61 protein-coding genes, 13 tRNA genes, 1 rRNA gene and 1 riboswitch (1 of these 76 running past the window's edge) are annotated in these 56960 nt (G+C 48.8%); of the genes, 59 read left to right on the top strand and 16 right to left on the bottom strand.

All coding sequences use genetic code 11. The features are described 5' to 3' along the window. From rrf to HII30_RS07375, 24 genes are all read left to right on the top strand, one after another. Window positions 1–86, top strand: a 5S ribosomal RNA gene (gene rrf, locus HII30_RS07260); the annotation flags it as partial. A 36-nt stretch (window positions 87–122) separates the two neighbouring features. Then, window positions 123–197: transfer RNA gene (locus HII30_RS07265), tRNA-Glu, on the top strand. A gap of 177 nt (window positions 198–374) precedes the next feature. After that, window positions 375–451, top strand: a tRNA-Met gene (locus tag HII30_RS07270). Between the two features lie 4 nt (window positions 452–455). Next, window positions 456–532 (top strand) — tRNA-Asp (locus HII30_RS07275). Between the two features lie 24 nt (window positions 533–556). Further along, window positions 557–632: transfer RNA gene (locus HII30_RS07280), tRNA-Phe, on the top strand. A gap of 20 nt (window positions 633–652) precedes the next feature. Continuing rightward, window positions 653–728: transfer RNA gene (locus tag HII30_RS07285), tRNA-Thr, on the top strand. 3 nt (window positions 729–731) lie between these two features. Further along, window positions 732–817: transfer RNA gene (locus tag HII30_RS07290), tRNA-Tyr, on the top strand. Window positions 818–824: 7 nt separating this feature from the next. Continuing rightward, a tRNA-Trp gene (locus tag HII30_RS07295) sits at window positions 825–898 on the top strand. A gap of 15 nt (window positions 899–913) precedes the next feature. Continuing rightward, window positions 914–989, top strand: a tRNA-His gene (locus tag HII30_RS07300). 23 nt (window positions 990–1012) lie between these two features. After that, a tRNA-Gln gene (locus tag HII30_RS07305) sits at window positions 1013–1087 on the top strand. A 7-nt stretch (window positions 1088–1094) separates the two neighbouring features. Further along, a tRNA-Gly gene (locus HII30_RS07310) sits at window positions 1095–1169 on the top strand. A gap of 11 nt (window positions 1170–1180) precedes the next feature. Beyond that, window positions 1181–1254, top strand: a tRNA-Cys gene (locus tag HII30_RS07315). 9 nt (window positions 1255–1263) lie between these two features. Continuing rightward, window positions 1264–1340, top strand: a tRNA-Arg gene (locus tag HII30_RS07320). A gap of 8 nt (window positions 1341–1348) precedes the next feature. Next, window positions 1349–1428: transfer RNA gene (locus HII30_RS07325), tRNA-Leu, on the top strand. A 278-nt stretch (window positions 1429–1706) separates the two neighbouring features. After that, complete coding sequence (locus tag HII30_RS07330; RefSeq protein ID WP_169504573.1) at window positions 1707–2009, top strand: hypothetical protein; 303 nt, start codon at window positions 1707–1709, stop codon at window positions 2007–2009. Between the two features lie 44 nt (window positions 2010–2053). After that, window positions 2054–2728 (top strand): PspA/IM30 family protein, encoded by a 675-nt coding sequence (locus tag HII30_RS07335; RefSeq protein WP_169504371.1) that lies wholly within the window; start codon window positions 2054–2056, stop codon window positions 2726–2728. Window positions 2729–2730: 2 nt separating this feature from the next. After that, window positions 2731–3213 carry a PspC domain-containing protein gene (locus tag HII30_RS07340; protein ID WP_169504372.1) on the top strand — a complete coding sequence of 161 codons (483 nt, stop codon included), beginning with the start codon at window positions 2731–2733 and terminating at the stop codon, window positions 3211–3213. A gap of 1 nt (window position 3214) precedes the next feature. After that, on the top strand, window positions 3215–3898 hold the full coding sequence (locus HII30_RS07345) for a PspA/IM30 family protein (RefSeq protein ID WP_169504373.1): 684 nt from the start codon (window positions 3215–3217) through the stop codon (window positions 3896–3898). Window positions 3899–4062: 164 nt separating this feature from the next. Next, window positions 4063–4707 (top strand): cell wall-active antibiotics response protein LiaF, encoded by a 645-nt coding sequence (gene liaF / locus HII30_RS07350; RefSeq protein WP_169504374.1) that lies wholly within the window; start codon window positions 4063–4065, stop codon window positions 4705–4707. 47 nt (window positions 4708–4754) lie between these two features. Further along, entirely contained in the window at window positions 4755–5879 is a 1125-nt protein-coding gene (locus tag HII30_RS07355; protein WP_169504375.1) for a sensor histidine kinase, read from the top strand. Then, the gene (locus HII30_RS07360; protein WP_169504376.1) at window positions 5845–6489 is read left to right on the top strand and encodes a response regulator; all 645 of its coding nucleotides are present in this window, start codon (window positions 5845–5847) and stop codon (window positions 6487–6489) included. The genes HII30_RS07355 and HII30_RS07360 overlap by 35 nt, the downstream gene beginning before the upstream one ends. Window positions 6490–6638: 149 nt before the next feature. Continuing rightward, window positions 6639–7400 carry a YwmB family TATA-box binding protein gene (locus tag HII30_RS07365; protein ID WP_169504377.1) on the top strand — a complete coding sequence of 254 codons (762 nt, stop codon included), beginning with the start codon at window positions 6639–6641 and terminating at the stop codon, window positions 7398–7400. Window positions 7401–7537: 137 nt separating this feature from the next. Then, window positions 7538–9091, top strand: coding sequence for a glucose-6-phosphate dehydrogenase (zwf, locus tag HII30_RS07370; protein ID WP_169504378.1), 1554 nt, complete (start codon window positions 7538–7540; stop codon window positions 9089–9091). A 113-nt stretch (window positions 9092–9204) separates the two neighbouring features. After that, window positions 9205–10785, top strand: a complete 1581-nt coding sequence (locus HII30_RS07375) for a peptide chain release factor 3 (protein ID WP_169504379.1) — start codon at window positions 9205–9207, stop codon at window positions 10783–10785. A gap of 95 nt (window positions 10786–10880) precedes the next feature. On the opposite strand, the gene HII30_RS07380 is transcribed toward HII30_RS07375, so the two are convergent. After that, window positions 10881–11120 (bottom strand): small acid-soluble spore protein SspI, encoded by a 240-nt coding sequence (locus HII30_RS07380; RefSeq protein WP_169504380.1) that lies wholly within the window; start codon window positions 11118–11120, stop codon window positions 10881–10883. Window positions 11121–11248: 128 nt separating this feature from the next. Here HII30_RS07380 and HII30_RS07385 point away from each other — a divergent pair, with 128 nt between their 5' ends. From HII30_RS07385 to yunB, 4 genes are all read left to right on the top strand, one after another. Continuing rightward, window positions 11249–11911 (top strand): potassium channel family protein, encoded by a 663-nt coding sequence (locus HII30_RS07385; RefSeq protein WP_169504381.1) that lies wholly within the window; start codon window positions 11249–11251, stop codon window positions 11909–11911. Between the two features lie 51 nt (window positions 11912–11962). Then, on the top strand, window positions 11963–12775 hold the full coding sequence (locus HII30_RS07390) for a TrmH family RNA methyltransferase (protein WP_169504382.1): 813 nt from the start codon (window positions 11963–11965) through the stop codon (window positions 12773–12775). Between the two features lies 1 nt (window position 12776). Then, the gene (locus HII30_RS07395; RefSeq protein ID WP_343045075.1) at window positions 12777–14018 is read left to right on the top strand and encodes an NADH:flavin oxidoreductase/NADH oxidase family protein; all 1242 of its coding nucleotides are present in this window, start codon (window positions 12777–12779) and stop codon (window positions 14016–14018) included. 310 nt (window positions 14019–14328) lie between these two features. Then, the gene (gene yunB / locus HII30_RS07400; RefSeq protein WP_169504575.1) at window positions 14329–15210 is read left to right on the top strand and encodes a sporulation protein YunB; all 882 of its coding nucleotides are present in this window, start codon (window positions 14329–14331) and stop codon (window positions 15208–15210) included. 43 nt (window positions 15211–15253) lie between these two features. Here the strand turns inward: yunB and HII30_RS07405 are convergent, their stop codons facing one another. Continuing rightward, on the bottom strand, window positions 15254–16348 hold the full coding sequence (locus HII30_RS07405) for a M23 family metallopeptidase (protein ID WP_246246183.1): 1095 nt from the start codon (window positions 16346–16348) through the stop codon (window positions 15254–15256). 203 nt (window positions 16349–16551) lie between these two features. Here HII30_RS07405 and lipA point away from each other — a divergent pair, with 203 nt between their 5' ends. Further along, a complete protein-coding gene (lipA, locus tag HII30_RS07410) occupies window positions 16552–17457 on the top strand; it encodes a lipoyl synthase (protein ID WP_169504383.1) in 906 nt (301 codons plus the stop codon). Window positions 17458–17481: 24 nt separating this feature from the next. Continuing rightward, window positions 17482–18102 carry a YutD family protein gene (locus HII30_RS07415; protein WP_169504384.1) on the top strand — a complete coding sequence of 207 codons (621 nt, stop codon included), beginning with the start codon at window positions 17482–17484 and terminating at the stop codon, window positions 18100–18102. Window positions 18103–18168: 66 nt separating this feature from the next. Here HII30_RS07415 and HII30_RS07420 read toward each other — a convergent pair whose 3' ends face one another. Both HII30_RS07420 and ylbJ read right to left on the bottom strand, forming a co-directional pair. Next, window positions 18169–18972 carry an NAD kinase gene (locus tag HII30_RS07420; protein ID WP_169504385.1) on the bottom strand — a complete coding sequence of 268 codons (804 nt, stop codon included), beginning with the start codon at window positions 18970–18972 and terminating at the stop codon, window positions 18169–18171. 66 nt (window positions 18973–19038) lie between these two features. Further along, the gene (gene ylbJ, locus HII30_RS07425; protein ID WP_211184477.1) at window positions 19039–20256 is read right to left on the bottom strand and encodes a sporulation integral membrane protein YlbJ; all 1218 of its coding nucleotides are present in this window, start codon (window positions 20254–20256) and stop codon (window positions 19039–19041) included. A 470-nt stretch (window positions 20257–20726) separates the two neighbouring features. Between ylbJ and HII30_RS07430 the strand changes: the two genes are divergently transcribed. Next, the gene (locus HII30_RS07430; RefSeq protein WP_169504386.1) at window positions 20727–21104 is read left to right on the top strand and encodes a globin domain-containing protein; all 378 of its coding nucleotides are present in this window, start codon (window positions 20727–20729) and stop codon (window positions 21102–21104) included. A gap of 35 nt (window positions 21105–21139) precedes the next feature. After that, on the top strand, window positions 21140–21844 hold the full coding sequence (locus HII30_RS07435) for a DUF2225 domain-containing protein (protein ID WP_169504578.1): 705 nt from the start codon (window positions 21140–21142) through the stop codon (window positions 21842–21844). A gap of 17 nt (window positions 21845–21861) precedes the next feature. On the opposite strand, the gene HII30_RS07440 is transcribed toward HII30_RS07435, so the two are convergent. Continuing rightward, window positions 21862–22092, bottom strand: coding sequence for a hypothetical protein (locus HII30_RS07440; protein WP_169504387.1), 231 nt, complete (start codon window positions 22090–22092; stop codon window positions 21862–21864). After that, window positions 22089–22274 (bottom strand): YycC family protein, encoded by a 186-nt coding sequence (locus tag HII30_RS07445; RefSeq protein ID WP_169504388.1) that lies wholly within the window; start codon window positions 22272–22274, stop codon window positions 22089–22091. The genes HII30_RS07440 and HII30_RS07445 overlap by 4 nt, the downstream gene beginning before the upstream one ends. A 128-nt stretch (window positions 22275–22402) precedes the next feature. On the opposite strand from HII30_RS07445, the gene HII30_RS07450 reads away from it, so the two are divergent. Together HII30_RS07450 and HII30_RS07455 are read left to right on the top strand one after the other, a co-directional pair. Further along, window positions 22403–24202 carry a M3 family oligoendopeptidase gene (locus HII30_RS07450; protein WP_169504389.1) on the top strand — a complete coding sequence of 600 codons (1800 nt, stop codon included), beginning with the start codon at window positions 22403–22405 and terminating at the stop codon, window positions 24200–24202. Window positions 24203–24439: 237 nt separating this feature from the next. Beyond that, window positions 24440–24844, top strand: a complete 405-nt coding sequence (locus HII30_RS07455; RefSeq protein WP_169504390.1) for an O-methyltransferase — start codon at window positions 24440–24442, stop codon at window positions 24842–24844. 86 nt (window positions 24845–24930) lie between these two features. On the opposite strand, the gene HII30_RS07460 is transcribed toward HII30_RS07455, so the two are convergent. The 3 genes from HII30_RS07460 to HII30_RS07470 form a co-directional block, all read right to left on the bottom strand. Then, window positions 24931–25170, bottom strand: coding sequence for an alpha/beta-type small acid-soluble spore protein (locus tag HII30_RS07460; protein ID WP_281363447.1), 240 nt, complete (start codon window positions 25168–25170; stop codon window positions 24931–24933). Between the two features lie 185 nt (window positions 25171–25355). Beyond that, entirely contained in the window at window positions 25356–26327 is a 972-nt protein-coding gene (locus HII30_RS07465; protein WP_169504391.1) for an aldose 1-epimerase, read from the bottom strand. 96 nt (window positions 26328–26423) lie between these two features. After that, a complete protein-coding gene (locus tag HII30_RS07470; protein ID WP_169504392.1) occupies window positions 26424–26597 on the bottom strand; it encodes a hypothetical protein in 174 nt (57 codons plus the stop codon). Window positions 26598–26717: 120 nt separating this feature from the next. Between HII30_RS07470 and HII30_RS07475 the strand changes: the two genes are divergently transcribed. Both HII30_RS07475 and HII30_RS07480 read left to right on the top strand, forming a co-directional pair. Further along, window positions 26718–26948: an alpha/beta-type small acid-soluble spore protein gene (locus HII30_RS07475; RefSeq protein WP_169504393.1), complete on the top strand. Its 231-nt coding sequence runs from the start codon at window positions 26718–26720 to the stop codon at window positions 26946–26948. A gap of 259 nt (window positions 26949–27207) precedes the next feature. Continuing rightward, the gene (locus HII30_RS07480) at window positions 27208–27828 is read left to right on the top strand and encodes an SCO family protein (RefSeq protein WP_169504394.1); all 621 of its coding nucleotides are present in this window, start codon (window positions 27208–27210) and stop codon (window positions 27826–27828) included. Window positions 27829–27878: 50 nt separating this feature from the next. Here the strand turns inward: HII30_RS07480 and HII30_RS07485 are convergent, their stop codons facing one another. Then, a complete protein-coding gene (locus tag HII30_RS07485) occupies window positions 27879–28223 on the bottom strand; it encodes a toprim domain-containing protein (RefSeq protein ID WP_246246184.1) in 345 nt (114 codons plus the stop codon). 407 nt (window positions 28224–28630) lie between these two features. Then, window positions 28631–29776 (bottom strand): MFS transporter, encoded by a 1146-nt coding sequence (locus tag HII30_RS07490; RefSeq protein ID WP_169504395.1) that lies wholly within the window; start codon window positions 29774–29776, stop codon window positions 28631–28633. 184 nt (window positions 29777–29960) lie between these two features. On the opposite strand from HII30_RS07490, the gene HII30_RS07495 reads away from it, so the two are divergent. The 7 genes from HII30_RS07495 (at window position 29961) to HII30_RS07525 (ending at window position 39170) form a co-directional block, all read left to right on the top strand. Then, the gene (locus HII30_RS07495) at window positions 29961–30410 is read left to right on the top strand and encodes a hypothetical protein (RefSeq protein WP_169504396.1); all 450 of its coding nucleotides are present in this window, start codon (window positions 29961–29963) and stop codon (window positions 30408–30410) included. A gap of 26 nt (window positions 30411–30436) precedes the next feature. Continuing rightward, window positions 30437–31588 (top strand): transglutaminase domain-containing protein, encoded by a 1152-nt coding sequence (locus HII30_RS07500; RefSeq protein ID WP_169504397.1) that lies wholly within the window; start codon window positions 30437–30439, stop codon window positions 31586–31588. A 136-nt stretch (window positions 31589–31724) separates the two neighbouring features. Next, window positions 31725–33821, top strand: a complete 2097-nt coding sequence (locus HII30_RS07505) for a penicillin-binding transpeptidase domain-containing protein (protein ID WP_169504581.1) — start codon at window positions 31725–31727, stop codon at window positions 33819–33821. 121 nt (window positions 33822–33942) lie between these two features. Next, on the top strand, window positions 33943–35991 hold the full coding sequence (locus HII30_RS07510; RefSeq protein WP_425495979.1) for a peptidoglycan D,D-transpeptidase FtsI family protein: 2049 nt from the start codon (window positions 33943–33945) through the stop codon (window positions 35989–35991). A gap of 280 nt (window positions 35992–36271) precedes the next feature. After that, window positions 36272–37021 (top strand): Cof-type HAD-IIB family hydrolase, encoded by a 750-nt coding sequence (locus HII30_RS07515; protein ID WP_169504398.1) that lies wholly within the window; start codon window positions 36272–36274, stop codon window positions 37019–37021. A 16-nt stretch (window positions 37022–37037) separates the two neighbouring features. Then, window positions 37038–37517 (top strand): DUF456 family protein, encoded by a 480-nt coding sequence (locus HII30_RS07520; protein ID WP_169504399.1) that lies wholly within the window; start codon window positions 37038–37040, stop codon window positions 37515–37517. 18 nt (window positions 37518–37535) lie between these two features. After that, a complete protein-coding gene (locus HII30_RS07525) occupies window positions 37536–39170 on the top strand; it encodes a putative polysaccharide biosynthesis protein (RefSeq protein WP_169504400.1) in 1635 nt (544 codons plus the stop codon). A gap of 47 nt (window positions 39171–39217) precedes the next feature. Here HII30_RS07525 and HII30_RS07530 read toward each other — a convergent pair whose 3' ends face one another. Next, the gene (locus HII30_RS07530) at window positions 39218–40543 is read right to left on the bottom strand and encodes a DUF2515 family protein (RefSeq protein ID WP_169504401.1); all 1326 of its coding nucleotides are present in this window, start codon (window positions 40541–40543) and stop codon (window positions 39218–39220) included. 127 nt (window positions 40544–40670) lie between these two features. On the opposite strand from HII30_RS07530, the gene HII30_RS07535 reads away from it, so the two are divergent. The 11 genes from HII30_RS07535 (at window position 40671) to HII30_RS07585 (ending at window position 51797) form a co-directional block, all read left to right on the top strand. Further along, a complete protein-coding gene (locus HII30_RS07535) occupies window positions 40671–41015 on the top strand; it encodes a thioredoxin family protein (protein WP_169504402.1) in 345 nt (114 codons plus the stop codon). A 159-nt stretch (window positions 41016–41174) separates the two neighbouring features. Then, entirely contained in the window at window positions 41175–42119 is a 945-nt protein-coding gene (locus HII30_RS07540; RefSeq protein ID WP_169504403.1) for a COX15/CtaA family protein, read from the top strand. A 72-nt stretch (window positions 42120–42191) separates the two neighbouring features. Then, window positions 42192–43973 (top strand): UbiD family decarboxylase, encoded by a 1782-nt coding sequence (locus HII30_RS07545; RefSeq protein WP_169504404.1) that lies wholly within the window; start codon window positions 42192–42194, stop codon window positions 43971–43973. Between the two features lie 23 nt (window positions 43974–43996). Beyond that, window positions 43997–44716: a Cthe_2314 family HEPN domain-containing protein gene (locus HII30_RS07550; RefSeq protein WP_169504405.1), complete on the top strand. Its 720-nt coding sequence runs from the start codon at window positions 43997–43999 to the stop codon at window positions 44714–44716. Window positions 44717–44828: 112 nt separating this feature from the next. Next, window positions 44829–44973, top strand: a riboswitch (SAM riboswitch). Between the two features lie 102 nt (window positions 44974–45075). Continuing rightward, entirely contained in the window at window positions 45076–46086 is a 1011-nt protein-coding gene (locus HII30_RS07555; RefSeq protein ID WP_169504406.1) for a methionine ABC transporter ATP-binding protein, read from the top strand. Next, window positions 46086–46754, top strand: coding sequence for a methionine ABC transporter permease (locus HII30_RS07560; RefSeq protein ID WP_169504407.1), 669 nt, complete (start codon window positions 46086–46088; stop codon window positions 46752–46754). The genes HII30_RS07555 and HII30_RS07560 overlap by 1 nt, the downstream gene beginning before the upstream one ends. A gap of 45 nt (window positions 46755–46799) precedes the next feature. Beyond that, window positions 46800–47639, top strand: a complete 840-nt coding sequence (locus tag HII30_RS07565; protein WP_169504408.1) for a MetQ/NlpA family ABC transporter substrate-binding protein — start codon at window positions 46800–46802, stop codon at window positions 47637–47639. Window positions 47640–47820: 181 nt separating this feature from the next. Beyond that, a complete protein-coding gene (locus tag HII30_RS07570; protein WP_169504409.1) occupies window positions 47821–48981 on the top strand; it encodes a type III polyketide synthase in 1161 nt (386 codons plus the stop codon). Continuing rightward, window positions 48968–49729 carry a methyltransferase domain-containing protein gene (locus tag HII30_RS07575; RefSeq protein WP_169504410.1) on the top strand — a complete coding sequence of 254 codons (762 nt, stop codon included), beginning with the start codon at window positions 48968–48970 and terminating at the stop codon, window positions 49727–49729. The genes HII30_RS07570 and HII30_RS07575 overlap by 14 nt, the downstream gene beginning before the upstream one ends. Further along, window positions 49719–50882, top strand: a complete 1164-nt coding sequence (locus HII30_RS07580; protein WP_169504411.1) for an FAD-dependent oxidoreductase — start codon at window positions 49719–49721, stop codon at window positions 50880–50882. Before HII30_RS07575 ends, HII30_RS07580 begins: the two co-directional genes overlap by 11 nt. 141 nt (window positions 50883–51023) lie before the next feature. Further along, a complete protein-coding gene (locus tag HII30_RS07585; RefSeq protein ID WP_169504412.1) occupies window positions 51024–51797 on the top strand; it encodes an SDR family oxidoreductase in 774 nt (257 codons plus the stop codon). 58 nt (window positions 51798–51855) lie between these two features. On the opposite strand, the gene HII30_RS07590 is transcribed toward HII30_RS07585, so the two are convergent. Beyond that, the gene (locus HII30_RS07590; protein ID WP_169504413.1) at window positions 51856–52101 is read right to left on the bottom strand and encodes a NifU family protein; all 246 of its coding nucleotides are present in this window, start codon (window positions 52099–52101) and stop codon (window positions 51856–51858) included. Between the two features lie 76 nt (window positions 52102–52177). On the opposite strand from HII30_RS07590, the gene HII30_RS07595 reads away from it, so the two are divergent. Continuing rightward, entirely contained in the window at window positions 52178–52417 is a 240-nt protein-coding gene (locus HII30_RS07595; RefSeq protein ID WP_169504414.1) for a YuzB family protein, read from the top strand. A gap of 12 nt (window positions 52418–52429) precedes the next feature. On the opposite strand, the gene HII30_RS07600 is transcribed toward HII30_RS07595, so the two are convergent. Both HII30_RS07600 and mqnE read right to left on the bottom strand, forming a co-directional pair. Next, a complete protein-coding gene (locus HII30_RS07600) occupies window positions 52430–53488 on the bottom strand; it encodes an NAD(P)/FAD-dependent oxidoreductase (RefSeq protein ID WP_169504415.1) in 1059 nt (352 codons plus the stop codon). Window positions 53489–53569: 81 nt separating this feature from the next. Further along, window positions 53570–54676, bottom strand: coding sequence for an aminofutalosine synthase MqnE (mqnE, locus tag HII30_RS07605; RefSeq protein WP_169504416.1), 1107 nt, complete (start codon window positions 54674–54676; stop codon window positions 53570–53572). 363 nt (window positions 54677–55039) lie between these two features. Between mqnE and HII30_RS07610 the strand changes: the two genes are divergently transcribed. The 3 genes from HII30_RS07610 to HII30_RS07620 all read left to right on the top strand — a co-directional run bounded on the left by HII30_RS07610 (window position 55040) and on the right by HII30_RS07620 (window position 56256). After that, window positions 55040–55399 carry a HesB/IscA family protein gene (locus tag HII30_RS07610; RefSeq protein WP_169504417.1) on the top strand — a complete coding sequence of 120 codons (360 nt, stop codon included), beginning with the start codon at window positions 55040–55042 and terminating at the stop codon, window positions 55397–55399. A 202-nt stretch (window positions 55400–55601) separates the two neighbouring features. Next, window positions 55602–55793 carry a type II toxin-antitoxin system HicA family toxin gene (locus HII30_RS07615; RefSeq protein WP_169504418.1) on the top strand — a complete coding sequence of 64 codons (192 nt, stop codon included), beginning with the start codon at window positions 55602–55604 and terminating at the stop codon, window positions 55791–55793. A gap of 25 nt (window positions 55794–55818) precedes the next feature. Then, window positions 55819–56256 (top strand): type II toxin-antitoxin system HicB family antitoxin, encoded by a 438-nt coding sequence (locus HII30_RS07620; RefSeq protein WP_169504419.1) that lies wholly within the window; start codon window positions 55819–55821, stop codon window positions 56254–56256. Between the two features lie 85 nt (window positions 56257–56341). Here HII30_RS07620 and HII30_RS07625 read toward each other — a convergent pair whose 3' ends face one another. Continuing rightward, on the bottom strand, window positions 56342–56548 hold the full coding sequence (locus HII30_RS07625) for a hypothetical protein (protein ID WP_169504420.1): 207 nt from the start codon (window positions 56546–56548) through the stop codon (window positions 56342–56344). Between the two features lie 197 nt (window positions 56549–56745). Here HII30_RS07625 and HII30_RS07630 point away from each other — a divergent pair, with 197 nt between their 5' ends. Further along, window positions 56746–56960, top strand: partial view of a YheC/YheD family protein gene (locus HII30_RS07630; RefSeq protein ID WP_169504421.1) — the beginning only. Its footprint extends 448 nt past the window's final position; only the first 215 of its 663 coding nucleotides appear in the window; the start codon lies at window positions 56746–56748; its stop codon lies off the right edge, out of view.

Here is a 56960-nt window from a genome sequence, read left to right on the forward strand (position 1 = left end):
TACCCATCCCGAACACGACCGTTAAGCCTTCCAGCGCCGATGGTACTTGGACCGAAGGGTCCCGGGAGAGTAGGACGCCGCCAAGCGATATACATAAGTTTTGGACATTGTTTCTTTCATTCGGCCCGTTGGTCAAGGGGTTAAGACACCTCCCTTTCACGGAGGTAACAGGGGTTCGAATCCCCTACGGGTCACCACTTTTAACACTCGCTTCAGGGGATGAGAACCCCAATGGTTCGTCGGAGCAATGACATCGATAGGAATACTTCGCAGTCTCGAACGAAGTGAGAGTATCCCCTACGGGTCACCACTTTTAACACTCGCTTCAGGGGATGAGAACCCCAATGGTTATATTGTAGTAAGATTAATATTGACGCGGGGTGGAGCAGCTCGGTAGCTCGTCGGGCTCATAACCCGAAGGCCGCAGGTTCAAATCCTGCCCCCGCAACCAATGTGGAACTGTGGTGTAGAGGCCTAACATGCCTGCCTGTCACGCAGGAGATCGCGGGTTCGAATCCCGTCAGTTCCGCCATTTTCATAACCGAAAGAGCTTTTTGGCTCGGTAGCTCAGTCGGTAGAGCAGAGGACTGAAAATCCTCGTGTCGGCGGTTCGATTCCGTCCCGAGCCACCATTTTTTGAATAACTGTATACGCCGGTGTAGCTCAACTGGTAGAGCAACTGACTTGTAATCAGTAGGTTGGGGGTTCAAGTCCTCTCGCCGGCACCATTTGGAGGATTAGCGAAGTGGCCAAACGCAGCAGACTGTAAATCTGTTCTCGTACGAGTTCGGTGGTTCGAATCCATCATCCTCCACCAGTTTTATAGGGGCATAGTTTAAAGGTAGAACAGCGGTCTCCAAAACCGTTAGTGTGGGTTCAATTCCTGCTGCCCCTGCCAATTGAAAATATTGTGGCGGTCGTGGCGAAGGGGTTAACGCACCGGTCTGTGGCTCCGGCATTCGTGGGTTCAAGTCCCATCGATCGCCCCATATTTTTTTCAATAATATCATATTGGGGATTAGCCAAGCGGTAAGGCAACGGACTTTGACTCCGTCATGCATAGGTTCGAATCCTATATCCCCAGCCATCGTATTGCGGACGTGGCTCAGCGGTAGAGCATCGCCTTGCCAAGGCGAGGGTCGCGGGTTCGATTCCCGTCGTCCGCTCCATTTTTGTTTTTGGCGCCATAGCCAAGTGGTAAGGCACAGCTCTGCAAAAGCTTTATCCCCAGTTCGAATCTGGGTGGCGCCTCCATTGTATTTTGTGCCCTTAGCTCAGCTGGATAGAGCGTTTGACTACGAATCAAAAGGCCAGGAGTTCGAATCTCTTAGGGCACGCCATTTAGCAAGCCGGTGTGGCGGAATTGGCAGACGCGCGCGACTCAAAATCGTGAGGGAAACCGTGGGGGTTCGAGTCCCTTCACCGGCATTACAAAAAGGAACATGGGAAACCATGTTCCTTTTTCTTTTAACCAAGCAAATATACAAACAAGTGGACGAGTGAGACTCCTCCGCTTGTTTGTGTTTTGTAATGAATTGACAAAGGTCTGTGAATAGCCCCGACTAAAGTCGAGGTCGAAAAACCGCCTGTGGTCCGTTTTAGAACATATGAAATTTCCCTAAAATAGAGTCATAAGGTTGATTTCCCCTAAACATGAGAAAAAAGAAAACTAAAGAATGATTTTAAAAAAGAGAGGCGGTGTTACATTGAGAAGCTCGAAAACAAATGGAATGAGTATTTTATTGATTGGATTAGGTGCTTTAATTCTGTTGGGTGTGTTCGGTCCATTGTTAGGCTGGTTGTTCAGCTTGTTGATTCCTATTCTGATGATTGGGTTGGGATATTACGGGATCAAGCAGGGAAACACACTGATTGGTTGGATCGTGCTCGCCATCGGGATTATGTCCCTGATTGGGAAGCTGTCCTGGTTAATCGGTCCGCTCTTGGGTATTGCCTTGATCGTGTTCGGCATTTCCCGATTAAAAAGAAATCGGCACCGGTATTATTAATCTAGACACAGACACGATTTGATTGAAAAGGAGGATTACCCATAATGAGTGTGTTTCGTCGTATCCGAGACATTACAATGGCAACTTTAAATGAAAAACTGGAGCAAAGTCAGGATCCGGTCAAATTGATTGATCAGTTTCTGCATTCGACCCGACAGGACATCCTGGAGGCAGAGAAACTTCAGCAGCAATGTGAATCCCACACCCGTCATTTGAAGCAGCAGGTGGATCAAGCGGATTCTATGAAAAACAAACGCGAGGAACAGGCTCTTCTGGCTTTAAAGGCTGGAGAAGATCATTTGGCTAAATTAGCTCTTCAGGAAAAGCTGTTATATGAAGAAAAAATAGAACAGTATCAAGGCTTGCTGAGTACGAGCCGTGAAGCTTTAAGGGAAGTAGAAGAGCAGCTTGGCGTGCTTCGCATGGAGTATCAGAGCGCCTACAGCAAGCGTCAGTACTACGCAGCACGCATGGAGACACTAAGACTCCAGCAGCGCATGAACGGCCGTACAGGAGCTCACAATGGCCAGGATGTACCGAAGATGTTTAACCGCTTGGAAGATCGCATCAGCGACTGGGAACTGGAAGCCCAGAGTTTACGGGATCTTCGTAAAATGGATAACCAGTATTCCGGCCAGTCAAGTGAAGGTGTCTCTGGTATTCTCGACCGGGAGCTGGCACGTCTGAAGCAAAAGCTGAACAACAGCGGAAAGGAGTAATCATGACGAAATTGTTCCGTTCTACCCGAGACAAGGCGTTTACCGGGTTGATCGGCGGACTGTCGGACACGCTGGGCGTCGATTCAACCCTGATCCGTATCATTTTCGTAGTCAGTATATTCTTTACGGGCGGCGCGACACTGTTGATCTATTTAATCGCCGCACTGGTCGTACCCAAAGAGCCCAATTATCGGGATCCATATCGACGCGGGGGACGCCGGCCAGAGGATTATCGTTATGATTATGATCCCCGCGGCCCGCATCAGGGTTATCCGGAAGGCCGCAGAGATTTTCAAGGAGAATATGACGGCTATGATCGTTCTTACCGGGCTCCAGGGTTTGATGAAAGAGGTCCTTCTCCGAGACAAAGTGCGCCTGAGGCTGATCTGGATGCCATGATGAAGGACATCGAGAAGAAGGCTTTGAAGAAAGAAATTGATGAACTCAAACAAAAATTATCCAAGTACGAGAAGGGAGATTTATAATATGGGAGTATTTAAAAGAATTAAGGATATGACAAAAGCATCGGTGAATGAGCTGCTCGACAAGGTGGAAGATCCAATTGTAATGCTGAATCAATATTTGCGTGATATGGAAGCTGAAATTCATGAGGCTGAGGTAACGGTTGCCAAGCAGATGGCCAATGAACGCCGGATGAAGCAGCGTGTAGAGGAAGCTGTAAAAATGGCAGCACAGCGTGAATCTCAAGCAGAGCTCGCTCTGAAGAACGGTCAGGAAGAAGTTGCACGTAAACTGCTGGAAGAAAAGATTTACTTTGATCAAAAGCAGACAGAATACCAGGATCTTCATGATCAGTCCGAAGCTCAAGCGAAAGAGCTTGTTGCTCAGCTTCATGAAATGAAGGATGAGTTTTACAAAATGCGCAATAAGCGCAATGAGCTGGTAGCTCGCGCACAAATGGCGAAAGCGAAAAAGCAAATGTCCCAGGTCAGCAGCCTGCATTCGATCGAGAGCGGAAGTGCGTCCATGGGCTTCCACCGTATGGAAGAGAAAATCATGCAGCTGGAAGCAGAAGCTGATGTGATGCGCGCTCCTTACCGTTCCAACCAGGCCTACACTAGCCCGGTAGATGCTGAAAAGCAGCTGAAAGTGGAAGAACAGCTGAATGCGCTGAAGAATAAGATGAGCGGTGACTCGAAGGCTGAGTAATTCGTGAATGATTGATAGTAAATGTGATATGCTACTGGAGTGCAGTACATCCGGCCGCCGATCACCATAGAATCAGAAAGCCTTACGGTGCGGATCTTCCGCACTGTTTTGGCATTTTTAGAGAGCTTACTTATATATAAAGTCATGAACAAGGGAGGTGCGTTATGGAGAGGAATGCCTGGATTGCATTTGTGTTGATTGGAGCAGGCGTCTTTATGCTGTTTGGCAGATGGTTCGGATTCTTCACCATAATCGCCCTTTTGCTGATGGCTGCAGGAGTTCAACAGATCCGGTTCGGCTGGGCGAGAAGAGGCTATATTCTTCTTGGGATCGGTGCTGTTCTGCTATTGCTGGATCAGATGATGCTTGTGATTGGGATCGGTTTGATCTCGCTTGGATTTTTTTATCATAAGGCACGCAGAGCACATAAGAACGATTCATTTATTCAGCAGCAGAATTTCATGTCCAATTTTGATTGGAACCGTGCCCCATGGGTGATGCGAAGCCTGAGTGTCTGGCATGTGCTGGGTGAGGCTGATTTAGATTTATCCCTGGCGATGCCGGAGGAAAAAGAGACCGTGCTGATGTTTCATGGTCTGCTCGGCGATATGGATATTGCGATTCCGGAATATTACGGGGTAAAGATCGAAGCTTTTGTGCTGTTTGGCTCGATTGACACAGGACGCCAGCGGGAAACGGGAGTCATGAATCGTTTGAATTGGAGATCGCCCAATTATGAAACTTGCGACTATAAGGTGAAATGTATCGTATTTTATCTGGGCGGGGACTTGAGCATACGTCTGGTATGATTTAATCATTACGTTAAGGCACGTTATTGCACAGGAGGGAAGGCTCGATGGATTCGGATAAAAAGTCAAACATGATCACCCGGAGCATGCGCGAGGGCACCCTCCTGGGCTTTGCGGTGATGCTGATTGTGCTGTATGTTTTGTATACATATGATTATCTGCAGCTTATGGACGATTGGGGAGATGCCATTCAAGCGGGGATTACGATCACGCTGATGCCCATCACGCTGGGGGCCGTGTATGGATTTTTTCAGGGCTACCGAACGAAACGGAAGCTGGACCGGGTGAGAGAAACATTAACAGAATGGGAAAAGAGCGGGATTCATCCTGGCTCGATGCCGGATGTTGGCGACGACGAGGTCGGCAGACTCGGTGATCAGCTGGATCGGATCAGCAAGCGCTGGGAAGAACAAGTGACCACACTGCAGCGGCTGTCCACCAATAATGCACAGCTTGCGGAACAGGCCCGGGTCTCTGCAATTGTAGAGGAACGACAGCGATTAGCGCGAGAGCTTCATGACGCGGTTTCACAGCAGCTGTTTGCGATTTCGATGACGGCAACTGCCGTGCGAAGAACGCTTGAAAAAGATTTTGGTAAAGCTCAGCGTCAGGTGGAGCTGATTGAGGAAATGGCCTCTGTTGCCCAATCGGAAATGCGCGCACTTCTGCTGCATCTTCGTCCGGTCTATCTGGAGGGCAAGGCCCTGGAACAGGGGCTGCGTGAGCTGATTCGGGAGCTGCAGATCAAGGTGCCAATGGACATCCATTTGGAGATGGAAGAAGGCATGACCCTGGTCAAAGGGATCGAGAATCATTTGTTCCGGATCGTACAGGAGGCCATGTCCAATACACTGCGTCATGCCAAAGCCGAGAAGATGGATATCCGTATTCACCGGAAGCAGAACACGGTTCGGGTCATGCTTCGGGATGATGGTATCGGTTTTGAGCTGGATGAAAGAAAGCAGGCTTCCTACGGTTTGTCGACGATGGAAGAACGTGTTACAGAGCTTGGGGGATCGATTCAGATCATTACTGCACCTGGAAAAGGAACGCGTATTGAAATATCCGTTCCATTGATGGACGATGAACGAAAGAAAAATGAGGGGGATGGAGATGGCAGCCGAAGTGGAATCAGAGATGGAAACATCCATCAAAGTGCTTCTGGTCGATGATCATGAGATGGTTCGGATCGGATTAGCTGCGGTGTTGGGAACGGAAGATGGAATTGAAGTGGTTGGCGAGGCCGGCAGCGGGGAAGAAGGTATCCGACTGGCGAATGAATATCATCCCGATGTGGTGCTCATGGATCTGGTCATGGACGGCATGGACGGGATTGAGACTACACGTCAGCTTATGAAGCTGTTTCCGGACTGCAAGGTCATAGTGCTTACCAGTTATCTGGACGATGAAAAGATGTATCCTGTCATTGAGGCAGGCGCATTCAGTTATTTGTTAAAAACATCTCGTGCTTCTGAAGTGGCGGATGCCATTCGGGCTGCTGCAAGAGGACAGTCAGTTCTGGAATCCCAGGTAGCATCCAAGATGATGAACCGGTTCCGGCATCCCCAGGCGGAAGCACCCGCCCATAGTGAATTGACGGATCGTGAGATGGAAGTGCTTACGCTGCTCGCCAAGGGTAAATCAAATCAGGATATTGCAGATGACCTGTTTATCGGGATCAAGACTGTAAAATTTCATGTTACGAACATCTTGGCCAAGTTGGGCGTGGAAGACCGCACACAGGCGGCTATCTATGCGTATAAGAACGGATTAGCGGAATAGCATTCCCTGTTGTAAACTTGCAGTATTTTAAGGCTCAAGCTATTTATAGCTCAGGGCTTTTTTTGCTAGAATCGGGAATAGAATTTAATCTTTCGGGCATCCTTTTACTAGGTTGATAGATTCCAATCTGTAATGAGGGGCTGACCGGAATGAAATTTTATAAAGTTCAATGGGTGATGCTGACTGCAATTATAGTAATCCTCGGAGCTGTCTTTGCTGGTTTTGCAGCTGCAGAGCAAGCAGAGCAGCATACGCCACCATCCGATGAGTTGATGGAATTATATGATCTAACCCGCAAGAACATCGCAGCACCTCTATATGCCACGATTAAAGTTCAAGGGGAGCATGAAGCTCTGACGAGCGCACAACTTGAACAAATGGCGGACAACATTGTAAAGCAGCTGGGCTGGTCCGGTCTTCGTTCAGAAGAAGAAAACGGTCAGAGAACGTACCGGGTTCGGGAACGTATGGGGGATGTCAAAGTTTCTTTTGACGTGGTGCAGAGTGAGAATAAAAGCTATTTCAAAATTCAGATAGAGGGTCAGGCTGATGGGACAATCCAGCGATGGCTGGAAGTGCGTGACCGTTCTCTTCGGGTACTTCAGGGACAAGGGATATCTGCGGAATGGAATGCGGCTTTTCAGGGAAATGTAGGCAGTAGCAAACCGGCAGAGGAGCTTGCAGCTAGGGTAGAGACAGCATATTCTCAGATGATGCAGGTTCAGATGCTGGATTCTTATGAAGACAAGAATTCCTCCACGATCAGCCGTTCTTATCAAGTTCCGTCTTTAGCTCGTAAAGTGCTCAGCGGTGAGGAGGCCATTCATATGCAGATCGCTGTGCATGAAGATTACATGAAGAATAAGAGTACCATTACGATCGGATTTCCCGTCATTACCGTAGAATATTAAATCGATTATCTGAATTAAAGATGAAAAAGTATGAAATGAGATAGCATCCTTGACAGGGATATGCTAAAATGTCATCACATCGTGGTAAGTTTCGATGCATAAAAATACACTATATTACATAGAAAGAATGAGGAGCCATGACTGAATATCAAAATCTGGATACATTGAACACACCGGGATCGGTATTTTTCATCTTTGGAGCGACCGGTGATTTGGCACGACGCAAGCTGTTTCCGGCGATCTACAGCCTTTACCGTGAAGGGAAGCTTTCCGAGGATTTTGCGGTCATTGGCGTGGCGCGCCGCCCACGCACACAGGATGAATTCCGTGAGGATGTATATCAATCGATCCAGGAATTCGGACGGTACCGTTCCGATTTGAATGAGGAATGGAACACGTTTGCGCAGCATTTTGAATATAAATCGCTCGACATTAATAATATTGACGGCTTCCGCGAGCTTCGCGAGCAAACTGAGAGTCTGGAAACGAAGTTCGGCATTCCCGGCAATCGTCTGTTTTATCTGGCACTTGCTCCAGAACTTTTCGGCAGTGTTTCCTTCAACCTGATGAAGGGCGGCATGCTGGATGGTGCGGGCTGGAATCGTCTCGTGATCGAGAAGCCGTTCGGGTATGATCTGGAGTCAGCGGCGAAGCTGAACGAAGAAATTAATCAGGTGTTTAAGGAAGAAGAAATTTACCGGATTGACCACTACCTGGGCAAAGAAATGGTACAGAATATTGAAGTGATCCGGTTTGCGAACGCCTTTTTTGAACCGCTGTGGAACAACAAACACATCGCTAATGTACAAATTACGCTTGGCGAAACCGTGGGTGTAGAAGAGCGCGGCGGGTATTACGACAATGCGGGAGCTTTGCGTGATATGGGTCAAAACCATATGCTGCAGATGCTGACCATGATTGCCATGGAACCCCCGAGCCGTCTGCTGCCAGAGGATATCCGTGATGAGAAGGTGAAGGTACTTCGTTCATTGCGTCCTTACGCATCCAGTGATGATGTGGCTGAGAATGTGGTCCGCGGCCAGTACACCAAGGGTAGTGCCGGCGGCAAAGAGCTTACAGCATATCGTGAAGAGGATAAGGTTCATCCGGAATCCAACACGGAAACGTATTTTGCTGCACGTTTGTTTGTGGATAATTTCCGTTGGGCAGGCATTCCGTTCTATATCCGTACAGGCAAACGCCTCCCGGTGAAAACAACGGAAGTGGTCGTTGAATTCAAACGCATGCCGGGCAATGTCTACCTCGGTCAGAAACATTCACTGGAGCCGAATCTGCTCGTAATCCGCGTGAATCCGATGGAAGGCTTGTATGTGAAGATCAATGCGAAAAAGCCGGGATCAGAATCGGAGATCGAGCCGGTAGCGATGGACTTCTGCCAGAGCTGTCTGGTGGGCATTAACTCGCCGGAAGCTTATGAGCGTCTGCTTCATGATGCTGCACGCGGTGATCATACGTATTTCACCCGTTGGGATGAAGTGGCGTCGGCCTGGTCCTTCGTGGATAAGATTGCACAGTCCTGGAGAGAGAACCAAGGCCAGCTGGAGCATTATCCTGCAGGATCCTGGGGACCTCAAAAAGCAGATGAGCTTCTGCAGAAGGATGGATTCCACTGGTGGCCGGTGAACGGTCAAGATGAAGATAAAGTGATATGGAACAAAGGTGCAAATTAATGTGAACATGTAATATACAAAAATCATCCCCGTACGCTACTCGTATGGGGATGATTTGCGTATGGATTGTGGTACAATGATATACATGACTTTAGTACGAAGGGAACAGTGAAATGAGCAAAATCCAAAATGAGCTGCAAGCCGAAGTCGATAAGCGCAGAACGTTTGCAATTATCTCCCACCCGGATGCCGGTAAAACAACACTTACCGAGAAGCTGCTGCTGTTTGGCGGCGCCATTCGTCTGGCAGGGTCGGTTAAGGCCCGTAAAGCAAGCAAGCACGCAACCAGTGACTGGATGGAAATTGAGAAACAGCGGGGAATTTCAGTAACATCCTCTGTGATGCAGTTTGATTATAAAGGTCACCGGATTAACATACTGGATACACCGGGTCACCAGGATTTCAGTGAGGACACCTACCGGACACTTACAGCAGCGGACAGTGCCGTCATGCTGATTGACGTAGCCAAAGGGGTCGAGGCGCAAACGATCAAGCTGTTCCAGGTTTGTGCCAAGCGGGGAATTCCGATCTTTACGTTTATCAATAAGCTTGACCGTGAAGGGCGCAGCCCGTTTGATCTCATGGAAGAGATCGAACAAGTGCTGGGTATTCGTTCTGTGCCTATGAATTGGCCGATCGGATCCGGACGGGATTTATGCGGTGTCTATGACCGCATGAAGAATCAGGTGGAGCTGTTCAATGGCGAAGACCATTCTACTATTGAAGTGAAAAAGGTCGATGATTATAACGATCCGGTTATACGTGAAATGGCAGGAGAATACCTGCATGATCAGCTGTGTCAGGACCTGGAGCTGCTGGATGTGGCAGGAGACCCGTTCGACCTGGATAAAGTGCTGAAGGGTGAACTAACCCCAGTCTTCTTCGGAAGTGCTGTTAACAATTTCGGGGTACAGACCTTTCTGGAGAACTTCCTGCAGCTGGCACCGAAACCGGAGCCGCGCAGCAGCACAGAAGGCATGATTGAACCGACGAACGAGCGGTTTACGGGATACGTCTTCAAAATCCAAGCGAACATGAACCCGGCTCACCGTGATCGTCTAGCATTTCTTCGGATTGTGTCAGGGAAATTCGAACGGGGCATGAGTGTTAGACATATCCGTGCAGGGAAAGATATTAAACTGTCGCAGCCGCAGCAATTTTTAGCCCAAGATCGTGATATCATTCAAGAAGCTTACCCGGGTGATATTGTCGGGTTGTTTGATCCCGGTATTTTCCGCATCGGCGATTCCTTGAGCCAGGGAGGAGAAGTTATTTTTAATGAGCTTCCAACGTTCTCCCCGGAGCTGTTCGCTAAGGTAACTGTTAAAAATGCACTCAAGCATAAGCAGTATCAAAAGGGTGTGGATCAGCTTACAGAAGAAGGCACGATCCAGGTATTCCGGACCATCAATTTTGACGATATGATCTTAGGTGTTGTCGGTCAGCTTCAGTTTGAGGTATTTGAATACCGTATGAAGGCGGAATATGGAGTGGAAGTCCAGCTTCAGCGTATGCCATATCAGTTCGCACGGTGGCTGGTCGATGACAAGGTCGACGCGTCCAAGTTCCGGATTAATTCTACGCTGGTGAAGGACAAAAAAGACAATTATGTCGTTCTGTTCGAGAATGAGTATGCGATGAGAACCGCAGTAGATAAAAACCCGACGGCTCAATTTCTTGAAACGGCGCCTTAAATCGGCAATTGAGATTTAGCAATTCGAAATAGAAGAACGACGTATAACAAAATCCCCCTGCCAGGCGGCGGGGGGATTTTGCACAGCCAAGACTGTTATTTCTGTACCAGCTGACCTGGCGTTACAGTCTTGAGGTGGTCATGAAGGGAAGAGATTAGATCAGTCTGGGCGGACGCATTCATATCCTTCCACATCATCTCAAACATGACGCCAAGGCCCGGAAGAGCGGCTTCCGGACCGTCAACGGAACCCTCGATCATGGAGCGCAGCTGTTGTTCATCCTGTTCATGGACCTTATGAATGACGGCCTGCCTTAGATCTAACAATATGGACATCGAAATGTTCCTCCTTGTTATTTGGGGTCTCCATTAATGTGCCCGCACCAAGAGTGATAAATTCAAGAATATCCTGTGCTATGCTATACTGGCTTAACAGCATATACTTGCGTCCGGGGGGAAAGAATATGGCAAAAAAACAATATGCCGTGATCGGCATGGGACGTTTCGGTACGAGTGTGGCTAAAGAGCTCAGCGGCATGGGCTTTGATGTATTGGCCGTGGATGCAAGCGAACAGCGCATCCAGGAGATCGCGGGTTTGGTGACACATGCCGTATCGTCGGATTCCACAGATGAAGAAGCACTTCGTGCGCTGGGCATCCGAAACTTCGATGTCGTAGTTGTAGCTATTGGAGAGGATATCCAGTCGAGCATTCTGACGACACTGATTCTCAAAGATTTAGGCGTGCCAGTCATTATTGTGAAGGCAAAAAATGAACTTCACGGCAAGGTTCTTGGCAAGATTGGTGCGGATAAAGTGATCTTCCCTGAGCGGGATATGGGGCTTCGAGTCGCACATCACCTCGTATCACCCAATATTCTTGAATATATTGAGGTTTCGGATGATTACAGCATCATGGAAATGAAAGCTTCTTCCGAGATGATCGGAATGAACCTGAAGGAGCTGGATATCCGGGCACGATTTGGATGTAACGTTATGGGAATTCGAACGAACGGATCGATGAACATTTCACCCCATCCGGAAGATCGACTGAGAGCAGGCGATGTTCTGGTCATTGTGGGGCAGAAAAACGATTTAACGAAGCTGGAGCTTGCTTATCCGAAATAATATTGTTGTTACAGCACTTATTATGTATGAATGAAAAAAGCAGGTGATGTTGTGGAGATTTTATCGCTGCAAAATGCCCGGGTCAAGTCCTGGGTTCAACTGCAGGAGAAGAAGCATAGGGAGAAGCAGAGTAAATATCTGGTTGAGGGTATTCATCTCGTTCAGGAGGCGCTTCTTGCCGGCGCGGATGTAGAGGTTGTTGCATATGACCGGGATCAAGGCATTCCTGCTGAACTCCGGAATCTGCCGGACCTCGGCCGAAAAGTGGAGTGGATTGGCGTAACAGAGGCAATTATCGCGAAAATCAGCGATGCCTCCACACCTCAGCCGGTTCTTGGCATTGTACGCAAAGAACAAGGTCCATGGGACAAATTGCTGCAAAATGCCGGGCGTCCTGTCATCGTGCTGGATGGAGTGCAGGATCCCGGCAATGTAGGCACCATCATCCGGAGCGCGGATGCATCCGGCGCAGCCGGTGTGGTCCTGGGGAAAGGCTGTGCAGATTTATATAATCCCAAGACGGTCCGCTCGACCATGGGATCTTTGTTTCATCTGCCCGTGATTGAAGGGGATCTGGAAGAACTGCTTCCGCAAGCCAAAGAAAGAGGGGCGAGGCTGGTCACCACTTCGCTGGAAGGAAAGGCAGCAGCCTTTCATTACGATTACACCGGCTCTTGCTGGATTGTGATTGGCAGTGAAGGCCGCGGAGTATCTCCGGAGGTCACAGCCATGGTGAATGATGCGGTGATCATTCCGATGCCCGGACGGGCAGAATCGCTTAATGCGGCGATGGCAGCAACGATTCTTTTGTTTGAAGCGTTGAGACAGCGGGAATATTCGCAGCGCTCCCAAGGAGGATTGTAGTGTGAATGACGAACGGTATGAGGCTCTGTTTCAGCCTCTGAAGCTGCCTTGCGGTGTAGTGATCAAAAACCGCTTTTTCAAATCTGCCATGAGCGAAGGGATGGGGGATGATTCCTATGGTCCGACACAGGAATTGATCCACCTGTATAAGGTGTGGGGTGAAGGAGGGACCGGGCTGCTTGTGACGGGAAATGTCATGATAGACCACCTTGCCTTAGGCGAGCCGAGTAATGTGGTGGTGGAAGATAACCGGCATATGGACAAGCTGAAGGCGTGGGCTCAAAGTGTCACAGGCACGGGTGCACATCTTTGGGTACAGCTGAACCATCCAGGCAAGCAATCACCCAAGTTCCTCTCCAAAGAGCCTGTTGCTCCGAGTGCCATCCCGCTCGGCGGCAGTTTAAGCCGCTATTTTGCAGCGCCCAGAGCACTTACGAAAGATGAGATCCGCGAGCTGATTCAAGGTTTTGCACGTTCGGCATTGATCTGCAAACAGGCCGGATTCAGCGGGGTACAGATCCACGGCGCACACGGCTATCTCGTAAGTCAGTTTCTCTCTCCTCATCATAACCGCAGAGATGATGCATGGGGCGGCAGCCTGGAGCATCGGATGCGCTTTGTGACCGAAATTTACAAGGCTATTCGCCATGAGGTCGGACCGGAATATGCGGTGAGCATCAAGCTGAATTCTGCAGACTTCCAGCGAGGCGGATTTACAGAAGAAGAGTCCCTGGAAGTGATTCGCACACTGTCCGATTTAGGGATTGACCTGATTGAAATATCCGGCGGCAGCTATGAAAAGCCGGCAATGACCGGAAGTGAAGTCCGGGAGAGCACACGGGAACGGGAAGCGTATTTTCTGATTTTTGCTGCTAAAGTCAAGTCCGTCGTAGCTTGTCCGGTGGTCGTTACAGGCGGATTTCGCTCGGTCCGTGCCATGAATGGGGCGATTATCGACGGAGAAAGCGATATGATCGGTATTGCCAGACCGCTTGCGGTTATGCCGGAGCTGCCTGTTCAGATTCAACATGGGCATTATGAATCGATGGAAGTCCCCAAGGTCACAACCGGATCGAAAAGTCTTGATCAGAAGCTGGGTCTTTTGGAGAATGTATGGTATTCATCCCAGCTCAAAAGAATAGGCGCAGGAAAACGGCCGGTAAATCAACCGATCGGGAAGAGGCAGCTTCTCAAATTGCTCATGGACAGCGGTATTCAGATCTTGAGAAAAAAACGGGCATGACCTTCTACAGATGATAATAGCCCATCCTTATGTAAAGGACCGAAACCACGATGTTGTGGTCTCGGTCTTTTTGTTGTGAATGCTGGCAGTGTCCTAAGATAACCGACACGCGGGTCTTCTTTTTTACATGTTGTCCGCATATGTTCTTGTAAAGGAAAGGCATGAATGCACAAGCTGTGATGCCTCCGATACCGGGAGGGGGACGCCTATGTTTCGTAGAAAAAGATGGGGAAGCCGCCGTTTGTCACTGCCGTCCTGGCCGTCTTGGCCTAAAGGCCGAATGAAGCGAGTCTACCGAAAGCCGGTTCGCATGATGAGACCTGGTGTTTCTGCATGGAGACCGTCAAGACAGCATGAGACAAGACCGAAGAGCCGGAAAAAGTGGTGGCTGTTTGCTGTTTTTGTGCTGCTGTTTGCCATATTTCAACTTTTTTTATACGTCGAGCGGAATCTGAAGCCCCCCATCATGCATCTGGCTCAAATTCGGGTGAAGCAGATTGCTACGGAAGCGATTAACAAAGCGATTACAAGCCAGGTTTCTGAAGGGAAGACCTTCGATAATCTGGTGAACTGGCAGACAGACAGTGCCGGAAAAGTAACAGGGTTTATGCTTAATTATGCAGAGCATCTTAGGATCACCTCATTTACGACCCAGCTCGTTCAGGAAACGCTGGAATCCATTCATAACCGGAAGGAACATATTCCTTTGGGACAGGTACTGAAAAGTCCGATCGTGGCTTCGTTTGGACCGAAAATTCCTGTGAAAATAGAACCGCAGGGCGCGGTAAAAGTTCAGCTGGATACGAGGCAGCAGGAAGCTGGAATTAATATGATCCTGGTAGAAGTCTTTGTTCATATTGTGACCGAAGTAGCCGTCGTCGTCCCTTTTGATATGGAGCCGCAGGTAGTGGAGACCGACATTCCCATATCATACCTTTTGGTTGTTGGTGATGTTCCTATGTATTATTATGATAATCAGGGCCGGCCTGTCGGCGAGAATCGTTCTGCTGCACCGAGCATCGCTATACCTTCACCTGCACCCAATCATGGAGAGAAACTGCAATCCGTTCCTGGACCCCAAACGACGGTTCCCGTGAATCCGGGTGTGGAATCTCCAGCTAAAGACGAACTCGGCGGGAGTTCGCCAGAAACAACGAGTCCATCCCAGAAAGAAGCAGACCATGGATCTTGATCAGAAAAAGAGCCAGCCTTAACAAAACGCAAACGCACCGTTCTCAACGGTGCGTTTGTTTGTTCTTTCGAAGCGATTGGCGCTCCTGTATTTCCCACTGTTTCAGCAGCGGATAAGGATCAAAAGACCATTCGGATAATCCGGTATCCCGATAAATTCCGTAATGCAGATGAGGAGGGAATTTGCCGGAGGTGCCGGGTTTTCCATAACCTGAACTGCCGACCCAGCCAATGGTTTGACCGGGCGTGACAATATCACCGGCATTGATCCCTTTTTCAAATCCCTGCAGATGCGCATAATAGTGATAATGGTTGTTCAGATCGCGAATGCCGATCCGCCATCCCCCAAACCGGTTCCAGCCTTTAAGTTCTACAACACCGTGGCAGGTGCTTCGTACCGGGACACCGTATCTGGCAAACAGATCGGTCCCTTCGTGGATACGGCGCCCACCCCAGCTTCGCCCCAGACCATACGTGCTGCGGTATGAGAAATCGCTTTTGACAGGAAGCGGAAAGGCGTGATCAAATAAATCCAGGCGTCCATGGGTTTCATACAGCTTCCCATACTGAAGAATACGCTGAACAGCCCGTCCATTCTGATAATAAGCCCACAAACCGTCTGCAAAATTGTCCTCACGGTGTCCGTATGCACTCAATTTAGAGGCCACACTGTACAGCAGATCGATATTGTTGTTGGATTCCGCTTTCCCGTCCCCGTCCCCATCCAGGCCCATTCCCGAATACAGCTCAATGGTGACAGGATACGTATCTTCAGGATCAGGGTTAAGCGGTCCAGCCCAAGCGGTCAAAGGTACAAAAATTCCGATGGCCCGTTCGGGATGTTTTCTGTCTTTGGGATGAACCCGGGTTAACGTACGCTCATATTGATCGATGGCCGCCAAGCGGTACCAAGGGATCTGAGTCACGGCGGAAATGCGTTCATACAGCTGTTTTCTCATTGTAAAGACGTCGCTGTCCTTCTTTTCGGGAGCAAAGGCTGCCACGGGAGAAGGCGCGTGATCTGCATGTGCAGCAGCAGTACCGCCCTGCCAGAAACAACATGCGGCAGATGGGATCACCATCAAAGCGGCAATCCGCCTGACCCACTGCCTGTTTTTTTGGCGTGTTAGTTTGTTCATATTCCTGCCCTCCTGAGTTGCAGCTTGAATCTCGATTGACGCATGAATGCCTTCCTGTAGGGTGTTTCACGCGTGCTGTTTTTATCCATGCCGAGGAAAGATCAATTCCATAACGACAAGGATAGGTAATCAAAGGCTTTTCATGATATAATATGGGACAGTCCTTGGACTACCTAACTTCTAAACGAAAGAAGGTTTCTTTCTTGACCAAAACTAGAGACAGCAAACCGAACCCGAAGCCGGATTGGATCAAGATTAAGCTCACGACGGGCGATAATTATAAAGAGATCAAAAATATGATGCGCTCTAAAACTCTTCATACAGTATGTGAGGAAGCACGCTGCCCGAATATCTATGAATGTTGGGCAAATCGAACCGCAACCTTTATGATTCTGGGAGACATCTGTACACGGGCCTGCCGATTCTGTGCTGTGAATACAGGACTGCCGACAGAATTGGATATGCAGGAGCCGGAACGCGTGGCAGAGGCCGCGGAGCAGATGAACCTGCAGCACTGTGTTATTACAAGTGTTGCACGGGATGATCTGAAGGATGGCGGAGCGTACATATTCGCAGAAACCGTCAAAGCAGTCCGCAGACGTCTTCCCCTATGCAGTGTCGAAGTGCTGATCCCTGACTTTATGGGAAATACCGAAGCCCTCCAGATGGTGATGGATGTAAAGCCGGATATTTTAAACCACAATATTGAAACTGTGGAACGGCTTTCTGACCGGGTTCGTGCAAAGGCAAAATACGAGCGTTCCCTTGGTCTGCTGCGCAATGCGAAGGACATGCAGCCTAACATTCCTACCAAGTCCAGCATTATGCTGGGTGTGGGCGAGGAATGGGATGAGATTTTGAAGACGATGGATGATCTCCGTGCTGTCGACTGTGACATCATGACGATCGGACAGTATCTTCAGCCGTCTCCAAAGCATTTGAATGTTGAGAAATACTATACCCCTGAAGAATTCGCGAAGCTGAAGGAAGAGGGGCTGAGCCGCGGGTTCAGTCATGTGGAATCAGGTCCGCTTGTACGCAGTTCGTATCACGCGCATGAGCAGGTCCAGTCCGCTGAACGCCGGAAGGAAGAAATTGTACGGTCTTAGCCGGGAAAGGCAGGGGGAACTTGCTTGATCGTTATAGGCAATAAAAGCTATGAAGTTGTTGTAGATTACAAGAATGGCTGGAATATGGAAGTGTTTCGCGACCGTTATAGTGAGGTGCTGGAGCGATATGATTATATTGTCGGAGACTGGGGCTATAACCAGCTCCGGTTAAAAGGGTTCTACAAGGATAACCATCCCAAAGCCAGCAGAGACTCCAGTTTCTCTACGTTATCCGACTACATCAATGAGTACTGCAACTTTGGATGTGCCTATTTTGTTCTTTACAAGAGCAAGGAGATCAAGGATCCGAATGAACTCAAGGAGCTCAAAGAAGCGCAGGAGCTCCTCGAAGCCGCACAGGCTGCAAGTAAGGAAGAAGAGATGGCTCAGTCTGAGTCAGATGGAGAATCAGGCAGTGACACAGCAGAAGAAGAAATCAAACCTTCTGTTAAAAATCATCAGGGCAGCTATGACCGAAACTCCGCTGAACCCCGGAATAAACGGGATTCCAGGGAGAACCGGGAACCCAGGGAACATAAATCCGGGAAGCCTTCTAAATGGAAGGACTCCAAGTCCCGGGAGAACCGGGAGCGCCGGGAGTCCAGGCCGGCAGCCAAACAGCGCTCTCAGAATGATGGAACCTAATCATAAAAACAGCAGCCGCGAATCCGCGGCTGCTGTTTTTTTTGGCATTTAATCAAGTATTGTCTATTACCCAAGAAAAGCATCACGTACCCGATTCCAGAACGGAAATGGACGATAACGTGCAAAGCTGACCTGCTGTTCGGCAACCTGGCAGCGGACGGAGATCAGATCATCAATTGCAATATTATTGTGATCGACCGTCAGGAGAAGGCGCTGGTCCTTCCGCGAGAAAATATCGCAGTGATGATGCTTTGGCAGAAGCAGAGGCGAACCGAGTGTACGGAAAATCCGGTTATTAATGGAAGCAATCTCAGCGATTTGAAGGGCATCAATGGAGGGATGCACCATAGCGCCGCCTACGCTTTTATTATAGGCTGTACTGCCGGATGGTGTAGATATGCAGATCCCATCTCCCCGGAACATTTCAAAGGTAACATCATTAATATCAATTTGGGCAACAACGGTACCGTCGACACCTTTAAGTGTAAATTCGTTTAAGGCAATATAAGAGGCCGAACCGGATTTTTTATGAATCTCGAGCTGAACGAGAGGGTACTTCACGATACGGGGTTTCATAGCTTTGGGATCACCTTCGCCGCACATCATATCGACCAGCTTCGGAATTTCATCTGCTTTCCAGTCGGCATAAAATCCGAGATGGCCCGTATGAACCCCAACAAAGGCCAAATCGGGAATACGGTCGATGAAGGTATGAAATGCATGAAGCATTGTACCATCCCCGCCTATGGAAACTACGATCTCCGGTGATTCCGCATCCAGTTTGAAGCCCCGCTGTTCCGCCAGCTTATGAAATTGTTGACTTAATTCGACGGACAATGGATCGCCGCGGTCCAGAACATAGTATCTCAAGTCGATAAGCTCCTTTTGTAAGATTATATAACGATGATAATCAATAATGGGACAGAACACAATGTTTCACCTTGTGAATTCACGGAATTTGCGCCCTATGAGAAAGACGGCTTCGATCAGAACCATCACGCCCAGGGCCATTCCGGCCGAAATACAAAACAGGGTCATGATATGGGTATAACCGTCCAGCATACCGTAAGAAACAGCCGGAAGCATGAAAGCCGCGCCTGACCTAGCCATCAACGGCTCCCAAATCACTAGTACAACCACTGCTGCGAGGATCCCATGAACAAAGCGGGCCGCCATAAAAGGCAGATAACGCAGGTTGGTCGAGTGCAGTATGCTGGCGACCTGCGCATGTACGGAAAGTCCGCCCCAGGACAGAATAAATGCAGCAGACGCTGCTTTGTAGAGCAGCGGTATCGTTTCTCCCGCGCCACCGGCATATTTTGCTCCAAGGGTGACTTCGAAAAAACCGCCCATCAGTGCAGAAGACAGCTGTTCGGGAATTCCGAAAAGATGGAGCAGGAGGCCTAATGTCTGATTTAACAAGGAGAGCACACCGGCTTGGGTCCACAATTCCAGAAATACGGAAAAGAATACAACAAGCCCTCCAACGACAATAATAAGCTGGAGAGAGGATTGGATCGCCTGAGTCAAGAGTATGCCAAATGGCCTGCCGTGCTCCACTCTGGCCTGATGCATGGCATGAAGTGCAGTTTTGAGCCGGTTTCCTTGCAGTAGTACAGGGCTGTTAGGGAGGGAAGCTGGAGCCTTGGCGCCATGAAAACGCATGAGCAGGCCGATCACAAGGCCGCTGCCATAATGAGCCAGTGCCAATACAAGACCGACACGGGGATTATGAAAAAAACCGACGGATACGGCACTGATCAGAAATATAGGATCAGACGATGTCGTAAAGGCGACCAGCCGTTCTCCTTCTTCACGGGTGATCATTTTTTGCTCCCACAGCTTGGCCGTAAGCTTGGCACCCACAGGATAGCCTGAAACATACCCCATTGCCGCTGCAAATCCTCCGCTGCCGGGAATGCGGAATAAGGGTTTCATAAACGGATCCAGCAGTGTGCCGACTAGATGGACTACTCCGAAACCAAGCAGTACTTCAGATATGACAAAGAAGGGGAATAATGAAGGGAAAAGTACGTCCCACCAAATGGACAGGCCGCGAACAGCGGCTGTCAGAGCAGGCTCTGGATATATTCCCATGAGGACTACGAGGGACATCATCATGAAAACCATTAAAGATAAATACAGCTTCTTCATGTGGATTGGGTTCGCCTCCTGAAAAGGACAGAATTGCTCCGTAATTCTTCTTGGCATTCTGCTCCACTGTATGCGGCGAATAGGACAAACAGTACAAAAAGTCCTAGAAAGCGGTTACAAAAGTACTTTATTTTCACGAACATTGTGCTATAATAAAAAACATCAAAGCACATCTTTGTAATATGGAACGGGATGGAGTGATGATCATGAGTATTGTGACGGGTTTGCTGGTATGTGCCTTCGTTTATGTTATACGTGCATCTCTCGTTCGTCAGGGAGAAGAGGACTGGAGAAGTTACTGATAGGGGTAAGGGTGCTAAACTCAGGTTTAGCACCCTTTTTTGTACCTGCTGCGGATTTTTTTACAACAGCACTCCACGAAACGCTCGTGTGATAGACCTTTTGTCCTGGTCTGATATAATGGAGAGACGCAAGTGTAATCATTCATCACAGATAGGAGATGACACCAGATGAATCCCAGTCTCAGCATTTATGATCAGCTTGGAGGCGCGGAAGGTATTCGTGCATTAGTTGAGGCTTTTTACCCTAGAGTTCAGCAAAATGATGTCCTGGCTCCGTTATTTCCAGAAAATATCGAGCCGGTCATGGAGAAGCAATATATGTTTTTGAGCCAGTTCTTTGGAGGACCGGCCTTATTCTCGGAAGCCTATGGACACCCAATGATGCGGGCCAGGCACATGAAGTTTACCATTACTGACCTTCATGCAGATGCTTGGCTTGGCTGTATGGCTGAAGCACTGACCGATATCAGAGTCGATGAACCGCTTAGAACTTTTGTCCTGGATCGATTAACGGGACCTGCCCGGCACTTTGTTAACAGCTATTAACGTCAACCGCATAGGGGATAAGAAAAGTCATGAGTATGACCATGGAACCGCTGTATAAGATCAATGTAACCTGCATCAACTGCGAACACAGCTTTGAAACTTCACGTGTTCGCCCCAGCTTTAAAAAGGCGATTCTCAGCGATACCGATTTCTGCGGGTATTATAAGAATGAGAATCCTGATTATTATGTGGTCCGTGTCTGCCCCGAATGCGGCTTCGCCTCCACTGAAAATTCAGCCGCGAGCTTGACCGAAGTCCAGAAATCGGCGTTCGTTAAACAAATCGGAAACCGGTGGATTGAACGTGACTTTGGCGGCCAGCGCAGTCTTGAAGATGCTTTGGAAACCTATAAACTCGCGCTCTTATGTGCTCAGTCAACCGGCGAGAAGGACCGCATTCTCGCAAGTTTGCTTCATCATATTGCCTGGCTCTACCGTTATCAGGGTAATCAGGAACAGGAACAGCGTTTCCTCACTTATAGTCTGGATGCTTATGTTCGCTGCTATGAGCTGGAGGGCACCACAGGCAGTGATGCACGTCTGCTGTACCTGATCGGCGAGATAAACCGCCGTGTCGGCCGGTATTCGGAGGCGGTTCAGTGGTTTTCCAGAGTTGTACAGGATAAAAAGATTATGGACTCCGCGATGATTCGGGCCTCAAGAGAGCAGTGGGCGCTTCTCAGGGAACAGATGGAAGCTGAGAAGCTGTCCACGTCTTCGGACGGTCATGCTGCTCCTTAGAACCAATCACAGGGCTGTTATCGAAGCTTCTGGTCTGTCAGGATATAATCCGCATCGCTGTCCAGCACAGTGACTCGGTTATGGCAGCAAGGGAAAACGAGCAGCTTTTTTTTTCCTTCTCTTACACTGACCAGCTCTTTGGGTTTCATAGGGAGCAGCACATTGTCACAGCCGCAGAACGGACAGCTTTGTACGTAAACGTCTCCCGAAACCACATCATAGGGCCAGGCCTTGGCAAAAGGAATCATGATTCCTTCTCCGGTGACTTGCCGGCGCTGTTCTCAGGGGAAGCTGTTTCCTCGGAATTGGAGAGTTCTGCAATTTTTTGCATTAATATATGCTGAGGCATGTGCATCAGGTTTTCTAAGGGTACATTCAGTTTTTTAGATAATATTAGCGCCGTTTCCGGTGATATTTGTAATGGTCTCATATGAGCCTTCCTTTCTATGTGTAAAATATAAGTGTAAAAGATTCTTTTACATAGTTATACACTGTTCTGTCCAAAGTCACAAATGAAAATAACGCCCAAATTTCTGATACGAAAAGAGGTTTTAAACAATGAATACACCACTTCGACAAACGTGGGACCTGGAAACGATATTCCCCGGAGGCTCTTCCTCGCCAGCATTTCAGGAATTTCTTAGCCAGCTGGAACAGGAGATTGTTCAGCTGTCTGACATGGTGAACTCGGTTAAGCTCCCTCAGAACCTGGAAGAAACGGCACAGCTGGAACATATTCTCGTCAAGCTGGAGCAGTGTTATGCCAAAGGCAGTGAAGCCCGTGCATTTATAAGCTGTCTGACGGCACAGAATCAAAAAGATACAAAAGCTAATCAGCTGTCCGGTAGAATTACAGGTATTCTCGCCCGTTTCCAAAGTGTTTCGGTACAGTTTAATACTCTGCTGCGTGGGATGGATGATGCTGTCTGGGAATCCTGGATTTCGAGCGAGACAGTGGCACCGCTTGCCTTTACGCTGAATGAAAGCCGCAATCTCGCCAAGGAGAAGATGAGTCCCGAACTGGAAGGTCTGGCTCTGTCCCTCTCCATCGACGGGTATCACGGATGGGGTGATTTTTACAACACCATTGTCAGCAAGATCCATATTCCATTTGAAGAAAACGGTGAGACCCGGATGCTGTCTGCAGGGCAGGCTGCCAACAAGCTCAGCCATCCTGACAAGGATGTCCGCAAAGAGATGTTCCACAAATGGGAGGAGGCCTGGACCTCTTCGGAAGACTATTGTGCAGATACATTAAACCATCTGTCCGGTTTCCGACTCAAGCTGTACGAAGGCCGCGGCTGGGATCAAGTGCTGAAAGAGCCGCTGGCCGTTAACCGGATGCGCCAGGAGACGCTGGATGCCATGTGGTCTGTCGTTCAGGATACGAAGCCTGTGCTAGTTGAGTTTTTGAACCGCAAGGCAAAGCTGCTCGGCCTGGAGCAGCTCTCGTGGGAAGATGTGGATGCCCCGCTGCAGAAGTCCGAAGCGAAAATCAGCTATGATGATGCAGCTAAAACCATCGTGAATCAATTCCGGACATTCAGTCCCAAGATGGCTGACTTCGCCCAGATGGCTTTTGATAAGAACTGGATCGAAGCTGAGGATCGTGCGGGTAAACGTCCTGGCGGCTTCTGCACATCTCTGAAATACAGCAACCAGACGCGAATCTTCATGACCTATAGTGGTACAGCATCCAATGTATCGACTCTGGCCCATGAGCTGGGCCATGCTTATCACCAATATCTGATGCGGGAGCTTCCGGTTCTGAATCAGAGTTATGCGATGAATGTTGCGGAAACGGCATCGACCTTTGCTGAAATGATCGTCTCTGATGCGCTCGTAAAAGGTGCTCAAAATGAGGAGGAGCGCCTGGCCCTGCTGGAAGAAAAGATCAATCGAAGTGTGGCTTTCTTTATGAATATCCATGCACGGTTTCTGTTTGAGACACGCTTTTATGAGCAGCGCAAGCAGGGGATATTAACCGCCGGCGAGATCAGCGAGCTGATGGAGAATGCACAAAAAGAAGCGTACCTGGATTCCCTGACAGAGTATCATCCGCATTTCTGGGCATCCAAGCTGCATTTCTATATAACCGGAGTGCCGTTTTATAATTTCCCATATACCTTTGGCTATATGTTCAGCACAGGCTTGTATGTCATGGCCCTGAATGAGGGGGCATCCTTTGCTGCTAAATATGAGGCGCTGCTTCAGGATACTGGCATTTTAACGGTCGAAGATTTGGCGCAGAAACATCTTGGAGTGGATCTGACCCAGCCTGATTTCTGGCAAAAGGCTGCCGAGTTCTGTGCAGATGATATCGGGCAGTTTTTGGAGATGACGGATCATTTGGTTTAAAAATAACAGATTCATAACGACTAGAGTGAATGAAGTCCTTTTACGTAGAGGGCTTCTTTTATTGTCGCAAAAAGATGAAAGTTGACGAAATTAGGCATATATTGATTTGTTTTGATATGCAAATTTAGGGATTAATACCCAATTATGTTGTAATATGTTGATGTAAGCGGCTTCTTGTCCTATAATGAGTCACAAGCCCTATATAGGGTTAGGATTTGAAAGGGGAGGGGGGTTGAAATGATTAAATTAGAGCAGCTTTCATTGGCACGTCAGCTGGATCTGGTATTTAAGGAGCTGGAGGAAGAACTGTCAGGCCTGAATTCCGGCACGGTATTTGTGCAAATACGCAATAACGTCATCGGGAAATTTGGTATCCGCCATAATCCGTTGGCAGGGCGCAACGGGATGATAGCGCCAGCAGAGGATGGATTGACAAAAGTACAGCAGACTTCATTTCGCAGTATGGCACTGGAAAGCCTCAAGCATAAACGCCGCTGGACCCATGGTGAAATCAGTTATGAGTTTGCAGTCAGGCAGGGAACGATCCTGGTTGATGCTGTATTGGAATCCAATTACAACATGGCTAATATGATGATCCGTTATACCCGATCGGCTGTTTCCGATGCAGCTTCCGAATCCTGATCTCATTTTTTTTTGTACATACCGAAAGAGGCGATCTTTGGGGAGAAGACCGCCTCTTTCTTTTGATCTGGAGGGAAGAGAATCAATTACAGGTTAGAACGACCCGATAATTGCTGCTCAGCCATTTGTACCAGACGTTTTGTAATATAGCCTCCCAAAGAACCTGTTTCGCGGGATGTGTACTGACCCATGTAACCGTCTTGTGGAATTGTAACGCCCAGTTCTTGTGCGGCTTCGTATTTCAGTTGTTGAAGCGCTGCATTAGCTTGTGGAACAACCAGGTTGTTCGAGCTTCTGCTGCGGCCTTGTTGTTGACCCATACCCATGTTTGTCACCTCCTTCGTCGTTGTATGAAGATATTATGGTTGAAAGAAGAGCATCTCATTCGCGAAGATCAGACTTCATTCCTGGTAATTTTCACCGTTATTCCTTGCAGCACAAAAAAAGGCTGTTTCAATGGGTCCGTGATCATTGAAACAGCCTCTACTATGAAATAACATGTGATGAATGCTCAGCCTGGATGCTGAATTTCCAACTGGGTCAGCAATTCAACGGATGATCCGGGAAGAAGTTGAATCAAACCGGTCTCTTCCTGTGGCAGGTTGAGGTTAGGCGCATTGGGAAGCCAGGTATAAGGTTCGATGCACAGAAATTCCTCAGCTGCACCTTTGGTGTATAAAACCCAATGTTTAAACAAGGCCTGATCCCCAGTATAGCGTATGGTGTAACCGTCATCCCGGGAGAGGACAGCTTCGGCTGGCTGATCTGCAGGAATTTTGAAAATAGTATCCAGATCAGAGCCTTGAAGATTAAATCCGGTATTCAGTGACTCAAGTTCCCGAAGAGAAACGCGTTCTCCTGTAGGGATAAGCTCTTCATTCAAGACATAAATCCCTTCGACAGGAAGCTGGAGATTCCATCTGTGCGGCTGTCCATCAAGTAGAAACCAAGTATGATATCCCATTCCAAAGGGGACGGGCCGGTTTCCGAGATTGCTGACTCTCAAACGCTGTTGAAGGGTGCTTCCCTTCAGGTTAAATACCATCTGGAGTTTTAAAGGTTCAGGAAACTGCTGTATCCACTTGGGATCATCTGCAGTTTGGAACTCGGTAGTTACGGAGCATCCTTCTTCATCTTCTTCAATATCGCTAACACACCATGCTTGTGTACGGTGCAGGCCGTGGATATGGTTATCATGAGCAGTATTCTGATCAAACTGATAGGTCATGCCGGCGTAATCAAAACGTCCCTTGGAGATTCTTCCTGGAGGTATAAGCATAGGCATGCCGAAGTGGTAAGGCTTTTGTAAATAAAATGCCAGCTCGCTTTCATCGGGTCTGCGCAAAACCTGCCGCTGTTCCTGCAGGTCATGAACCGCAATCACGTTGTTGCCGAGACGGGGCAGGAGGGTTACTTCTAATATGCCGCTGTTAAGAATGTAAGTATCATAACCATTCCACTGACCCTTAGTCACCTGATTCATATCGATGCTCCTTTACCACATTGTTTCTGAAGATAACTAAACCCATCATACCAGATTTATAAAGGACTCGTAAAAAAAATGCCTGTCATTTCAAAATTAACTGTCTGAGCGTCCATGTTTGGCCTTCACAATAAAGCCCCAGCCGATATTCAGCAGTGTGAGAACACCCAGCGCTGCAGCGATCCATATATTCTGGCTGATCATAATAGAAGCTGCACTAAGCAAAATGATGGAGGAGACAGCAAACCAGAGCGATAAGCCCTTTCCCATATTGTATGACCTCCCTGAAATTATTTTTTTTATTTATCGGTATAACAGTGAGAGAACGAGCCATAATAAGCTTGCAAGCTTGCACAGACACAGACATTGATTGAAGGGAGAATGAACAACATGGCACAAAGAGGATCCCGCAGTAATAATCTGGTTGTTCCACAAGCAAACGCAGCCCTGCAGCAGCTCAAAATGGAGGCGGCTCAAGAGCTGGGCGTAACCATCCCGCAAGACGGCTACATGGGTCACTACACTTCTCGTGAGAATGGCTCTTTGGGAGGATATATCACAAAACGTCTGGTACAAATGGCTGAACAATCTCTGTCCGGCTCTGGACGCAGCAGCCTGTAAGGATCATTTATACGAGCAGTTCCCTGGCCCGAAGCTATGCTTCGGGCTTTTTGCTGCCTATATGATAACCTCTCATTTCCTAGACAAATTGTGCCGTAATGCAGGCTTCCCGTCAAGGTAAAATGCTTGCTCGTAAAGTGTCACTGAATTGTCATACCACTTGAACCGAAAGCTCTTGTTTTATGGAGCCATAATCCGCCATCATATGATAAGCTTGATTACAAAGTGGAAGACCTAGTCTTAAAGGGGAGACCGTAACATGAATATCATGAAAAAGTACAAATGGTCGTGGCTGCTGATTGCCGTTTGTCTGATTGCAGCCGGATTTTTAGTTGCGAACGTGCTGGGGCTTGGGAAAAGCAAGCTGCCGGTCGTGGGACAAGTTGCCGATTTCAGGATGGAAAATGTAGATGGAAGCACGGTATCCAGAGATGATACAGCGGGGAAGGTAAGATTGATGTACTTCTACTTCACGAGCTGTCCGGACGTATGTCCGCCGACGACGATGGTGTTGTCACAAGTACAGAATGAGCTGAAGAAAGAAGAAGGCGTTTTCGGAGAAGAAGCGGCTATCGTCTCATTTTCCTTCGACCCTGAAACCGATACGCGTGAAAAAATCAAAGCATTCGGTGACAAGTTTTTTGCGGATTACAGTGGATGGTATTTCTTAAGAGGGGATCAGGAAGAAACCCGCCAGCTCATGCAGGGTTCGTTCAAAATCCCTCTGATTGGAAATAGTGCGGAGAACTATACGCATGGCAACCGGATCGCACTGGTCGACCGTGAAAACAATATTCGCAAAATGTATGATGCGAGTGATCCGAGCAATGTTGTGGTGGCGGATGTAGTAAAAGACATCCAAGGTTTGATCAAAGAATAAATGAACAAAGCGTCCGGTTCCGTATATATTAGGGAATCAGACGCTTTTTTTTATAATTCCGGAAGCAGCGGAGGGTAAATAATGAATTCCTCCAAACCAGCCTTTTCCAGCTGTGCAATCAGATATTCATCCGGCGTGCCTTCCACGCCTGCATATCCCCTGCGGGTATAAATATGGATGGCATCCGGAAAGGCATCTCGAAGAATGCCGCGGATTTTTTTGCCGGAGTTGTCGTTGTCCATAAACAAATATACTTCCTCATTCTTAACTTGTTTGCGCAGAGACTCCAGTTTAACGGAGTTCAGAGTGCCAAATGTGCACAGGATGCTGATGTCTGGTGTAAGCAAACGGCGAAGCCGGCTGCGATCATTTTTTCCTTCGACGATGATATACATGGAAATATAGGCACCTCCCGTCATATTCTGCTCTGAACCGTCACCATTCCCCGGGAAATGAGATCATTATGTATAGTTTAACTTTATCGGTGTATATCATGCAAAAAAGATGCCTTCATCCGCTTCTGCGGAATCAGGCACCCTTGGAGTGCAAAGTTTATATTAGTAAAAGCAGCTCAGTATGATAACCAGCAGGATATAAAGCACAAGGATCATGCCAACAGAGGTTCCGATTCCGCCAACTGCAGGATAACAAGGCTTATGAACATGACTCATATTGAAATTCACTCCTTCGGGGATGTGATTATTGCTCGGTGGTCATCTGCCACACTGTATCCTATGTCAGAATACCCAAATGGATTGTGTAACCGCCTAGAAGGTTCATATTGGGCCAACTGGACAGCCTGTTACAAATGTGCTCTGGCTGACAAATCGATCGGGCTGTTGATTTTTCTGAAGGGCAGCAGGATTAAGGCGATCATCAATAAAATAAATCCTGCAAAGTAAGGGGAGATATCACTCCGCAGCTGCCCGGCAGCTACGGGTCCCGCAAAGGAACCAATAGACATGGCAATGGATTGATAGGAGAACACCCTGCCAAATGATGCACCTCCGCTCAATTCGATAAACAATGAAGACAAAGCGGGGAACAGAAGTCCTTTTGCCATGCCGATCACGAACAGGATTCCAATCAGCGGAACCTGTTTTGCCGCAGCAAGAGCGTAAAAACATAAGGCCAGGACAAGAATGGAGGCCGCTGTTCTTTTGCCAGGTGAATAATGGTTCAGAAACAGCATGCTCAGCGTGATTAAAGCACCAAGACTTATGGAGGAAAACAAAATGCCGGTGGATAAAATGCTGGCATGACCGCCAGACCGGAGCGAAATCTCAAAGAACAGCATACCCTGACAGCATGCGATGGCAAACGGAACGATATACAAACGCAGGCTAAATGGAAGCTTTCCGGCAGGAGCTGAGGCTTCTTCTTTAGTGTTATTAGGAAGCCTTGATGTTTTAGGGACGGTAAGATAAGCGATCAACCCGGTGAGAATGAGAAGCCATCCCAGACTTTGAAAAGTGCCCGAGAACCCGCTTTTTGCTACGATGAAGGCACCCGCTGCGGGAGACAGTACGGAGGCTAACGTATGTACGACACCATGGCCTGACATATACTTCCCCTGCGTCACCGGATCTTTAGACAAGGAAGCCAATAGCGCAAGGCAGGCGGGAGAAAGAAAAGCAAGCACAAAACCACTCATGGACCGCAGCAGCATCAGCTGCCAGGGCATCTCGACATGAGCCTGGAACAAGAGAATGAGACCAGCTGCACTTAAGCTGAAAATAATATAGCGCCGGCTGCCATGCTTATCGATCATACTTCCGGCAATGAGGTTGCCCGGCATATGAGTCAAGGCATAAATCCCCATCATCCATCCTATAAAAGCGGGAGCAGCACCGAGGGAGAGAGCAAAGGGGGTCAGGACCGGATGCTGTGCATGCAGATCAAAATAGGCCAGAAATAGGAACATATAAAGCCATAAAGCAGTTTTCACAAAAAGCACCTCCTACCAGCAAGAAGACAGGTTATGTACTACTTGTACGTAGGAAGGGACGTGCTTATACCTCCTGATTTTTAACCCATGATGTCTGGCTGACAGCAGAGCAGGAAATCATGTATAATTAAATATGAGTGGCTGAAGGTATGAATACCTAGTTGTGCCGATAGGAGTGAGATGGTTGGATACTCAAGTATGGTTAGAATTTCTGAAGCAAAATTGGCTGGTTATAGCCATTGGCCTGATTGTTTTGCTGATCGTGGTCAATCTGGTCAAGACCGTGGTCAAATGGCTGCTTGTGGTTCTCATTGTAGGGGGACTTCTCATTTACAGCGGTATTTCACTGGACCAAATCAATGATGTAGTGAGTACGGTGAAGAATGAAACGGTGGATACGGTCAAATCTGAAGTGATGAATTTAATGATGAAGGAAGCGCAGGACGCTAAATATACATCAAACGGGGACGGAACCTACACGGTCAAGGCTCCCAATCTGGAACTTAACGGGAGCAGCGGATCCGGGGAAGTGAAAGTAACATTCCGGGGGGTTCCGGTAGGGACTTGGGATATTAATGATACGATTCAGAGTTATATCGGACAGGCCAGGACCAATTCGACAACAGGCAGCTGAGTGGCTGGATAGACAGGAGGGATGACATGTTGGCGATGTGGAGTGACAGTCTGCGCGAAGGCAACGTGGTAACCATATTGCTGCTGCTCATCGCGGTCCTGTCCCTTATTCAGGGCTGGAACCGGGGAGCATCCCGCTCTGCGGGCAGGCTGGCTTTTTTTCTGGGTGACACGCTGCTGCGTCTGATCGGCCTCGCTATTTCTGTGCTGTTTACCTTGTCGGTTTCTCCGAAAGCAGCAGGCTGGCTGGAAGTATTGGGACAGCGGATGCCTGGCCGGGAGCTGAATTTCTGGGAACAGATCTGGTATACGGCCATTCATTCCATGGCGAGCTTCCCGCTGCTGCGCTTTGCTGTGATATTTATGATCTGTTACGGTATCATCATATCGCTGCTGCGTCTGCTGGCGGCATTGACGATTGGCAGCAGGGGCGGCGGAGCTTCAGGCAGCCGTGAACGGCCTGCCTCAGTGACTAGTCGTCTCACCGGAGCTTTAATCGGGGTACTGCTGGGGACTGCACGAGGAATTCTTGTGATTGCCGTCTTGTTTATTTGTGTAAGCTTGAATCCTAGCAGTGACTTCAGCCGATATGTAGAGGCATCTCCGGTTTACCGGCAAGGAGCGCAAGTGGTGATTGAACCTCTGTCCGGGACGTTCGTGAAAGAAAAGCTGCCTGTGTTTACACAGTCCGTTCAGCAAGAACTGAACGGAATCATGCAGAAGAAATATGAGGTCATCGACCATGCGATTCCGCAAGGTATTCAGGAAACTGCTGCACATGTGGTTAAGGACGCAGCTACGGACGAGCAGAAAGCCCGCCTTCTCTATGATTGGGTAGGGACGCGTATATCGTATGATTATGACAAAGTAAAGCTGTATGAGGAGCAGCGGATCTGGAAAGAGCAGACGCCGCAGGACACGTATGATACAAGGTGGGGTGTGTGCATCGATTACGCACGTTTGTATGCCATGATGGCACGCTCCCAGGATCTTGAAGTTCGGGTGGTCACGGGCCAAGGCTACAACGGCCAGGGAGGATATGGACCTCATGCGTGGAATGAGGTTTATCTGTCAGAACAGGACCAGTGGGTGCCGCTGGATCCGACCTGGGCGCAGAGCGGAGACTGGTTCAATCCGCCTCGCTTTGCAGAAACGCATATTAAAGAAGAAGTGTTTTGAAGAACAGGCCGCTCAAAGATACGCTTGAGCGGCCTGTTCTATGATCTGCTGCGACTTGCAGGCTATGGAGATGAACCGTGCAGATGGTTATGATAAGATATGGGTACGTGAACGTGAACAAAAGGAGAGAAATGAAGTGAAGTTTTTCAAGCGGGACAAGCGGAAAGAGGAAGAGGTCGACGCCGGGCACCAGTTCAATATGCGGATTAATGTGTTCTTTTTCAGTACATTTCTTATATTCAGTATTATAATTGTACGGTTAGCCATTTTGCAGTTTGTGGAAGGTCCGGAATTAACCGAGCAGGAAACTGGCGGCCGGACCAAAAACTTTCCGCTTGCGCCGATTCGTGGCAGTATTCTGGATGCTGCAGGTACACCGATTGCTTACTCCAAGCCATCCAATGCACTCTATGTAACGCTTCTTAAAAATTATAACAAGGATTCAGAGATCGGAGCGAAGAATCGTCCTGAGATTGAAGCGTTTGCCGAAAAAGTGGTAAAGGCTTTTAAAGAGCATGGAGATCAGGATCCTGAGAAGGCCATGACCATGGAAGAGGTCATTTCGGCACTTGATCTGGAATCCAATAAACAGCATGGATATGAGCCTCGCCGGATCAAGGGGGACCTGACGGATAAAGAGGTTGCGTTTTTTATTGAGAACAAACACCAGTTTCCAGGGATCGAAATTGTGGAGGAGAATGTCCGCTATTACGACAAGGATACGGTGGCTGTACAGACCGTAGGTTACTTGAGGGAATTTAAAGGGCAGAAGAGTTTGACTAAATACGGTGCTATTGACAAGAAGAATGGTAACCGGGAGCCGGGGTTAAGGTATACGGAAACCGAGCAGGTCGGTGTGGATGGGCTGGAGATGATGTTTCAGGATGCCCTGCGCGGTAAAAGCGGATATATGAGCATTCCAATTAATCCGCAGAACATGATTGACGGGGTGCCGGCACTGGTTGCGCCTGAGAAGGGCCACAATGTGTACAGTACGATTCATAAAGAGATTCAGATGCGAACAGAACAGGCCATCGTGGAACAGCTGGAATGGCTGCGCACAACCCCATTCTCGGGTCAGACGCATCCGAATGCTACAACAGGTTATGCTGTGGCCATGGAGGTAGACACAGGCAATGTCGTTGCCATGGCAAGCATCCCGGATTACGACCCGAATGTATGGAAGGATGGAACGGATGAATGGGACAAAGTGCTTCCCTTCTATGGCAACGGCACCATCTCGCCATACAGCAGCGGTCGTTCCAAAAACGGACTGGATTCGATTCCCATGCTGGGTTCGACCATTAAACCGTTAAGTGTTTTGATCGGGCTGAATGAAGGTCTGTTTGGCGTTAATGATTATTATTATGACCAGGGATTTGCCCAAATCGGAAATGACACGCGCTCCAAAGTTCGTAACTCGGGCAGCAAGGCGCTGGGATCCATCAATGCGGCTAAAGCGATAGAAAAATCGTCGAATGCCTTCATGATTGATATGGTGGGCGAAAAGCTGTTTGCGAAATACGGCGCCAAAGGGATCGATGTATGGGATAAATATATGAAGGATTTCGGCCTGGGTGTATCGACCCAGTCAGGACTTCCAAAGGAATTTCTTGGCAAGATCGATTATCGTTCGGAGAATGCAGGAAGTCCGATAGCCGCGCTTGCATTTGCGTCCTTTGGACAGTCGGGCGGTTACTCGACACTTCAATTGGCGCAGTATACGTCAATGCTGGCAAACCGGGGAGAAAGAATCAAGCCGCAGCTGGCCAGCAAGATCGAAACCCAAGATGGAAGAATTGTACGAACGTTTAAACGTGAAGTGATCAGCAAAGTAGAGCTTCAGGACCGGCATTGGGATGAAGTCATACGTGGAATGAATACGCAGGGGCTTCCTGCCTTTGAAGGCTTCGGATATGATTTTGCCCGGAAGACGGGGACGTCCCAGATGACCATTTACGAAAAGGGCGAACCTATCTTCACAGATAATGGTGTATTTATTGCGTTTGCACCGCGGGAGAATCCGAAGCTGGCAGTAGCTGTCATTATTCCGGAAGGGGGCTTCGGTTCTTACAGTGCGTCACCTGTTGCCCGTAAAATCTTCGATGCATACGATGAGGTGTATGGTCTGGACGGCACGCCGCATCCTAAAGAAGAAGAAGTTCCAGAAGGTGAAGAAGCCGATGAAGGGACAGAAGCGGCCGGGAGCGATACCGGAACGACAGCTCCATAACTTAAATGACTTGATAAACAGGCGGAGAAATCCGCCTGTTTTTTTATGTAATATAAGGAACTTGCAGGATGGAAATTATGGTAAAATGTGAAAGTGTATAAAAAAGGGAGGGCCGTAACGTGTGAGAAGATTTACATTTATGAAACAGAAGCCGGAGGAAGAAGGCAGCGACCGCCAATTTAACGTACGGATCAATATATTCTTTTTCACCACATTTCTTATATTTAGTATCATTATCGTACGATTAGCTATTTTGCAGTTTGTAGAAGGTCCGGAATTAACGGAGCAGGAAGCGGGCGGCCGAACCAAAAACTTTCCTATGGCGCCCATTCGAGGAAGTATCCTGGACGCTGCGGGTATACCACTCGCCTACTCTAAACCATCTCATGCCATGTATGTAACGCTGCTGATTCAGGATCGGTCTGAGATTGAGGCGTTTGCCAATAAAGTTGTACAAGCATTTAACAAGTATGGAGATCAAGATCCTGAGAATGCCCTGACAGTAGAAGATGTGATGGAAAAGCTTGATCTGGAGTTCAATAAACAACACGGATACGAGCCCCGCTGGATCAAAGGGAACCTGACAGATCAAGAAATTGCTTATTTTATTGAGAACAAGTCCCAGTATCCGGGGATTGAAATTGTAGAGGAAAACGTCCGTTATTATGACAAAGATACGGTGGCTGTTCAGACTGTAGGTTACTTGAGGGAATTTAGAGGACAGAAGAGCTTGGAGAAATACGGTGCCATTGACAAGAAGAACAATGACCGGGAACCAGGTTTGACATATTCGGAAAGTGAGCAGGTCGGTGTGGATGGACTGGAGATGATGTTTCAGGATGCTCTCCGCGGCAAAAGCGGATATATGAGCATTCCCATTAATCCACAGAACATGATTGACGGCGTGCCGGCATTGATTGCGCCGGAGAAGGGCCACAATGTGTACAGTACGATTCACAAAGAGATTCAGATGCGAACAGAACAGGCCATTGTAGAGCAGCTGCAGTGGCTGCGCACGACTCCATTCTCGGGAAAATTGCATGAGGAAGCTACTACAGGCTATGCCGTGGCGATGGAGGTAGACACAGGGTATGTTGTTGCCATGGCAAGTATCCCGGATTATGACCCGAATGTATGGAAGGATGGAACGGATGAATGGGACAAAGTGCTTCCCTTCTATGGCAACGGCACCATCTCGCCATACAACAGCGGTCGTTCCAAAAACGGGCTGGACTCGATTCCATGGCTGGGCTCAACCATAAAACCGTTAAGTGTTCTGATTGGTCTGAATGAAGGTCTGTTTGGAGCTAATGATTATTACAATGACCAAGGTTTTGCCCAAATTGGGAATGACACACTCTCCAAAGTTCGGAACTCTGGCAGCAAGGCGCTGGGATCCATTAATGCGGGCAAGGCGATAGAAAAATCGTCCAATGCTTTTATGATCGATATGGTAGGCGAAAAGTTCTATGCAAAATATGGTGCTAAAGGAATTGAGAAATGGGGAAAATACATGAAAGATTTTGGTCTGGGCGTGTCAACGGAGTCCGGGCTTCCTCAAGAGTTCCTGGGCAAGATCGATTATCGGAATGTGGAGGCCGCTGGAAGCCCGATGGCTGCTTTGTCATTTGCATCTTTTGGTCAGTCACACGGCTATACTACACTGCAGCTGGCGCAGTACACGGCGATGCTCGCAAACCGTGGAGAAAGAATCAAGCCGCAGCTGGCCAGTAAAATCGAAACCCAGGATGGAACTGTAGTTAAAACATTTAAGCGTGAAGTGATCAATAAAGTGGAATTTCAAGATCGATATTGGGATGAAATCATTCGAGGAATGAACACGCAGGGACTTCAGGCCTTTGAAGACTTCGGGTATGACTTCGCCCGGAAGACGGGGACCTCGCAAATGACCATTTATGAAAAAGGCAAAAAAATTGATGCGGATAACGGTGTATTCATCGCCTTTGCACCTCGTGAAAATCCGAAGCTCGCGGTGGCCGTGATCATACCGGAAGGCGGATTTGGTGCTTACAGTGCCGCGCCGGTGGCCCGTAAAATGTTCGATGCATACGATGAGGTATATGGGTTAGACGGCACCCCGCACCCTAAAAAAGAAGAGGCTCCAGAAGGCGAAGAGGGTGTGGATGGTACAGAATCGGGGGAACAGTAACGGAACGACAGCTCCTTGACTGCAGTGTCCCAACAGCAGTGCCATAACTAATGTTCACGCAACCCGGCGCTGTCCCATGACGTTAGTTTTTTACGGTACAAAGAAGTGGCGATAGGGTGCTAACCTTGAATCGCCGCTTCTTTGCTTGCCCAAAGCTGCTTTCGCTTGGGGCGCACGCACCGGGCAACCAGCAACGTAAACGGCTTTGGGCGGAATTTTTCATTTGTGGTAGAATGGCGTTATATTAATGAAGAGAGCAAACAACGAAGGGGGCTTACCCATGAGTAAGAAATACCAGCTGCTCGCCCTAGACATGGACGGCACCCTGCTGACAGACGAGCACGAGATCTCGCCGGAAACCGTCAAATGGATTCAAGAAGCGGTTCGCCAGGGCGTTCACGTCTGCCTGTCCACAGGCAGAGGATTTCAAAGCGCGTATCCATATGCAAAGCAGCTGGAGCTGTCGACGCCAATGGTTACTGTTAACGGGAGTGAGGTGTGGCGTGCGCCATATGATCTGTACCGGCGTTCACTGATGGACGTGAGCCTGGTGCGTCAAATGCATCAGCTGGCGGTTGAAACCGGATCCTGGTACTGGGCGTATACGGTAGAGCGAATATACAACCGGGACAGCTGGACCGATGCGGTTGAAAAGAATATCGAGCAGGAGGAGTGGCTGAAGTTTGGCTATTATACCGAAGACGATGAGATCCGGCATCATATTTTGATGACGCTTCAGAATATGGGAGGCCTGGAAATTACCAATTCATCGCCGCATAATCTTGAGATCAATCCACAGGGAGTGAACAAGGCCGAAGGCATCAAGCAGGTATGCGGCCTGCTGGGACTGGAGATGTCTCAGGTTGTGGCCTGCGGCGACAGCCTGAATGACCTGGCCGTCATCCAGCAGGCTGGTCTGGGCGTTGCCATGGGTAATGCCCAGCAGACGGTCAAGGATGAAGCCGACATTGTCGTTGCCGGAAATAACGAGGACGGAATCGCCGAGGTTATTCGGGAACATATACTTTGACAGGAGTGGGTAGCAGGTGGATGTATTAGGCTGGATCATTATTATTGCCTTATTCATTATTGGTATGGCCGGAGCTGTGTATCCGATCCTGCCCGGAGTTGTCGCCATTTATCTGGCGCTGTTTGTATACGGCTGGTTCTTTACCTTTGAGCATTACACCATGTGGTTCTGGATCATCCAGACCTTGATTTTGATCGTTCTGTTCATTGCGGATTATGCCGTGAATGCTTGGGGCGTCAAAAAACTGGGCGGCTCCAAAGCTTCGATCTGGGGAAGTACGATCGGTCTGATCATTGGTCCATTTGCTATTCCTGCGTTCGGTCTGATCATCGGTCCGTTTCTTGGTGCCATGATTGGAGAAATGATATCCGGATCGGCGCCCGGAAAAGCGGTGAAGGTGGGCTTGGGCTCTGTACTCGGCCTCTTTAGCACGATTGTTGTCAAAGTGGTTTTACAGCTGGCGATGATTATTATATTCCTGATATGGGTTTTTTAAAGAAAGAAGGGTAAGGATTTGGCAAAGAAAGATACGTTCATCAAAGGCACGATTATCCTGGCCGCGGCCGCTCTGGTCGCACGGGTACTGGGACTTGCTCAGCGAATTCCGCTGGAGCATCTCTTGAATGATGTGGGACAATCCGCATTTACGATCGCAAATAATGTTTACCTTATTCTTCTGGCACTTGCGACTGCCGGAGTTCCGAGCACACTCAGCAAAATGGTCTCGGAACGATATGCTATGAACCGGCCCGCAGAAGCGAAGCGTGTGTATCAGGCAGCGCTTTATTTCTCAGCAGGAGCAGGAATTATCATCACGATGCTGCTGTACTTTTCGGCCCCATATTATGCCACACATATTGCTAAGCTGCCCGAAGCAGCACCTGCCATCCAGGCACTGGCACCGGCGCTGCTGCTGTTTCCGACGATCGCAATTATGCGAGGGTATTTCCAGGGCAGAAACTTTATGACACCGGGCGGTGTTTCACAGATTGTGGAACAGATCGCCCGGGTCGTTACCGGGATCGGCCTAGCTTACATACTGATCCGCATTGGTTACGATGATCAATGGGCAGCAGCGGGTGCTACCTTTGGCGGAGTGCTTGGCAGTATTGCTGCATTCTGTGTCATGCTGGCATTTGGCCTAAAGCTGCGGCGCCAGGATAAGGTGCAGAACGAGCTGGGTGCAGATACATCCATTCCGCTGGGCGGGATCTATAAGGCGATCTTTACCCTGTCGATCCCGATTGTGCTGTCATCTGTGACCGTACCGTCGGTTAACTTTCTCGACACCTCACTCGTCAAGCCTCTGCTTAACGGGGTGATTGGACCGAATCAGGCGACGGCTGCACTGGCTGTACTCGGCACACGTGCACAGAGTATTGCTGGTATTCCGCCTATTCTGGCGGTGGCACTGGCACAGTCGCTGATCCCGATTATTTCGGCTGCATATGCCCGTAAGGATCAAGAGCATCTGCAGAGTCAGGTCACGTTAGCGCTGCGGGTTTCCATTTTGTCAGGAATGCCTGTGGTGCTGGTTCTGGCCGCAGCCTCCTATTCCTTGAACGGACTACTGTTCAGTTCCCTGGGCGGCAGCGGAATTATTATGATGCTTACGCTGACGACGATTTTCCAGATCACGATGGTGACCTCAGGCTCCATACTGCTGGGAACCGGCAAAGCCAAAATAACGATGCTGCACGTGCTTGTAGGCCTGATTGTCAAATTAGTGTTCAGCATCCTGCTCGCTCCATTACTCGGCATCTACGGGATCATTACAGCGACCGCGCTTTGTTTCTTGATCATTACATTCCTGAATGTAAGGACGATCAAGGGCATTGTTCCATTCTCCATCCTGGGAACACGCTGGATCAGCTTTGGAGTGACGGTGCTTGCCGGTTTTGCGGCTGGCTACGGAACCAATACTCTGGGCATCCAGCTGGTTCAAGTGATGCCGGACCGTCTCGCTTTTCTGATCACCTGCTGTTTCGTTGGTCTGATCGTCGGTGTGGTCTACCTCCTGCTGCTTGTGGTCCTGGGCGTACTGCGGAAGTCGGAGCTGGCTGGTTATCCGCGAGTACTGCAAAAGGTCTTCCGTCCGCTGATGCGTCTTCAGCCGTCTGTTTTCCGCGAACATGACGTGAATAAATAAGCTCATAGGTGAAACCTCTCTGCTGTTATGAGCAGGGAGGTTTTTTGCTATCTAAATGACCTGGCGGCATCATGCACTGCTGAAGTTCTTTCCAGTGAAAAGCGGTGGGCATGCGTCATATCGATCCATAAAGGAAGTGCCGGTTTGCTGACATGGCGCAGCATATCGGGCTTTTGAAACCAGTCATATCTGGGGATCGGCTCATATTCTGTATCATACCAGACCTGTTCCAGCCGCGGACTGTACAGCCGCTCTCCCTCCGGCAGCCACTCGGATTGGAGCAGCACACTGCTCTCATCCGGAGCATTTATGGCTTGTTCCTGCACATGTGTAAAGAGATCAGGCCAATATTCGTCCCGAGATCCTTGATGGGGGGTACATCTGGCAAAGTGCAGTGCACCCTGAAACACAGACTCATAGCCAAACAGCATGGCATAAAGCGTCTTACCTGTCTTGATTCTTGCCGAAGGATCCGCAAAATGCTGTATGGTCAGACCGGTCAGCGGGCGAAGCGGCAATATCGACTGCTTGTACAGATCATGACGGCAGTTGCTCTCACCCAGAGGAAATAAAATCTGATTCAATCGGGTCCATTCATGAAGCTTTACATAACGGTGATTTAATACATGTTCCCGAAAAAAAGGATGACGAATCACCCTGTCTTCAATATAGTTTTGTTCGTTAATAATCAGGGCGACACTAAGCAATGAGCTGCTGCGATCAATCCAGAACCGATCCCAAAACGGAATCATGAATTCCGAGATTTGGAAATGCTGCAGCAGGTGAAAGCAGCTTCGTTCCAGTGCTCTGCTGTGCTTATAGAGAAGCAGCTGCGGGTAGGCATCCTGAAAAATAAGGGCATTGCACCGTTCCAGAAAACGATACATATTCATCTTGAACCGGGTATCGGTCAGGTCGGACATCAGACCGCCCTTCAGGTCAGTCATGTTCCAGCCGGCATTTCGGGAAACCAGGTGCGCAAGTAAAGCCCAATGTAATTCAGGGAATTCTTCATAGATCTCCAAATAGGCTTTTGTCCGAGTAATATTGCTGCGGTTGGCCTCCGCAGAGGTTTCCCGGATTCGCTGAATAAGCAGGTGGTCAGCAGAGGTGAGATTCTGCGATGCTTTCGACGGCCAGCCAGTCCGTCCTGCTCGCTCTCTGCGGCACCCCTCGGCGGTTTTGTCAAGAATACATAGGATGCTTCTTGTCGTCCCTTCATTCCAGAGTATAGGCTTTTTCACCCGCCGCAGTTCGCTGGAATTGTGCCAGGAAGCCGCAAGGCCTAAGGCAGCCTCCGACGCTGCCCGTGGTAATGAAGTCAGTGTGGACCATAAGGAACGTCCGGCTGCATGTCTGCGGGGCTGTCCCATGAACCGCTACCTTCTTTCATTTTTTATAAGTACATCACCTTCAGTATGGCTCAGAAATTTGACTTCCACTCAAACATTTGCTTCACTAAAGAAGAGAGAGGAATTCAGAGGAAAAGGGGAGTGTCCCATGGAAAAAGTCACATCAGAAGCCGCATTTCAAGTATCGATCCAGTCCCCAAGACTGACTATTGCTGTATTCAAGGCAGACTGGTGCGGTGACTGCAAATTCATTGATCCGTTTATGCCAGAGGTGGAAGCGAAGTACTCTGACCGTCTGACACTGGTTGAAGTGGATGTGGACCAGGTTGGTGACGTCAGCCAACAGCAGAATATCCTCGGTATTCCAAGCTTTGTTGCTTATTCGGACGGGCGTGAGCTGGTCCGGTTCGTGAACAAGCTCCGCAAATCCAGGGAAGAGATTGAAGCGTTTCTGCAGCGCGCACTGGAAGTATACAACTCCATCCAAGAGTAATGTGCACACTGCCTCCGTGATATCAGGAGGCAGTGTTTTATTTTTGAACATTTTGTCACAATCAATCCATGACCATATGGCTTGAATCCGCTATAATATAGATTGGATTGTGTATTAGTGATAAATGCTTTCCGAAATACTAGGCAGCAGGTGAATATGTTGAATAATAAACAACTGAAATGGCTCAGCTACATAACATGTTTGATTATGTTTCTCGCGACTTTTGGAGGGATGGTGGTCACGAAAACGGAATCAGGGCTCGGCTGCGGCCGGGAGTGGCCTCTTTGCAATGGTAAATTTGTTCCCGCTTACACACTGGCTTCCATGATTGAGTACTCTCACAGGGCGGTCAGCGGTTTGGCCGGGTTGTCTGCGCTGGCATCCCTTATTGCTTTCTGGAGGTTCAAGCGCGACCGCCGAGATTTGATGGTTTTTGTAATTCTGACTTCGGTCTTTGTCATCCTGCAGGCGATCATGGGAGCCATGGCGGTATTATCACCGCAATCGGCAGCCGTCATGGCCTTGCACTTCGGGTTTTCTCTCGTTGCCTTTGCAAGTTCTGTCATGCTGGCACTGGGGATGCGAAGACTGGAGAAGGCAGGAAATTTCATGGCACATGATCATCTGCCGCGTGTAAGCAAGAGTTTCCGCAACCTGGTATGGGGAACAGCTATTTATTCCTATGTCGTGGTGTACATAGGAGCTTTTGTGAGCCATACGGATTCACGAGAAGGGTGTTCAGGGTGGCCCCTGTGCAACGGAGCTGTAATTCCGGAGCTTACTGGCGGTGTTGGCATTGCTTTTATGCACCGGGTAGCTGCGGCACTGCTGCTGCTGGTGGTAGCGGTCATGGCTCATTTTGCCTTCTGGCGCAACCGGGATAACCGTGAAATTCAGATGCTCGGGATCTCCGCAATCGTCATCTGCTCACTGCAGGTGCTGAGTGGACCTATTCTGATGGCGACCATGCATAATGACCAGCTGTATATTTTTGCGGCTCTGGGACATACCCTGCTCATATCCGCTTTGTTCGGCGTGCTGTGCTACATGAGTGTCCGGGTGTGGCAGCTAAGCCGGGATACAGCTCAACGAAGCATCAAGTAAGTTTGTTTCAAAAATAGTCCAAGTCCACGGCGCGCTGCGTTCGGGGACTTCACTTTTATAGGGGGAAGAGCTGTGAACTATAGTAATCTGCGTCAATGGCTGGAAAGCCTTCGCAAAGAAAAAGATCTGGCTGTTATTGATGCGCCTGTAGATCCATACCTGGAGCTGGCCGAGATTCATCGTCGTGTGATCGAGGAGGGCGGCCCGGCACTTCTGTTCACCAATGTGAAAGGCACACCTTTTCCGGTAGCCACCAACCTGTTTGGTACACCGCGTCGTGTGGACATGGCTTTTGGACCCAAGCCGGAGCAGCTGATGAAATCGTTGATCGGAGCAACAGAAACGCTTTTGCCGCCGACGTTTACATCGCTCTGGAATGAACGGGGCCTCATTAAGGACATTTTAAAGGTAGGGCTGAAATCGGTGCCGGCTCAGGACGCTCCTGTCATGGGTGTAAAAGTGACGGACGCCCCGCTGAGAGATTTACCGAAAATTACAAGCTGGCAGGAAGATGGAGGCCCTTTCATTACGCTGCCGCTGGTGTATACGGAGAGTCCGTCGAAGCCCAAGGACCACAATCTGGGCATGTACCGCATCCAGCTGTATGACGACCAGACGACCGGTATCCACTGGCAGATTCATAAAGGCGGCGGCTTTCATTATCACGAAGCAGAACAGCAAAATCAGGCACTGCCGGTATCCATTTTTGTTGGCGGGCCTCCTGCTCTGATCGCTTCCGCTATAGCTCCTGTGCCTGAGCATCTGCCGGAACTGCTTCTAACCTCGCTTATTATGGGCGGGAAGCTGCCGATGGCTGACAATCCTTTGGGTGGTCATCGTATACCTGCAGAGGCGGAGTTTGCCATTCAAGGTCTGGTTCCGCCGCATGAACGCCGCCTGGAAGGGCCTTTCGGGGACCACTATGGCTATTACTCGCTAGCACATGATTTCCCGCTGATGAATGTACAGCATATGTGGCGGCGCAAAGATGCCATCTTCCCTGCAACGATTGTAGGCAAGCCCCGTCAGGAAGATTATTATATGGGGGACTTCCTCCAGCGGCTCCTTTCACCCGCATTCCCGATGGTTATGCCTGCGGTGAAGTCGCTGTGGACCTATGCAGAAACCGGCTTTCACGCCTTGACAGCCGCCGTGGTTCGAGAAAGTTATTCCAGGGAATCGCTAGTATCTGCGTTTCGGATTCTGGGCGAAGGGCAGCTGTCGCTGACGAAATTTCTGATGCTTACCGACCTTCCGCTCGACCTTGCTCATTTCAAAGATACGATGGAAGCTGTGCTTGCTAGGTTTAATCCGACTACAGATCTGTTTATATTTAATAAAACATCGCACGATACGCTGGATTATACCGGGAAGAAGCTGAATCATGGCAGCAAGGCCGTAATGCTTGGCATCGGCCAGCCGGTTCGTGAACTTCCAAGGGTGTATGAAGAAGGTGTTATTCCCGGAATTGAACAGGTGCAGCCATACTGCGGAGGGTGCCTGGTCGTGTCGGGAGCATCGTATGATCAGAATCCGGAGCTTGCCCAGCAGGTGATGCAGCACATGCTGGGCCGCAATACGGGGTGGCCGCTGATCATTGTGACCGATGATGCCATACAGACGTCAGCAACCCAGACCTCATTCCTGTGGACGGTATTTACCCGCTTCAATCCGGCAACAGATATGTTTGCTGCAGCTGAAGTCCGTAATCATCACCTGTCCTACAGGCTCCCGATCGTGATCGATGCACGTATGAAACCGGGTTACCCGGATGAGCTGTTTCCGCGGGAAGATATTGTACAGTTAGTGGATACTCGATGGAAAGAGTATTTTGACTCAACTGCCAAGCTTTGAACTTGACTGTAGGAGGTAACGCCATGCTTCGAATACTGCTGGGGGAGGAACCCCGGCTTAATCACGGTCTGATGGAAGATGCTATTGAAACCATGGTCAAGACCACCCAGCTTCTCCAGAAGGAAATGGAGAGGAATCAGGATCCTACCCATGACTTCCGCAAGCTGGAAATCTGGAGCCAAGGGCTGATTGTGTCACTGGACGAATTGGAGCAAAGCTGGTTCGCGGCTGCCCATTTTCGCAAATCCGTCAATGCCGGATATGTCGACGACATGTCACTTCAGGAGCAGGGGGAATACAGCCGGTATGTGTATTTCTACAAAAATGGATTTATCCGTGTATTCTCCATCCTAGACAAGCTTGGCACAGTGCTGAATGACTTGTATGATCTGAATACTTCCAAAGTGAAGCCGCATTTCTCTTATTTCACAGTGCTCCGCCAGTTCAAATATTTAAAAATCCATGAGGATTTGTCCCGGACTCTGGATGATATCAAGGACACATACAAAACGCCGTTATCCATACTGCGCAAACGCCGGAATGCAGAAATTCATTACATGAATTCCGAAATGCAGGACGACTTGTGGCAGCGTCACCAGGGATTGAAACACAAGATTGAACTGGAAGATCTGGACAAGCATCTGGATGATCTCAAGCAAGGACTGGATATGATATGCAAAACACTTTCGGCAGCCTATCACTATACGAACAAAGTTTTGGCTGAAAAGGGCATGAAAGTTTAATGTATTTCCTGAAAAATCCTTTTGACAAAGATTTTAAAAGATCATATACTTACTATTGCAATCCATGATTAGTTTCTGAAAATCAATCAAACAATAATTTCATATCGATGTTTTCTTATCGAGAGAGGCGGAGGGACAGGCCCGATGAAGCCCGGCAACCGATTTCTGAGCAATGGCGTATACCTCGCCGATGTCAGAAGTGTCATGGTGCTAATTCCTTCAAGACCGTGCGGGAGCACAGTTTTGGCAGATGAGAAAAGGCATTCGTCTTTACGTAAAGAGAGCCCTTTTTGATTCTGCAATCAAGGGCTCTTTTATTTGTTTAATGATGCATAACGAAGGAAAGGAGTGGTCCGAACATGATCGAGCTTAAACAGCTGACGAAACAGTACGGAAAACCGGGAAGGCTGACAACTGCTTTATCCGGTTTAGATTTATCGATACAAAAGGGAGAAATTTTTGGGGTTATTGGACATTCAGGTGCAGGCAAGAGTACGCTGATCCGATGTATGAATCTTCTGGAACGCCCGACCTCGGGGGAAGTCTGGGTGAACGGCATTAACCTGACGGCATTGGGTAAAAAACAGCTGCAGAACGAACGCCGTAAAATCGGGATGATCTTCCAGCATTTTAACCTGCTGTCTTCGGCAACGGTGTTTGACAACATTGCTTTCCCGCTCCGCTTGTGTAATACACCGAAGTCGAAAGTGGAACAAAAAGTAGGTGAACTGCTGGCACTGGTAGGGCTGGAGGAACACCGTCACAAGTATCCCGCACAGCTCTCCGGGGGACAGAAACAGCGGGTAGGTATAGCCAGAGCGCTGGCAAGCGATCCAGAAGTGCTGCTCTGTGATGAAGCGACCTCTGCACTGGATCCTCAGACCACAGATTCCATACTGAAGCTGCTGCTGGACATCAACAGGCGTTTTAATCTGACGATTGTGCTGATTACACATGAAATGCATGTGATCCAGAGCATTTGCGACCGAGTGGCCGTCATCCATCAAGGCGGAATTGTGGAAGAGGGCCCGGTGACGGAAGTATTTCTAAAGCCTCGGCATGAGGTGACCCGGGACTTTATTCGAAATGATCAGCTGAGTGATGGGGATCCCTTTACGACTTTGAGCGGGCAACCGAATGAAAGAACAGTTAAAATAACGTTTCTCGGAGCCAAAACCTACGAATCCACATTATCTGATGTCGTCAGGGAAACTGGAGTCACTTTTGCCATTCTTCAGGGGACTATTTCAAAAATTAAGGAGACCCCTTACGGTCAATTGATTGTGCGTTTTGAAGGCAGTCCTGAATCCGTCAATCAGACGGTTGTACAGCTGCAGAAGCAGGGACTTGATGTGGAGGTGAGCAGCTGATGTTTGGACTGGACTTTTCCATGGTGGATTGGCAAGAGGTATATACCGCAACAATGGATACACTGCGGATGCTGTTTGCCTCCTCGCTGTTTGCGGTCCTGATCGGACTCCCGATTGGGGTCATGCTGTACATGTGTGCCCGTTCAACATCGGTCTGGATTCGGGCATGCTACACGGTGTTATCCTTTGTAGTCAACATTCTCCGGTCGGTGCCGTTTATCATCCTGATCGTAGCGCTCATCCCGGTTACAAGAGCCATCGTTGGTCAATCCTATGGTGTACTCGGGACCATCCCGCCGCTGGTAATCGGGGCAGCACCTTTCTTTGCCCGGCTGGTGGAAACAGCATTGAATGAAGTGGACAAGGGTGTCATTGAGGCAGCTCATGCCATGGGATCTTCAACCCGGCAGGTTGTATGGCGTGTGCTCCTTCCGGAAGCCCGCCCAGGATTGGTTGCGGCAATCACCATCACGGTTGTAACATTGGTATCCTATACCGCGATGTCTGGTCTGGTCGGAGGCGGAGGGCTGGGTGACCTTGCCATCAAATACGGCTATAACCGATATGAGACTGAAGTGATGATTGTGGCAGTCGTGCTCATGGTGGTATTGGTGCAGCTGCTTCAGATGGCGGGTGACCGGGTCGTCCGGCATTTTACAAGAAAGTAATGTTGTATTGAGATTGATGATAATTTATTTAGGAGGAATTGAATAATGAAAAGATCGAATGTAATGATACTGACACTGATCATGATGCTTGTACTGGCAGCTTGCGGATCAAAACCCGCAGAGGAAGGCACTGGCAGTGGATCTGAAGGACAAACTGCAAATGAACCAGTTACGATCAAAGTGGGAGCTTCCCCTGAACCGCATGCCCAAATTCTGGAGCATATCAAGCCAGCGCTTGAGGCAGAAGGTGTAAACCTTGAAATTGTAGAATTCACGGACTATGTACAGCCGAACCAGAGAACAAACCAAAAAGAAATCGACGCGAACTTTTTCCAGCACAAGCCGTATCTGGACAGCGAGGTTGAGAAACGCGGATTTGATCTGGTGTCCGTAGCCTCTGTTCATGTCGAGCCGATGGGCGTATATTCAAAAAAAGTGAAGTCGATTGATGAACTGAAAGACCGGGCTGTCGTTGCTATTCCCAATGACCCATCCAATGCTGGACGTGCACTTGCGCTGTTGTCCAAAAATGGATTGATCAAGCTGAAAGATGAGAACAACCTGGAAGCCACAGCAAAGGACATTGTTGAGAATCCGAAAAATCTGGATATTCGTGAAGTGGAAGCACCAATGCTGCCGCGTATGCTGGATGAAATGGATATGGCCGTCATCAATACGAACTATGCGCTTGAAGCAGATCTCAATCCGCTGGAAGATGCACTGGTGATCGAAGACAAGGATAATCCGTATGCCAACCTGCTGGTTGCGCGCTCTGATAACAAGGATTCGGAGGCGATTCAAAAACTGGTGAAGGCTATAACCTCGGATGATGTGAAGGCATTTATCGAGAATGAGTACAAAGGTGCGATTATTCCGGCATTCTAAAGCACATGAAAATAAGAAATAAACAAAAACAGGTCTTTCGAGCGAATGAACTCCCTCGAAAGACCTGTTTTGATTTAGAGACGAAGATTCCTTTTGGTCGGTTCAGGGTAAATAGGTACAATAACGGTATAATACATATAAAAGCCTGTTTTAACCTAATTCAAATATAGGAGGTCTCTCCATGAACCCTACACAAAACCACAGCCAGGTCTCAATCCTGGGCATTGGGACTGCACTCCCGGTCCATGAAATCCCTCAATCCGATATCACAGAACTGTTAACCTCACATCTGGAGGATAAGCCGGACTTGGCGCGTTTTGCAAGGAGAATCTTTCGTTCCTGCGGCGTAGACACTCGTTACACCGTAGAGCCAAGCTATAAAGGAACTGCAGGAGAGTGCCGTTATTTGCCGGCCGGGGATCACTCCAACATACCTACCACGGAAGAAAGAATGGATACATATAAACGTGAAGCTCTTCCCTTGGGTCTCGAAGCTGCTAAGAAAGCATTGAAGGAATCGGGAACCCACCCTGAACAAATCACGCATTTAATTACTGTGAGCTGCACGGGACAGTATTCTCCGGGGCTGGATGTTATGCTCATTCGCCAACTTGGATTATCCCCTCGTACAAACCGTCTGCCGCTTATGTTCCTAGGGTGTGCAGCTGGATTGAAGGCGATTCAAATGGCCAGAGACGTCGTGCAGGGAGCGCCGGGATCAAGGGTTCTCGTCGTATGCGTGGAGCTCTGTACGCTGCATTTCCAGCCTGTTATGGAAAAGGAAGCTCTGTTCGCAGCCTCTTTCTTCGGAGATGCCTCTGCTTCTTGTGTCGTTGGAGAAGCTGAAGATCATCATGCAGATTATCTGCAGCTGGGAACGGGATACTCTGTTCTGCTTCCGGATTCTACTGAGGATATGACATGGGAGGTCGGCAATTATGGGTTTGACCTGTTCCTGTCTCCGCGTATTCCGAAAATGCTCGGCTCCCATCTGGTTCCTGAGCTGGATAAGCTGCTCGCAGGGGACTCCATGCCAGAACTTTGGGCTATACATCCGGGCGGCCGGGGGATCGTTGATTCGGTTCAAGACGTATTGAATCTGCGTGATGATCAGACCCGTTTCAGCAGAGATATTTTGAGAAATGCAGGCAATCTGTCTTCTTGTACCATTATGTTTGTATTGAATGCGATGGTCAGTGACCTCAAATCGCAAGACAGTGCTTCTAAGGAAGGAGTCGCTATGGCATTCGGTCCAGGTCTGACTGCGGAGCTGATGCGCTTCAAGTATGTGCCGGCACAAGTATCTTCCCAGAAGACGGAGACCGATCATGTCTATCTTTAGGAATCTGTCCAAACGGGCTCCGGAAGATGAGCTGATGGATGATTTCTCTATGGGCGGTGAGGAACTGAGTGAAGCTCTGGTTCATCTGCGTCGTCTCAATAAAATCTTCGCTGCTCCTGGACCGACTCGCTATGGCGTGGAGAAACTCTGGAAGATGATCGGCAGCCCCCAAAAGCTCAGTATACTGGATGTAGGCGCGGGCTCAGGAGATGTTAACCGGAAGCTCCTGCAGTGGGCGAACGAAAAGGGCATTGATCTTCACATCATCCTGGTGGACCTGACGGAAGAAGCATGCCGTGAAGCGGAAGTGCTGTTTAAGGATGAGCCGCGTATCGAGGTGCGTCAAGCCGATGTGCGTGAGCTGCCGGATGCCATGGCTGATGTGGTAACGGGATCCCAGTTTGTTCATCATTTTGTGGGGGATGACCTGATCGATATCGTGTCCCACATGCTGAGGGCTTCACGTCACGGTGTTGTGATTAACGATATTCATCGCCATAAGGTTTCTTATACTGCGGTTTGGCTGACAACCCGTCTCATCTCCCGGAACCGCTATATTCGTCATGACGGCCCCCTGTCTGTGGCAAAAGGTTTTACGTCGGCAGACTGGAAGGATCTGAAGCAGAAGCTGAACCATGACAGTATGACCTATGCCTGGAAGCCCATGTTTCGTTATGCTGTCGTTATTCCGCGTAACCACAAACCGGCCTTGACGGCGGAGGGAGGTGCAGCAGGTCATGGTAAATAAACAGGCCGACGTCATTGTTATTGGTGCGGGTATTGCCGGCGCGAGCACAGCCGTACAGCTTGCAGGCGAGGGGCACCACACGATTTTACTGGACCGGCAGGAATTTCCGAGACATAAAACCTGCGGAGAATTTATGTCCCCGGAAACCAAAGAAATGCTGGAATTCCTGAGCATTCATCCGGCTGAAGAGAAAATCCATCCCAGCTATATGGACAGAGCCCGGATCATTATGCCTCAGGGCGGAGAAATCACGGCACCTCTGCCCGGTGAAGCTTGGGGTATCAGCCGCTATGAGCTCGATCGTCTGCTGCATGAGAGAGCCCTTTCTCTGGGCACCGAAATTCTTACCAAGACAACCGTAACCTCCATTGAGCGGGTGGAGCATGGTCGATACCGGGTTCAAATTCGGACGGGAAATGAAGCGGTTGAATACGATACCAAGGCGGTTATTGCAGCTTACGGTACGAGGAAGCCGAAGTTCGCAGCAGACACCACAGACATATATCGGGATGAAACCGTCTATATAGGCGTGAAATCCCATTACACCGGCCTGTTGACTCAACCGGAGGTCGAGCTGTATTTCTGTGAAGGCGGCTATACCGGTATTAATCCGATTCAGGATGGAATGGTCAATGTAGCCGCACTATTGACGCTGGAATCTATACAGGGTTACGGGAAGTCGGTAGAAGATATTTTACATGCAGCGGCCAAGTCCAATCCGAAGCTGGCTGACAGATTGAAGGATGCGGTCCCCGTGGAAGGCACCCAGGTGTCCATTGCCCCGGTACGTTTATCAGATCTTCCGGAACCTTGGTCGGATTTCCCGCATGTCGGTGACGCCATGATGATGATTCCGCCTCTCTGCGGAGATGGTATGTCGATTGCACTGCGCTCCTCAATGCTGTGCAGCAGGCTGACCAACCTGTATTTAGAAGATCATATCTCGCATGATGAATGGAAAAGTCGTTACACCAACCAGGCAAACCAGGAGTTTACCCAATTGCTCAGAAGGGCACGGATGATCCAAAAGCTGGCTTTTTCCAAAACCAATCATTGGTACCCTGAGCTTGCCAAACGGTTCCCTGGACTTGCATCATATCTTGTGAAAGCCACGAGACTGCCTGAGAAAGGAATCATGTCCTCGCAAAGTTAGCGAAAAGAGAGCTGTGTTCCTCAAGGAATGCAGCTCTTTACATAAGGTCCAAGATCGTTTATAAACTTCATCAAGTTGTGAGGGAGGGACAAATATTTTATACTAAGATAGAGATTAAGCTGAGCCGGAGGAGGAAGGTCTTTGAATGGGAAAGTGGCGCTGATCACTGGCAGTGCAACCGGTTTGGGAAAAATGACAGCTCTGTCACTCGCCCGTCAGGGCTGCAGCATTACATTGAACTATGTGAACAGCCGGGATGAGGCGCACGCTCTGCAGCGTGAAATTGAAGCCTTGGGTTGTCAGGCTATCGCAGTGAAAGCCGATGTCGCCGTCACGTCTGATCTGTATCATTTGGTCGAAGAAACGGAACGGCATTTGGGTAAAGTCGATATTCTGGTCAATAATGCAGGTCCATTTATCCGTGAACGCCGCTTGTTCGCCCAATACGAGCCGGAAGAGATACTTCACCTTGTGAATGGTAACTTGACGGGTGTGATGCTTCTGGATCATTTGGTGCTGCCTTCCATGAGGGAGAAGCAGTGGGGAAGGATCATTCATTTCGGCTTTGGACATGCTGGAGAAGCGCGTTCATGGCCGCATCGGTCCGTATACGCTGCTGCCAAAGTAGGGCTTGTTTCTTTTACGAAGACGCTTGCTGTTGAGGAGGCACCATTCGGAATTACCGTCAATATGGTATGTCCTGGCGATATACGGGGAACAAATAAAGAGAAGACGATTGCAGAGGTGTCGGGGATCCGTGATGCTGATACGCCTCGCGGCCGTTCCGGCAGCGGTGAAGACATCGCACGGGTAATTGAGTTTCTTTGCATGGATCATTCTGATTTTATTACCGGTAATATTATGGATATCTCCGGAGGACTTGATCCAATCAGGCCGCGAATCAGTCCGGAATAAACCGCATAAAAAAAGCCTTGGTTCCATAAAGGAGCCAAGGCTTTTCAGCGTATATGGTTTAGAATACTTGTACGACTTCTTCAATACCTTCCACTTCTTCAACCAGTGCACGTTCGATACCGGCTTTCAAAGTAATGGTGGAGCTTGGGCAGCTGCCGCAGGCGCCTACCAGTTTAAGTTTGACGATACCGTCTTCAACGTCGACCAACTCCACGTCACCGCCATCGCGCTGCAGGAACGGACGAAGCTTATCGAGCACCTCAGCCACTTCATCATAAACGGTGGTTTGTAAGTTTTCGCTCATCTTGATCAACTCCTTTCCTCCCTATATTATAGTACAAATAGAATTAAAATGCCAATCTGAAGGCAGGTCGTTATAGATGAAACTAATTGTTGAATTTTGTGCAGGGAATGCCCATTTTGGAACAGATAAAGCACTGAAGCCGCTGGAGGAACATCCTCACATCAGTGTCATTGAATATGGATGCCTCACGAACTGTGGACAGTGCTATCTGGCCCCGTTTGCCTTGGTCCAGGACGAAATGGTAGAGGCCCCTACGGCAGATGAGCTGTACTTGGCCGTTCTGCGTAAAATCGCCGAATTGGAAGGGCAATCCTGATCATGGTCTGTTTTAGAAGTGGCGTTTGGATTTCCACAATACCCCGCTTTTGAGCAGTCGTGGAACACGCCCCAGGACAGAAGTCTTGCCCATAAGTCCGAAGCCGGCACGTTTGCCCAGTGACCCGAGCGTACCTTTCAGCTTCAGAGGGTGGACTTTAGGTGTTTCCTCTTTCCAGATAGCTTTCAGCACATGACCGATCTGTTCGGCCTGGGCTCCAGCTGCCTGGGCGCTCGGCACGAATGGAAGGCTTGCACAATCGCCGATCACGTAGACATCAGGGTGAGAAGGAACCTGGTAATATTCGTTCAGCAGCACACGGCCGCTGCGGTCTTTGGGCAGTGCCAAATTCTGTACGACCGGTACAGGCTGAATGCCTGCAGTCCAGACGGTCATATCTGTGGGGATAGCCTGATCAATGTTATATACCATCTGGGGTTCCACCCTGGACACCGACACCCCTGACAAAATGTCCACATTGTTCTCCGCAAACCAGCGCTGAATATACGAGGAGAGGCGATTCGGAAAGGACGAGAGAACCCGGGCTCCCCGGTCAAGAATGGCAATATTGAGGTCCGGACGGCTTTCTCTAAGATCTGCCGCCACCTCGATACCGCTTAAGCCGCCCCCTACAATATGAACTTGACTGTATGGTTTTAAATTGTTAAGCCGGAGATACGTTTCTCTGGCTCCCGAGAATGATTGCAAACTGCACGTGAACTCTTCCGCTCCCGGAACACCATGATACCGATCCGTACAGCCGAGTGCGATGGCAAGCTGGTCATATTCCATGGGATCCTCATGTTCAAGATGCACCTTTTTTTGATCCAGATCTATCGATTTCACTTCTCCGTAATGGATGCGAAGCTTCTCGTACACCGGAAACTGAACCCGCAGTTCCGTGTCTGCTACTGTACCCGCTGCAAGCGCGTAATATTCTGTTTTCAAGCCCTGATAGGGCATACGGTCGATAAGCACGACTTCCAGATCATGAGGAAGATGGCTGCTGAACAATTCCTGAATTAAGGCAAGACCGCCGTAGCCTCCGCCGAGTATGACGAGCTTTTTCATATGTGTCTTCCTTTCTGTCTTGTTAAGAAGAGTGTCTTCTTACTACTTCTTAACCGGATGCACCGGGGTTGGAACGTTTTGTTACTCGTATACCTTGATTTCATTATAAAAAGTATCTCGCTCCACAGGAATCCGTCCAGCCCCTTGAATCAGCCAAACCAATTCCTTACGAGTCAGGCCTTCCGGTGTTAACGCGCCTGCTGCATGACTGATCCGCTCCTTTAGAATGGTGCCGTGCACATCGGAGGCTCCAAAGCTGAGAGCGACCTGTGTGAGCTGTGCCCCGATATTGATAAAGTAAGCTTTCACATGATCGATATTGTCCAGCATCAGACGGCTGATTGCGATCGTTTTGAGATCCTCATAAGCAGAGTTGCGGCGCATAATCCCTGCATTTTTGTTCTTCGGCTGCATGGAGAGTGGTATGAATACCATAAATCCTTGTGTTTCGTCCTGAAGCTCGCGGATTTGGATCATATGGCGGATTCGGTCTTCATGGCTTTCAATAGAACCGTACAGCATCGTCGTGTGCGTTCGGATTCCAAGCTGATGAGCTGTCCGGTGCACCTCCAGATATTGATCCACATTTGCTTTGTCCACTTTCATTTTTTGACGATATTGATCGGACAGAATCTCCGCGCCTCCTCCGGTAAGGGATTTCAGGCCGGCTTTCTGCAGCTCCTGCAGTACCTCAGCTATGCTCAAACCGCTGATCCGTGTGAAAAATTCGATTTCTGCTGCTGTATAAGCTTTAAGCGTGACTTCCGGAAAGCGTTCATGAAGAGCCTTCAGGGAGTCTACATAGTATTGGAATGGCACATGGTTATTATGTCCACCCACGATATGAAATTCACGGATGCCGGGATGGAAATGCTGCTCCACATACTCAATCATTTCTTGGCCGCTCAGTGTATAAGAACCTTCTTCTCCCTGATCCTTACGGAAGTTGCAGAAGGCGCAATGGGATTCACACACATTGGTGAAGTACAGGCTCATGTTTTCAATAAAATAAACCTTTTTCCCGTTTTTGCGCAGATTGGCTTCATTGGCCAGCTGTCCCAGGGTCAAAAGGTCGTCGGTTTGGTATAAATATACACCGTCTTCCACATTCAGACGGATCCCGTTTTGGACTTTTTCTACAATTTCAGCCATTCGTTTATCCATGGCAGGGCTAACTAGGGTAGACATATAAATCTTCCTCCTTACATTCATCCTGACTGCAGGTGATACAGCGGAAATTGGGTAGTGTCATGGTCTTAGCGCAGGCGCGCATCGGTTCGTTCATCTCATCCTGGGGAGGTAAGCTGTTATATTTAAATGATTTTGTGAAAAAATATACAACTATGTATCCGTCACATCTGATGATGTACTGCACCAGGTCCTTCCCTATTATAAACCCGACATATGTGGGTAGCAATACAAACAAGAGGGAATGGATAAAGACATTGGAGGAGGCAGGCAAGCCCAGCAATTGATGAATCGGCATATACCCGCCTTGAGAGATGAGGATGTCTGGAGTATACTAGAAATGAACGAAAAGGAGGGTGACCTATGATTACAATCAGCGAAACAGCGGCAGCGCGGCTGAAGGATATGCTGGCTGAGCAGGAAGCACCGGATATGTTCCTTCGGCTCGGTGTCACTTCCGGTGGCTGCAGCGGATTTTCGTACGCCATGGGCTTTGATGACGACGAATCGGAAGATGATGTATATATGGATATTCAGGATCTTAAAGTAGTTGTTGAGAAGGACAGCCTGAAATATCTGAACGGTCTGGAAATTGATTTTGAAGAATCAGGCATGACGGGCGGCTTTACTATTCATAACCCGAATGCGACCGTTACCTGCGGCTGTGGAAGCTCATTCCGCACAGCAACCGATGCCGGCAAGCCGAGCGAGGAGCCTTGTTAATCTGCGGTGTTTAATCAATATGACGGCCTTGATGACAGTAAGTTACTGTTATAGAGGCCGTTTTTTTTATGTCGTTAAAGCAGGCAGTGACGAATAAAAATAACTATGTGCTCTAATCCACCTTAGGATTGTAAGCCTGTATTGTTGTTTATTTACACGTACTATTACACGTGCTAATATAAAACCATAAGGTGGTGGTGCGATGAAGGGATACTCTTCGAGGGAAATGATAAGGATGATTGAGGAAGATGGATGGTACTACATAAGGTCAACAGGAGACCACTACCAATACAAACATCCAAGCAAGAAAGGAAAGGTTACAATCCCTCACCCAAACAAAGATTTACCAAAAGGAACAATCAACAGTATACTCAAACAGGCAGGGCTGAAATAGCCTTTCAAAGGAGGTTTTGACATAGATGAGTAACGCCAAATTTAAGGATAGATATGTTTACCCTGCTTTATTCGTTTATGAAGAGGACGGCATATCCATAGAATTTCCCGATCTTCCCGGAGCGTTGACAAGTGGCAACACGGACGAAGAAGCATTATACATGGCGAAAGACTGTCTTGCGCTACACCTGTACGGAATGGAAGAGGACGGCGACCCTATCCCGGAACCAACATCGGTCTCTAAAATACCGCAAACGCCAAAGAAAGTAGTCGTATTAATCGACGTATGGATGCCGCCGTTCCGTGATAAAATGGCTGACCGCGCGATTAAAAAGACGCTGACGATTCCGAAATGGCTTGACGACTTAGCTGCGGAGAACAAAGTAAACTACTCGCACGTACTTCAAGATGCACTAAAAAGTTACCTTGGAGTGACTGAACGTACCAAGAACCGCTCTAAGTAGATACATCATAAAGTAGTATCACATAAGTAACATGAAAAAGCGCTTCGGAGTCCGCGGGCTCCAAAGCGCTTTTTTACGCTGCTTATTAAGCGAAGAAAAATTTCTCGTTAAGCATAAACACAACCATGGCGCCTGCCAGGAGAGAGAATGCGATGCATCCCACGCCTAAACCTCTGCGCTTGTCTTTGATAAACTTAAATCCAATTGCAAAAATAAATATCGTAATTGCTGCCAATGACACGGACATGCCGACCATTGCAATCCAGTATAACACCTCGAATAAAGCCTCCAAAATGAAAAGCCTCCCTTACTTCTGAAAAACTGTAATCCTATGATTCTCACGGTTCATTCCTATATTACTATACGACAAATCGGTTTTATTGGAAAGGGAAGAATAGGGCTCAATCTCACCGGACAATCATACAAGAGAAAAAAGCCATGCCTGCGTAAGCTAAGATATGTCATCTATAAAAAGGAGGCGTTGGCAGCATGGCGGCTAGACAATTAGCGAGCAAGTGGCTGAAGACGGAAGCGCTGCTGAGCGATCCCCAAATCATACCTTATATTCCGGTCACAAAAGCATTTACTGCCGACACGCTTATGTCGATGGTTGCAGAGCACGGTATGGTCGTCATCAAGCCGGTGGTGGGTACAGGCGGAAATGGTGTGATTCGTGTTCAGACCGCAGATAAAGGTTATCTTGT

It is taken from the genome of Paenibacillus lemnae (assembly GCF_012933385.1).
GTDB lineage: Bacteria > Bacillota > Bacilli > Paenibacillales > Paenibacillaceae > Paenibacillus_AQ > Paenibacillus_AQ lemnae.

Coding starts and splice junctions, on each gene's coding strand:
- HII30_RS07580 (WP_169504411.1), top strand. CDS start 49,719: ATGGTAAATAAACAGGCCGACGTCATTGTTATTGGTGCGGGTATTGCC.
- HII30_RS07560 (WP_169504407.1), top strand. CDS start 46,086: ATGTTTGGACTGGACTTTTCCATGGTGGATTGGCAAGAGGTATATACC.
- HII30_RS07405 (WP_246246183.1), bottom strand. CDS start 16,348: ATGAACAAACTAACACGCCAAAAAAACAGGCAGTGGGTCAGGCGGATT.
- ylbJ (WP_211184477.1), bottom strand. CDS start 20,256: ATGAAGAAGCTGTATTTATCTTTAATGGTTTTCATGATGATGTCCCTC.
- HII30_RS07590 (WP_169504413.1), bottom strand. CDS start 52,101: ATGAGCGAAAACTTACAAACCACCGTTTATGATGAAGTGGCTGAGGTG.
- HII30_RS07570 (WP_169504409.1), top strand. CDS start 47,821: ATGAACCCTACACAAAACCACAGCCAGGTCTCAATCCTGGGCATTGGG.
- liaF (WP_169504374.1), top strand. CDS start 4,063: ATGGAGAGGAATGCCTGGATTGCATTTGTGTTGATTGGAGCAGGCGTC.
- HII30_RS07565 (WP_169504408.1), top strand. CDS start 46,800: ATGAAAAGATCGAATGTAATGATACTGACACTGATCATGATGCTTGTA.
- HII30_RS07555 (WP_169504406.1), top strand. CDS start 45,076: ATGATCGAGCTTAAACAGCTGACGAAACAGTACGGAAAACCGGGAAGG.
- HII30_RS07430 (WP_169504386.1), top strand. CDS start 20,727: ATGAATCCCAGTCTCAGCATTTATGATCAGCTTGGAGGCGCGGAAGGT.
- HII30_RS07455 (WP_169504390.1), top strand. CDS start 24,440: ATGATTAAATTAGAGCAGCTTTCATTGGCACGTCAGCTGGATCTGGTA.
- HII30_RS07620 (WP_169504419.1), top strand. CDS start 55,819: ATGAGTAACGCCAAATTTAAGGATAGATATGTTTACCCTGCTTTATTC.
- HII30_RS07440 (WP_169504387.1), bottom strand. CDS start 22,092: ATGATTCCTTTTGCCAAGGCCTGGCCCTATGATGTGGTTTCGGGAGAC.
- HII30_RS07445 (WP_169504388.1), bottom strand. CDS start 22,274: ATGAGACCATTACAAATATCACCGGAAACGGCGCTAATATTATCTAAA.
- HII30_RS07615 (WP_169504418.1), top strand. CDS start 55,602: ATGAAGGGATACTCTTCGAGGGAAATGATAAGGATGATTGAGGAAGAT.
- HII30_RS07475 (WP_169504393.1), top strand. CDS start 26,718: ATGGCACAAAGAGGATCCCGCAGTAATAATCTGGTTGTTCCACAAGCA.
- HII30_RS07465 (WP_169504391.1), bottom strand. CDS start 26,327: ATGAATCAGGTGACTAAGGGTCAGTGGAATGGTTATGATACTTACATT.
- HII30_RS07345 (WP_169504373.1), top strand. CDS start 3,215: ATGGGAGTATTTAAAAGAATTAAGGATATGACAAAAGCATCGGTGAAT.
- HII30_RS07385 (WP_169504381.1), top strand. CDS start 11,249: ATGGCAAAAAAACAATATGCCGTGATCGGCATGGGACGTTTCGGTACG.
- HII30_RS07450 (WP_169504389.1), top strand. CDS start 22,403: ATGAATACACCACTTCGACAAACGTGGGACCTGGAAACGATATTCCCC.
- HII30_RS07550 (WP_169504405.1), top strand. CDS start 43,997: ATGCTTCGAATACTGCTGGGGGAGGAACCCCGGCTTAATCACGGTCTG.
- zwf (WP_169504378.1), top strand. CDS start 7,538: ATGACTGAATATCAAAATCTGGATACATTGAACACACCGGGATCGGTA.
- HII30_RS07470 (WP_169504392.1), bottom strand. CDS start 26,597: ATGGGAAAGGGCTTATCGCTCTGGTTTGCTGTCTCCTCCATCATTTTG.
- HII30_RS07375 (WP_169504379.1), top strand. CDS start 9,205: ATGAGCAAAATCCAAAATGAGCTGCAAGCCGAAGTCGATAAGCGCAGA.
- HII30_RS07355 (WP_169504375.1), top strand. CDS start 4,755: ATGGATTCGGATAAAAAGTCAAACATGATCACCCGGAGCATGCGCGAG.
- mqnE (WP_169504416.1), bottom strand. CDS start 54,676: ATGTCTACCCTAGTTAGCCCTGCCATGGATAAACGAATGGCTGAAATT.
- HII30_RS07575 (WP_169504410.1), top strand. CDS start 48,968: ATGTCTATCTTTAGGAATCTGTCCAAACGGGCTCCGGAAGATGAGCTG.
- HII30_RS07610 (WP_169504417.1), top strand. CDS start 55,040: ATGATTACAATCAGCGAAACAGCGGCAGCGCGGCTGAAGGATATGCTG.
- HII30_RS07435 (WP_169504578.1), top strand. CDS start 21,140: ATGACCATGGAACCGCTGTATAAGATCAATGTAACCTGCATCAACTGC.
- HII30_RS07365 (WP_169504377.1), top strand. CDS start 6,639: ATGAAATTTTATAAAGTTCAATGGGTGATGCTGACTGCAATTATAGTA.
- HII30_RS07460 (WP_281363447.1), bottom strand. CDS start 25,170: ATGGGTATGGGTCAACAACAAGGCCGCAGCAGAAGCTCGAACAACCTG.
- HII30_RS07515 (WP_169504398.1), top strand. CDS start 36,272: ATGAGTAAGAAATACCAGCTGCTCGCCCTAGACATGGACGGCACCCTG.
- HII30_RS07595 (WP_169504414.1), top strand. CDS start 52,178: ATGAAACTAATTGTTGAATTTTGTGCAGGGAATGCCCATTTTGGAACA.
- HII30_RS07335 (WP_169504371.1), top strand. CDS start 2,054: ATGAGTGTGTTTCGTCGTATCCGAGACATTACAATGGCAACTTTAAAT.
- HII30_RS07500 (WP_169504397.1), top strand. CDS start 30,437: ATGTTGGCGATGTGGAGTGACAGTCTGCGCGAAGGCAACGTGGTAACC.
- HII30_RS07480 (WP_169504394.1), top strand. CDS start 27,208: ATGAATATCATGAAAAAGTACAAATGGTCGTGGCTGCTGATTGCCGTT.
- yunB (WP_169504575.1), top strand. CDS start 14,329: ATGATGAGACCTGGTGTTTCTGCATGGAGACCGTCAAGACAGCATGAG.
- HII30_RS07600 (WP_169504415.1), bottom strand. CDS start 53,488: ATGAAAAAGCTCGTCATACTCGGCGGAGGCTACGGCGGTCTTGCCTTA.
- HII30_RS07485 (WP_246246184.1), bottom strand. CDS start 28,223: ATGTATATCATCGTCGAAGGAAAAAATGATCGCAGCCGGCTTCGCCGT.
- HII30_RS07530 (WP_169504401.1), bottom strand. CDS start 40,543: ATGGGACAGCCCCGCAGACATGCAGCCGGACGTTCCTTATGGTCCACA.
- HII30_RS07380 (WP_169504380.1), bottom strand. CDS start 11,120: ATGTCCATATTGTTAGATCTAAGGCAGGCCGTCATTCATAAGGTCCAT.
- HII30_RS07360 (WP_169504376.1), top strand. CDS start 5,845: ATGGAAACATCCATCAAAGTGCTTCTGGTCGATGATCATGAGATGGTT.
- HII30_RS07535 (WP_169504402.1), top strand. CDS start 40,671: ATGGAAAAAGTCACATCAGAAGCCGCATTTCAAGTATCGATCCAGTCC.
- HII30_RS07340 (WP_169504372.1), top strand. CDS start 2,731: ATGACGAAATTGTTCCGTTCTACCCGAGACAAGGCGTTTACCGGGTTG.